The organism is Micromonospora lutea, from assembly GCF_016863535.1.
Lineage (GTDB): Bacteria > Actinomycetota > Actinomycetes > Mycobacteriales > Micromonosporaceae > Micromonospora > Micromonospora lutea.
This window is the reverse complement of the sequence record NZ_BOPB01000028.1, coordinates 111,729-169,399: the sequence shown is the minus strand read 5'-3', so window position 1 is coordinate 169,399 and position 57,671 is coordinate 111,729. Positions and strand designations below refer to the sequence as shown.

Below are 57,671 nucleotides of genomic sequence, written 5' to 3'. Positions count from 1 at the left end.
CCCGCTTCACCAACCCCACCTGGCGCCAGGTGTTCAACGGGCTCACGTTGGGGCTGACGACGCCCAGCCTGACGTTCCTGCTCGGGATCGCCGTGGTCCTCGGGGGCGTCACCATCTGGAACTTCATGCCCGCGGTGTTCGTGGCGCCCGGCCTGATCCTCCTGTGGTGGTGCTACCTGCTCGAGCGGTTCTTCGTCGCCCGGGGGTACGTGCAAATGGAGCCGAAGGAGGCAGAGGCCTGACGCTCTCCAGCCGTGGACCTGAGTTGTCTCGTGAAGCGGCTCGCGGCGATCTTGTACACAGAACGGTGGGGGTGGACCAGCTTCGGTGGCCTGGGCACCGACGTATGGGAGGTGCGAGTGGGACGGCAGGTTCGCCGGTTCCGGCACACCCCTGACTGGACGTTTAATCCACGCTCGTGGCGAGAGCGGCGGATTCGTATATCGATTCTGATGACCGGGCGGGTCCTAAGGGACGTCTCGTAACTGGGTAAAGGAGTTGCCCGGCACCGGCCCGGTGGTCAGCCGGCGAGGATGATGTTGTGGAGGTTGGCGGTGCCGGAAGCGGCGTCGGCCAATGTGTGGGCGGCACGGCGGTAGTCGCGCAGGATCGTGAAGCACGTCATCCTGGCCAGGGCGTGTTCGACCCCTGCGCGGACGGTGCGGTGTTCGACGTTGAGTGCTTCTTTCCAGGCGGGCAGGTCGGTGCCGTCGGCAGGCTTGCGGTACGGGATGATCACCTCGGGGTTGCCGCGGTAGCCGCCGTCGGCGTGCAGGCAACGGCCCACTCGGTGGGTGTACTCCTCGACGGGGTCGTACACGACCGCCAGCATGCCATCGTCGTCAGGCAGGTTCGGCTTGCTGATGTGTGCCGTCACCGAGGCGAACTGGTTGCGGGTCTGCTCTCGTCACCACCCCTCACTGTTGAGCTCCAGGCTGTCGGCGGCGCTCGCCGGGTGCGTGTAGCAGCGCCACAGCGCTTCGGACAGCCGTGACAACTCGGCTGCCAGCGCCAGCCGCTGCCTCGACGTCGCGCTCGCCGGCCGCGTCGCGACCCGAGTCGCGACAGATTCGTAGCCGGTTTCCCAGGTCGCCATCAACTCGCTACGGCTCTCGTCGATCGCGTACCGCGTCATCGCCGCCCCCTTCGTGGCGGGGCATGTCCTCTGATGTCCATCCAAGCAGGAGCATCAGGTCACCGGTGTCGCCGCCTGCGCGTTTGCACTCGTGGGCGAAGCTGTGCCGCCACCGGCGCGCGTGCACGTCCGCCACCCCGGCCGCGGCACCCAACCGTTCGAGCAGGATCTTGATGCCGTTCGGACTCAACGCTGCGGTGCCTTGTTCGTCCAGCCACAAGTGCGGCAGGGCGGCGCCCTTGTGCTTGTCCCGAGCTCGCAGATAGCGCGACAGCGCCCGGGCCCTCTTCGGCCCGAACCGCACCCGCCGGTCCTTCGCGCCCTTTCAGCTTTCGGGGTGTCTTCGGCTGCCGCACCCGTTCCATCGGCGTGCGGTCGATGGCCCCCTCAAGGAGTCCAACAGCGGCGTGCTAGACCAGGCATCCATGCCGAGCAATAAAAAGAGGGCTTCCGCAAGTCTCTGACATGCGGAAACCCTCTCGCTGTCGGGGCGGCCGGATTTTAACCGACGACCCCTTGACCCCCAGTAGTCCAGTGGCCCAGCGGCATGCTCACGCACGTTTACCCAGGTCGCTTCGAGAAAAGACCGGCCGGGTAAAGGAGTCTCCTCGCACCGCTGCTTCGACAAGCAGCGCGGCGTCTTCTTTGTCCCACACCTCTACTGGTGCCGTTCGACCAAGGCTGGCCGCAACGGTGGCGCAGCGACGACCCCGATCCGGCACCTGAGCCTCGGCAGCTACAGATGAGGCGGGAACATCGGCGATACCTACGGCCCGCTCCCCGGCAGCGTGGGCTCAGCCACCCGGCTGCCGGCAAGCGCAAGGCCGGTCAGCGCGGCGTTGACGATGCTTCCGGGCAGCAGATCATGTAGTTCGTAGAGGTCGGTGACCGTGCCTGACTCACCGAACCGATCGACGCCCAGCGGCACCGCCGGAACACCGAGCGCCGAGCCGATCCAGGACATCGCATGTGACGCCGCGTCGTGCACGGTGACGACCGGCGCCCGCTCACCGAACGCGCAGTGGAACACCCCGGGCAGGTCGGGCAGTGCGGCGGTACGCACCGAGCGGCGCAATGACCGCTGCCAAGCCTGGTACAACCGGTCCAGGCTCGTCACGTCGACGACGTGCGCGGCGACCCCCTCCTCGGCGAGTTCGGTGGCGGCCGCAAGCACCTCGGGCAGCACCGCCCCGCAGCTGACCAGGTGCACCACGGGCGCTGGCGCCAGTCCGTCACGGCGCAGGTGCGGATACTCGTGATAGGCGTCGAACAGCCGGTACGCGCCATCGAGCACCTGCCGGCGCAGCGCCGCGTCACCGATGCGCCGGCGGGCGGCCTCGTACGGCTGCTGGTCGATCGGGCGGGTGGTGAGCCGAAAGTAGTAGCTTCCCTCCGCCTCGGCCGACGCGTCCGACCCCGACGCGTCCGCCTGGCCGCCACCGGCCGCCGCGCCGATCCGCGTCAACGCGTCGCAGAGCAGCCAGTCGAGCGCACCGGCGTAGGCGGGCTCAAGGAAGGTGACATTCGGTAGCTCCATCCCGACCGAGGCGGTCATCGTGGACTGGTGCGCGCCGCCCTCGGCCGCCAGCGACACCCCGGACGGGGTGCCGGCCACCACGAACCGTGATCCCGAGTAGGCGCCGTAGATGAATGCGTCCAGGCCGCGCAGCACGAACGGGTCGTACACCGTGCCCACCGGGAGCAGCCGCTGTCCGGACAGCGGCTCGGCGAGACCGAGTTGACCCAGCAGGAGGAAGAGGTTCATCTCGGAGATGCCGAGCTCGATGTGCTGGCCAGTGGGTCCCTCGCTCCACCGCAGGATGCCGTCCTCGGTCCAGGTGCGCTGGGGCGTCGGGGCGAACACGCCGCTGCGGTTGATGAATCCGGCGAGGTTGGTGGAGGTCGCCACGTCCGGCGCGGTCGTGACCAGGTACGGGGCGACGGTCTCGACCCGGGCGAGGTTGGTCAGGATGCGACCGAACGCCTCCTGAGTGGAGATCGGCCGGCGGGCGCTGACGCCGGTCTGCGCCGGCACGATGATCGGCGCCGAGGTCTCGGTGGTACGGCGGCGCAACCGCTCGGCCCGGCCGGCGGCGAGCGCGCCCGCGCGGGTCGCGGGGTCGAGGCGGTCCCACTCGGTCTGCGCGGTGAGGCCGACCTGCTCGCGTTGCGTGTCGATCTGCTCCCCGCTGAGCAGGGCTGAGTGGTTGCGGGGATCGCCAGCGGTGGGCAGTCCCCACCCCTTGACCGTGTACGCGAACACCACGCTGGGCCGGTCGGTGACCGCGTCGCACTGCCGGTACGCCGACAGCAGCGAATCGAGATCGTGACCGCCGAGATCGGTCACCAGCGGGCCGAGGTCGTCATCGGACACCTCGGCGAGATGGTCACCAAGCTCGGCCGGGGCGCCGTCGAGCAGCCGTTCGCGCAGCGGCTGGCGGGAGAGGCCGAACAACGACTGGTACTGCTCGTTGGGCATCCGGTCCAGCCAGGCACGCAGGTGATGGCCGCCGGGTCGGGCGAACGCCTGCTGCAGCCGGCGGCCGTACTTGACCTCCAGCACATGCCAGCCCGCCGCTTCGAACTGGCCCCGCCACTGGTCGATGCGCACGCCGGGCACCACCCGGTCCAGCGACTGCCGGTTGAAGTCGACCAGCCACATCACCTCGCCGAGGCCCCGGGTCGCCGGGTCCGCGACGGCCTCCCAGATGTTGCCCTCGTCGAGTTCGGCGTCGCCGAGGATGGCGACGAAGCGGGACCGGGGCCGGGCACCGAAGTGGGCATCGACGTAACGGCGTGTGGCGGCGGCGAACAGCGGGGCGGCGGCACCGAGGCCGACCGAGCCGGTGGAGAAATCGACCTGGTCGGGGTCCTTGGTCCGGGACGGATACGCCTGCAGTCCACCGCGGGCGCGCAGGCGGGTCAGGTACGACCGGTCCAGGTTGCCGAGCAGGTACTGGATCGCGTGGTAGACCGGGGCGGCGTGCGGTTTGACCGAGACCCGGTCCTCCGGGCCGAGATGGGCGAACCACAGCGCGGTCATCGCCGAGACCAGCGATGCGCTGGACGCCTGGTGGCCGCCGACCTTCACGCCGTCGTGGTTGGGCCGTTCCCGGTTCGCGGCGTCGACCATCCGTACGGCCAGCCACAGCACCCGGCGCTGGATCTCGTCGAGTTCCTCGTACCCGGCGGCCTGACCGGCCGTTGGGTGGGGCGGGGCGGGGATGGTCCTCGGCATCGGGGCTCCCAGGGTGTGGTCGGTGGTGGACGATCAGGCGGCGTCGGTGGGGGGGTGCCGCGCCGGTGATCAGCGGATCAGGGGCCAGTGGGCGTAGCGGTCCGGACCGATGGCGCCTTCGTGCCGGCGTGCCTGCTCGGCGACGGCGGCGCGGATCTCGTCCGCGTCGAACCGGGTGAACCGCCCGCGGTCGTAGAGGATCTCGCCGTCGACGACAACGGTGTCGACCGTGCGGGCGCCCGCGTAGAAGATCAACCAGTCGACCGGATCGTCGAAGGCCGGTAGGGACTGTGGTTGGTGGGTGGAGTGGATCACCAGGTCGGCGCGCTTGCCCACCTCGATCGAACCGACCTCGTCGGACATGCCGAGCGCACGGGCGCCGTGCAGGGTGGACATCTCCAGCACCTGTTCGGCGGTGAGGGTGGGCAGTTCGTCGCGCAGTTCACGGAAGACCATCGCCGCCAGGTACGCCTGACGGGGCAGGTCCCGTGGGCCGGACAGGCCGTCGGAGCCGAGTGCGACGGTGACACCGGCGGCGACCATCTCTGGGAACTGCCCCTCACGCAGTGCGCCCTTGGCCCGCCGCAGCGACGCCGACGGGCAGTGCACCAGGTTGGTGCCGCTGTGGCGGACCAGCTCACGTTCGGAGTCGTCGGTCTGAATCATGTGGACGAGCGTGGTACGCGGACCGAGCAGACCGAGGTCGTGCAGGTGGGCGACCGGCCGCACGCCGTGGGCGGCGAGGCTGGCGTCGACCTCGGCCCGGCTCCACGACTGGTGCATGATCAGCGGTACGCCCCGGTCCTCGGCGAGCTGCCCGGCGGCGCGAAGCAGGGCATCGCTGTTGAGGCCCATGCCGACCAGGGTCACCGCGGCGCGTATCCGCGCCGCCGGCTGCCAGGGGTAGCGGTCCAGTTGGTCACGCAGCCGGGCCAGGCAGGTCTCGGTGTCGGCGGTCACCTCCGCCAACGCCCCGTCCTGCGGCACGTCCACGATGAAGTGACCGGGGATGCCACGCATCCCGACCCTCGCGATTCCTCGGGCGGTGGCCGCCAGGTGCACCGAGCCGCCGGTGTCGGCGAAGAGGGTGGTGCCGCTGGAGACCATGTCCATCGCGCTCAGCGTCGCGGCCAACTCCTCGTCCAGTGGTGTCTTGCCGCGGAACGCGACCTCCTCGACGGTGTCCCAGTCGCCGGCGCCCTTGGGCGACAGACCACGGACGGTCTCGGTGCCGGTGTGCACGTGCGCGTCGATCAGACCCGGGTGGACCACCGCGCCGCGCAGGTCCCGCTCGGGGACGTCGGTCGGCGGCCGGAGCCGGTCCGGGCCGACCCAGCTGATCCGGCCGCCGTGCACGACGACCGTGCCGTCGGTGAGGATGCGCCGCTGCGGGTCCATGGTGATGACGCGACCGTGGCGCAGCACCAGATCCGCGGGCAGCGGCCGGGCGGTGCCGGACGGCTGCGGCCCGCCCTCCCCCGGTTCAACCACGGCCGGTCCCGCCCAGATGCAGGATCGTGCTGCGGATGGTGGACAGCTCCTGCAGCGCGTACGGGATGCCGACCCGCCCGACGCCGCTGCTGGAGCCGGGGTGCCCGCCGGCCGGCAGGTGGGTCTCCCAGACGTTGGAGTGGTCGTTGATGATGACGCTGCCGCAGGGCAGTGACTGGGCCACCCGGAACGCCCGATCCAGGTCTGCGGTGAAGACTGCCCCGCTGAGGCCGTACTCGCTGGCGGCGACCAGGTCGGCGAGCTCGGCCTCGTCGCGGAACGTGGTCAGCGGGATGACCGGGCCGAACGTCTCCTCGGTGAACACCATCGATGCCGGGTCCACGCCGTCCAGGACGGTCAACGGCCAGTACCGGTCGGTCGGCGCGTCGGCCAGGGGGGCGCCACCGGCCACCAGGCGGGCTCCCCGAGCGGTGGCGTCGGCGAGGTGATCCCGCATGACGACGCCGGTCTGCGCCAGGTGCAGCGGGCCGAAATCGGCGTCGGGGTCCTGCGGCGCGCCGACCCGGCGGTCGGCCGCCACCGCCGCGATCGCCTCGAGAACCTGCCGGTGGTGGCGCTCCTGCACCAGGACCCGCTCGGTGGCGGCGCAGCTCTGCCCGGAGCAGAAGGTGGCGGCGGTGACGACGGCCTCGGCGACCTGCTGCGGGTCGGCGTCGTCGAAGACCACGGTGGGCCCGTTGCCGCCGAGTTCCAGCAGCAGCTTGCGCATTCCGCCGACGGCGGCGATCTGGTGCCCCACCGGGCTGCTGCCGGTGAATCCGACGGCGGCGAGCCCCCGGTGGGCGGCAAGCGCCGCGCCGGTCGCCGGGCCGCCTTCGACGAGGGTGACGGCACCGTCGGGCCAGCCGGCCTCGGCGATCGCGGCGGCGACGTGGGCGCTGCTGCCCGGGGTGCTCTCGGCGCCCTTCCACACCACCGTGTTGCCCATCGCCAGGGCCGGGGCGAGGTACTCCAGCGGGATGTTGACCGGGAAGTTCCACGGGGTGATCACACCGATGACGCCCAGCGGGATCCGGTCGACGAAGACTCGTTTGGCCGGGTCGGAGATGGCGGGCATGCTGCCGTCGAGGCGGCGCGCGTACTCGGCGGTCATCCGCAGCGCGTGTATCGCGGTCTCCACCTCGGCCTCGGCCTCCCGGCGGACCTTGCCGTGCTCCACCAGCAGGCTGTCGACGACCTGCTCTCGCCGGACGGCCAGCGCTGCGGCGGTGGCCTGCAGCAGGTCGCACCGCTGCCACCGGGACAACGCGGCCAGTCGGGGCAGAGCGGCCGTGGCGGCGCGCACCGCGTCGTCCACGCCGGCGGCGCCGGCGTCCGACCAGGCGCCGATGCGCTCCCCGGTGGCCGGGCTGTGCAGTGGGGTGATGGTCATGTTGGCCTCCTACGGTCAGCATCCCGGCGCAGTACACGCCCGGCCGGTGGTGATGCGCTGGCGAGCAGTTGCCCGTGGCTGGCGACCCCGTTGACGAAGACCTGGCAGACCCCGGCGGGGGCGACGGTGGCGTCGTCACCGCCGTCGTGCAGCGCGGCGAGGTCGACGACGGCCAGGTCGGCCCAGTGCCCGGGGGCGATGCGGCCCCGCCCGGTCAGCCGGAACCGGTCGGCGACGGCGGCGCTCTGCCGGCGTACCGCGTCGGCGAGGTGCTCCGGCTGGTCCCCGGCGGCGCGCAGGGTCCGCACGAAGGTGGCGAAGTTGCGCGGGTGGGCGCCGGGAACGGGGTCGATGACCCAACCGTCGGAGCCGATCATCGCCGCGGGGTGGGCGAGGACCCGCTCGACATCGGCGGCGCTCATCGCGTCGACGAGCATGGTGGCCTCGGCGGCGTCGTCGGCGAGGATGTCGAGCAGCAGCGCCGCCGGAGTGGTGGCGAGGTCGGCGGCGGCCAGCGGCAGGGGCCGGCCGATCACCGGCTGCCAGCGGGGCGAGGCGTGGGAGACCACGACCTCGTCGAGTCCGACGTAGCCGGCGCCGGCGGCGAGTTCGGTCAGCAACCGGGACCGGCCGGCCGGGTCGGTGACCAGTCGGCGGATCGCCTCGGCCCCGCCGGTGTCGGCCCAGCCGGGCAGCGCGGCGGTCAACGTGGTCGCGCCCATCGTGTACGGGTACATGTCGACGGTGACGTCGAGCCCGGCGGTGCGGGCCTGGTCGATGCGGGCCAGGGTCGCGCGGGTGGAGCCCCAGTTCGCCCGCCCCATCGCCTTGAGGTGGGAGATCTGGGTGGCGACGCCGGTGCGTGCGGCCAGGTCGAGGATCTCCTCGACCGCGGCGACGCAGCCGGCGCGTTCGTCGCGCAGGTGCACGGCGAGGACGGCGCCGGCCGCGGCGGTCAGGGTCGCCACGTCGACCAGTTCGTTCCGGTCGGCATCGCGGCCGTCCGGGTAGGCGAGGCCGAGGCTGACCCCGGCGGCGCCCTGGGCCAGGGCGTGGGCGATGGCCCGCCGGATCCGGTCGCCGTGTGCCGGGGCGTCGCCGTCGGGACGTGCCGTGGCCGCCCTGACCGAACTGTGCCCGACCATCGGCGCGACGTTGACCCGGACCCCGGCGGCGGTGAGGGCAGCGCGGTAGTCGGCGAGGTCGGACCAGCCACGGCGCAGGCGCGGGTTGAGGAAACCACCGCTGGCGGGTGGCCCGCCCGGACGGCGCATCGGAAACGGCGAGAACCCGCAGTTGCCGGTGACCACGGTCGTGACCGCCTGCCGCAGCAGCCCGGTGGCGTGCGGCGCGGTGGGCAGGGTGAAGTCGGCGTGCGAGTGCGCGTCGATCGCGCCGGGCAGCACGTGCAGGCCACGGCAGTCGACCTCCACCGCGTCCCGGACCCGGCCGACCGTCCCCACCGCGCTGATGCGGCCGGCGGTGACCTGCACGTCGGCGACGACCGGCCGGCGGCCGGTGCCGTCGACGACGGTACCGCCGCGCAGCAGCACGGCCCGTCCGGTGCTCGACTGGCGGCTGGTCAACGGCCACCCCCGGCAGCGGCGACAGCGACGGTGTCCAGCACGGCGTCGCCGTCGACGAAGTACAGCTGGCGGGTGAGGTTGGCGGCGACGCAGGCGTGGTTGGGCACGAAGCGCAGGCGGTCGCCGGGGGCGAAGCGCCCGGCCGGGTCGCTGACCACACCGTGTTCCTCGGAGAGCCAGGACAGTGTCGCGCCCCGCTCCGGGTCCTCGCCGTAGCCGTCGATGAGGCTGACGCCGTGCCCGCCGCGGTCGAGGCCGAAGACCTTGGAGCCGGCGTCGACCACGGCACGGCCCGGGCCGGTGCTGACCACGGTGCAGAGCACGGAGAGCGCGCACTGGTCGAGGGTGGCCACGCCCAGGGCGACCTGGGTGCGGTCGAGGAGGGCATAGTTGCCGGGTCGGGTCTCGGTGACCCCGCGACGGTCGGCGCGGGTCAGGAACGTCGGGGTCGAGCCGACGCTGACCACCTCGCAGGCGATGCCGGCGGCGCGGATGTCCCGGGCGGCATGTCGTACCGCGTCGACCTCCTGCTGGGCGGCGCGGGCCAGCTCGGTGGTGTCGCGGGCGCTGTAGGCGTGGCCGGCGTGGGTGAAGACCCCGGCGATTCGCAGACCGGGTCGGCTGGCGGCCATCTGCGCCAGGTCGGCGGCGACGTTCGGAGCGACGCCGCAGCGGCCGAGCCCGCTGTCGATTTCGATGAGCACCTCAAGGGTGATGCCGGCGCGGGTGGCGGCCGCGCTGAGGGCGTCAGCTCCGGCCGGGCCGTCCAGCGCGGCGAGGATCCGCGCCGGCGTGCCCGCCACCAGCTCCACCAGGCGCGCGGTTTTCACGGCGCTGACCAGCGGGTACGCCAGCAGGTAGCTGGTGGCGCCGGCGGGGCGCAGCGCGTCGAGTTCGTCGAGTTTGGACACGGTCAGCCCGGCGGCGCCGGTGGCGAGCTGGCGGCGGGCGATCTCCACGGTCTTGTGGGTCTTGGCGTGGGGGCGCAGCGCCAGCCCGTCCCGGTCGGCGACGTCGACACCCCGGCGGAGGTTGGCAGCGAGCCGGGGCACCTCCACCAGCGTCGCCGGGGTGTCGAGGTCGGCCAGGCGGCGTGGGACACGGGTAGGGGTGTGGGACGCGGCGCTCACGCTGATCGGCTTCCCCTCGTCGGCCCGGCTCTTGTCCGATGGTCGTCCAGGCCCTACTGTGACGGCAGATACTGTGACTACGAATGCACAGTAGGGATGAGGCGGGAGGCTGTCAACGGATGGACGCCGGGAGTCCGATCGCGCACTGGATCACCACCGAAAGGTCCACATTCGAAGAGCGTACCCCGGCATCGGCGGCGCTCTTCCAGCGCGCCTGCCGAGTCATGCCCGGCGGCGACACACGCTACTCGCTGGCTATGCATCCGTATCCCTCATACGTCGAGAAGGCCAGCGGCACCCGGCTGTACGACGCCGACGGCAACCGCCTGCTCGACCTGATCTACAACGCCACGTCGTTGATCCACGGGCACGTGCATCCGAGGGTCACCGAGGCCATCCGGGAGCAGGCCGGACGCGCCACCGCCGTCCTCGCTCCCAACGCGGCGCAGATCGCGCTCGCCGAGCAGCTCTGCGCCCGGGTACCGTCGCTGCAGCGGCTGCGGTTCACCAACTCCGGCACCGAGGCGACCATGATGATGGTCAAGACCGCCCGCGCCTTCACCGGCCGCGACCTCGTGCTGAAGATGGATGGCTCGTACCACGGCACCTTCGACGGCATGGAGATCAACGCGACGGCGCCCGGCTCGGCACGCGGCGTGCCCTACACCGCCGGCGTACCAGCCAACCTCGCCGACAACGTGATCGTCGGATCGTTCAACGACACCGACGGCGTGGTCTCCCTGATCGAGCAGTACGCCGACCGGCTCGCCGCCGTGATCGTCACCCCGATGGCGTCGATCGGCACCTGGATCCCCCCGACGCCCGGCTTCCTCGAAGCCATCCGGGCGGCGACCGCCGCACAGGACGTGCTGCTGCTCTTCGACGAGGTCATCGCCTTCCGGGTGGCACCCGGCGGCGCCCAGCAACGCTACGGCGTCACCCCCGACCTGACCGCGTACGGCAAGGTGGTCGGCGGCGGCATGCCGGTCGGCGCGTACGGCGGGCGGGCCGACGTGATGGCGGTGACCGACCCGGCCGGCGGCCCTCGGCTGGCACACGCCGGCACCTTCAACGGCAACCCGGTGACCGCCGCCGCAGGGCTGGCCACCCTGGAACTGCTCGACGCCGAGGCGTACCAGCGGCTGGAGCGCGTCGGTGAGCTGTTCGCCGACGGGCTGCGCGACGCCTTCACCGACCTGGACCTGCCGCTGGCGGTACGCCAGGTCGGCTCCCTGGTCAGCGTCGCCACCACCGACCGCACCCCGACCGGGTGGGCCGAGGTGAACGCCGCGATGCGACTGGCCCTGCTCAACCGTGGGGTCTGCGGCTGGGGGGTCTTCGCGCTGCCCACCGTCATCGACGACGCCGAGATCGACGAGGCGGTCGCGGCCATCCACGACGCGCTGCGGGTGCCCGCGGCGGCGCTGCGGGAGGTGCCGGTCGGATGAGCGCGGGACGGATCATCACCGTGCTGGGTGACATCGACCCCGCCGAGCTGGGCACCACCCTGATGCACGAGCACCTATACATCCGGCTATGGGAGATCGCCGGCCGCTACGACCTCGCCGGCCTGCCCGACGACGACGACCTGCTGGTGGAGGAGTTGGCCGGCTACGTCGAGCAGGGCGGGCAGGCGCTGGTCGAGCTGACCGTGCCCGGCATCGGCCGGGAACCGGCCCGCCTGGCCGCGCTGGCCCGGCGCACCGGCCTGCACATCGTCATGGGCTGCGGCTGGTACCGGCAGCCCTACTACCCCGCCGCCGAGGAGATCGACCGCCGCAGCGTCGACCAGTTGGCCGACCGCCTGGTCACCGAGATCCGTGACGGAGCCGACGACACCGGCGTACGCCCCGGCATCATCGGCGAGATCGGCGCGGACAAGTCGTGGATCTCGGCCCAGGAGGAACGCTGCCACCGGGCAGCGGCGCGGGCCAGCCTGCGTACCGGGCTGGCGATCACCACCCACTCGGTCGGCAGCGACGTCGGCCTGCGGGCGCTCGACCTGTTCCAGGAGGAGGGCGTGGCGGCCGACCGGGTGGTGATCGGCCACGCCGACAGCCACCCCTCCCTGGGCTTCTACCGCACCGCCCTGGGCCGGGGCGCCTGGCTCTCCTTCGACAACCTGGGCGCGTTCCCGCCGGCGTACACCGAGCGGGTGCTGGACGCCATCGCCACCCTGATCGGCGAGGGCCACCACCGCATCGTGCTCTCCCAGGACGTCTGCAAGCGGGACATGTTCGCCCTGTTCGGCGGCAACGGCTACCGCTACGTCCTCGGCACCGTGCTGCCCGCGCTGCGCGAACGCGGGGTCACCGACGCGCAGCTGCACCAGCTGATGGTGGGCAACCCCCGTGAGGTGCTCACCGTGGCGGCGGTGGGCTGATCCCGGCGCCCACCGCCAGCCGCCGTCACCCGCCCTGCTGGAGGCGGCGCCACCGGGCGCCGCCGTCGAGCACCACCACGGTGCCGTTGCCGGCGGTGCCCCCGATCAGCTCCACCGCTGCCCGCGCCACCTCGTCGACGTCGACCTCGGCCGACACGACAGCGTCCGTCCGGCCGGTGTGCCGGGCCGTCCACGGGGTGTCCATCCAGCCCGGGGCGACGGCGCTGACCGCGACACCGGCTGGGGCGACGGCGGCCAGCCCCCGGGTGAAGGAGACCAGCGCCGACTTCGACACGGCGTACGGCAGGCTGCTGCCGGCCGGTTCGAACGCCGACGTCGACGCCACGTTGAGCACCCGCCCCCACCCGGCGTCGACCATCGCCGGAAACGTCGCCCGCGCCAGCGCGACCGGGGCGAGCAGGTTCACCCGCAGCAGCGCCGTCCAGACCTCGTCATCGGCGCTGTCCAGGTCCTCGAAGGGGATGAAGCGGGTGGTGGCCGCGTTGTTGACCAGGATCTCGACGCGACCGAGGGCCGCCGTCACCTCCTCGACCAGCCGTGGCGCGGCAGCCGGGTCAGTCAGGTCGGCGGCGATGGCGATCGCCTCGCCACCGGCCGCGCGTACCGCCGCCACGGTCTGTGCCGCGCCCTGCGCCGAACTGCCGTAGTGCACCGCGACCCGGACGCCGGCGGCGCCGAGCCGCACCGCGATCGCCTGGCCGAGGCCGCTACCGGCGCCGGTGACCAGCGCGACCCGTCCGGCGACGGTCACCGGCTGCGCTGCCTGTGCCATACGTCGATCCCCTCCAGTAACCGGTCGATGTCGTCGTCGTCGTTGAACCCGTGCGGGTCCACCCGCACCCGACCGGACGGGTATCCCCACACGTCCACGCCACACTCGCGCAGGTGGGCCGCCAGATCCGGGGCGTTGTCGGCGGCGAAGGAGACCACGCCGGCGCGTCGCTGCGGATCCGCCGGGGTGACGACCGCGATGCCGCGCGCGGCCAGCCCGTCGACGACCCGCTGCACCAGCTGCGCCACCCGCGCGGCGATCGTCTCGACGCCGGCGGCGCGGACCAGCCGGATGCCGGCGGCAGCCGCCGACAGCAGCGGCAACGCGACCAGTCCCACCTCGCTGCCCGCCGCACCGGCGGGCACCTCGGGCAACTCGGTGAGCTGGTAGGAGTCCCCGATCCGGGCGCTGACGTAGCCGATGTCCAGCGGCCCGCCGGTGGCGGCCTGCCCACGGACGGCGAGGAAGCCGACGCCCGGCGGGCCGAGCAGCCACTTCATCGCGGTGCTCACCAGGGCGTCGACGCCGTCCCGGGTCATCTCCACCGGCACCACGCCGGTGGACTGGGCGGCGTCGACGAAGAGCCGCATCCCCCGCTCGGCAGCCAGGCCGGCCAGCTCGGCGAGGTCGTGGCGGTACCCGTCGAGCGCCGCCACGTGGGAGACGGCCAGGCAGCTGACGGTCGGGTCCGCGTGAGCGGCGAAGGCGTCGACCGCCCGCTGGCCCGGCGTCCGGTGCACCTGGCGGACCCGCAGGCCGTGCCGGAGCGCGGCCCAGGCCATCGTCGGATAGGTGGTGTCGTCCACCAGCACCGTGGATCCGGCCGGCAGGCCCAGCAGCCGCAGCGCCAGGTTCGTCGCCCGGGAGGTGTTCTCGGTGATGGCGACCTCCTCCGGTGCCGCCCCCACCAGCTGGGCGAACGCGTCGCGCAACCGGTCCCAGCCGCCGAAGTAGTCGCCCCGGTGGACCAGCGGGTCGCTCGCCCACTGGTCCACCCAGGAGGTCAGCTCGGCGCGGACCGGTTCGGCGAGCGGCGCTATCCCGCCGCTGAACAGGTACGCCCTGGTGGTCAGCAGTGGGATCGCGGCGCGCAGGGCGGTGAGCCCGCCGTCGCTCGGGTCAGCCATCCGTGCCGCCTTCCCGTGGCCGCTCGGGCATCGCCGCCGTCTCGGACTCCCCGAGATGGACGATGACGTGCTTGAGCCGGGTGTACTCCTCGAAGCCGTACCGCGACAGGTCACTGCCGTGACCGGACTGCTTCACCCCGCCGTGCGGCATCTCTTCCGCACCGACGCCGAAGGAGTTGATGCAGACCTGCCCCGCGTCGAGGTCACGAGCGAAACGCATGGCCCGGCCGACGTCGCGCGTGTAGACGGCGGCGGCCAGCCCGTACGGTGAGTTGTTGGCCCGGTGCAACGCCTCCTCCTCCTCGTCGAAGGGTTGCACGGTGACCACCGGCCCGAAGATCTCCTCGGCGACGATCGGCGCGTCGTCGGGGACACCGGCGAAGACGGTGGGCGCGTAGAACGCGCCCTCGGACAGCCCGTCCGGATGCACGACCCCGCCGCCGGTCAGCGGCGTGTGGCCCGCCGCCACGGCCTCCGCGACCAGGGCCGCGACCCGGTCCCGGTTGGCGCGGTCGATGAGCGACCCGAGGTCGACCTCGCGCAGCGGATCACCGACGGTCAACTGGGCGGTCCGCCGGGCCAGCATCTCGGCGAACTGCTCGTAGCGCGAGCGCTGCACCAGGAACCGGGCGGCGGCGGTGCAGTCCTGTCCGGCGTTGAAGAATCCGAGCGTGACCGCGGCCTGCAGCGCGCGGTCCAGGTCGGCGTCGGCGAAGACCACGAGCGGGCTGTTGCCGCCCAGTTCCAGATGGGTACGGGCGACGTGCTGCGCGGCCGCTGCCTGGACCCGCCGCCCGGTGGCCGTGCCGCCGGTGACCGAGACCAGGTCGATGTCGGGATGGGACGCCAGTGCCTGCCCCACCTCGGTCCCACCGGTCACCACGTTGAGCACCCCGTCGGGCAGGCCGGCCCGGGCGGCCAGCGGCCCGAGGGCGAGCGCGGTCAGCGGGGTCTGCGGTGCTGGTTTGAGCACGATGGAGTTGCCGGCGGCCAGGGCGGGCCCGACCTTCCAGGCCGCCATCAGCAGCGGATGGTTCCAGGGCGCGAGGCCGGCCACGACGCCCAGCGGTTCGCGGCGCAGCATGCTGGTGTGCCCGGGGACGTACTCGGCCGTGGCGACGCCGTCGAGGTGGCGGGCGGTGCTGGCGAACCAGCGCAGGGCGGCGGCGCTGCCGGCGACGTCAACCGCGTGGCGCAGCCGCAACGGTGAACCGGTCTCCGCGGTCTCAATGCGGGCCAGTTCCGTTCCGTGCTCCTCGATCAGATCAGCGAGGCGGGTCAGTACGGCGGCGCGGGCGGCGGGGGACGCGCGACGCCAGGTGCCACCGGTGTGCCGCCCGCGGGCGACCTCCACGGCGAGGTCGACGCCGGCCGGTCCCGGCCCGGCCAGGTGGCGCAGCAGCCGACCGCGTGCCGGGTCGATGACGGGCTCGACGACATCACCGCGGTGCCAGGCACCGTCGATCCAGGCGCCGGTGGCCTGGGCGAGCAGGCCGGTCACGGCACCACCACCAGGGTCGGGCCGCTGGCATCGAGTCCACCGGCCACGACGGCGGCGAACTCGGCCGGGGTCTGCGGCTCGGCGTACCGACAACCGAAAGCGGCGGCCAGCGCCGGATAGTCGGGCGCGCGCTGGCGACAGCCGACCGGTCCGGCACCCTGCTCCTCCAGCAACCGGGCGATCTCGCCGAAACCGCCGTTGCGCCAGACGACGGTGACCAGTGGGATGTCCCGTTCCGCGGCGACCAGCAACTCGGTCAGGGTGAACATGAGCCCGCCGTCGCCGACCAGCGCCACGGTGGGCCGTCCCGGGGTGGCCACCGCCGCGCCGATGGCCGCCGGCACGGCGTAGCCGAGGGTGCCCAGCCCGGACGGGTTGAGCCAGCCACGGGGGCGGTGCACCGGGAACAGTGGCGTCGCCCCGTAGTAGTTGGCGCTGGTCGAGTCGACGGCGAGACAGGCGTCGTCAGGCATGCTCCGGCGCAGCGCCGCGATCCACGGGGCGTACGGCGCAGCGAGCGGCGCCGCCTCGTCCAGGATCCGCCGGCGGCAGGTGGCGGCACGCTCGGTGCCGGATCGGTGCGCCGTCGGCAGCCGTTCGGCCATCTCGGCGAGGACGGTGGCGACATCCGCGGCGACCGCGACGTCGGCGGGCAGGTGACGACCGATGGCCACCGGGTCCACGTCGACGTGGATCAGCCGACCGGTCAGCCGTGGACGGGATGCCCAGAAGTCGGTCGGGCCGAGCTCGGTGGCGACCGCCAGCACCACGTCCGCGCCGGTGAGCAGGGCCTGCGCGGCACCGTGCGGAACGCCGTACTGCTGGGTGACGATTCCGGCGTGCAGCCGGTGCCGGGCGTCGATCGTGCCCTTGCCGTTGAGGGTGGTCAGCACCGGGGCGTCGAGTCGTTCGGCGAGGGCGCGCAGGTCCTCGGCGGCGCCCGCGGCGCCCCCGCCGGCGACGATCACCGGCCGGTGGGCGGCGGCGAGCATCGCCACGGCCTCGTCGACGGCGCCGGGATCGGCCGGCAGCGGCCGGCGCGCCGGGGCGACGCTCGTGTCCGGGCCGGGCGGGTCGACGGGGGCGTCCCAGAGGTCCTGCGGGACCTGGACCACGGCCGGGCCGGGACGTCCCCACCGGCGTGGGGTCAACGCGTCGTGGACCGCGTGCAGGACGTCCTCGGGTTCGCTGGCCCGGGTCACCCGGTCGGTGACGGCGCGGAGCAGGGCGTCCTGGTCACGCAGTTCGTGGGCGTGTCCGCCGCGACCGCCCCGTTCCGCCCGGGACAGGTCACCGGCGAGCACGAGCATCGGCACCGCGTCCGAGTACGCCTGCCCGATCGCGGTGGCCACATTGGCCACCCCGGGACCGCAGATGACCGAGCAGGCCGCGACCCGTCCACTCGCGCGGGTTGCGCCGTCGGCCATGAACCCGACCCCCTGCTCGTGTCGAGCGGTGACGTGCTCGACACGGGCGGTGTCGAGCGCACGGTAGAGACCGAGGGTGTGGGAGCCGGGGATGCCGAAGATGCGGTCCACTCCCCCGGCGGCCAGGGCACGCACCACGGCGGTGCCGAGGGTTGTTCGGAAGGTCATCACCACTCCTGCCGCAGGGGTCGACGGTCATGGTTGAATCCGCCATGCCCAGGCGGCTCGGAATACGTATGCATGGTGCTATGATGCGTTGGCCGTCGTCAAGACCACCCCCACCGCGACATCGCGGGCCTGACCGGCCAATACGAGCGCACGGACCACTGATGCGATGGATGACAAGATGACTAGTGGACCCGATGTCGCGGCCCCGCCACCCGGACAACGCCGGAAGGTGAGCAGCCACGACATCGCCAGGCTGGCCGGAGTGTCGCAGTCGACGGTCTCCCGGGTGCTGAACAACCATCCCCGGATCACCGCGGTCACCCGCAACCGGGTTCTCGCCGCGATGGAACAGCTGCGTTACACGCCCAACGCCGCGGCCCGCACCCTGATAACCGGCCGCAGCCAGCTCATCGGCCTGGTGGTCTCCAACATCACCAACCCGTTCTATCCCCAGCTGATCGAGGCGATCGTGGCCACCGCCGCCGAGCACGACTACAACGTCGTGCTCGGCAACACCCAGGAGAGCCCGCGCCGGCAGATGGACTACCTCAAGCTGCTGGTGGAGCACCAGGTCGATGGGGCGATCCTCACCTCGGCGCTGCAGAGCGGCGCCGACGACCTGCAGCGGGTGATCCGCGCGGGAACACCCGTCGTACTGGTCAACCGGACCCTGCCGGGCGGTACGCTCGACAGCGTCCACATCGACAACCAGCGCGGCGGCGCGATCGCCACGGAGCATCTGATCCGGCTCGGCCACCGCCGGATCGCCTTCGCCGGCGGTCGGGCGGACACCTCGACCAATCAACTCCGGTTCGACGGATACCGACAGGCGATGATCGAGGCCGGCCTGGACATCGACCCCGATCTGGTCGTACACGGCGACTTCACCCACCTCAGCGGAGGGATCACCGCGCATCGGCTGGTCACCGCCGCCCGGCCGCCCTCGGCCATCGTCTGCGCCGACGACGTCATCGCGCTCGGCTGCATCGACGCCCTGCACGACCGCCGGGTCCGGGTGCCGCAGGACATCGCCGTGGTCGGCTTCGACGACGTGCCGGTGGCGGCGTTGAAGGGAATCGGGCTGACCACCGTGCGCCAACCGGCGCCCGAGATGGGGCGTCGCGCCTTCGACCTGCTGATGCGGCGCATCGGCGACGACCGGCAGGGCCCGGCGGTCGACGAGGTGCTCCCGGCCGAGTTGGTCATCCGCGACACCTGCGGCGCACGCGCGGGCGGACGCGGTTGAGCTCTGCGTCCGCCCGCGCGTGCGCGCTGATCGGCCCGGACCCGGCACGGTGCACCGGGTCCGGTCGGCGGTCAGCCGGTCCGCACCGAATCCGCCGCCGTGATCGCCTCGGCGAGCCGGTCGACGAGCTGACCGAGCTGCTCGTCGGTGAGCACGAAGGCCGGTGACAGCTGCACGCTGTCGCCATTGATGACCCGGGTCAGCACGCCTGCGGCGCGGGCCTGCCGTACCACCCGTTCGGGCAGGGCGGGATCCCGGACGGTGTCCAGGGCGATCGCGCCGAGCAGTCCCGCGCAGCGGACCTCACGCACCCCGGGCAGCTCGGCCAGGCGCGGCAGTCGCACGGCGAGTTCCTCAGCCAGCACGGCCGCCCGGGCCAGAAGGTCCTGCTCGACCAGCAACCGCAGGTTGGCGAGCGCAGCCGCGCAGGCGACCGCGTGGCCCGAGTAGGTGTAACCGTGGCGGAAGGCCCCCGCCGTGGCGTCGGCGAACACCTCCCAGACCCCACGGTCGGCGATCACCCCGCCCAGCGGCACGTAGCCGGAGGTGACACCCTTGGCGAAGAGCAACAGGTCCGGCTCGATGCCGTAGCTGGCCGAGGCGAACCAGTCGCCGGTACGACCGAAGCCGGTGACGACCTCGTCGGCGACCAGCAGCACACCGGCGCTCCGGCAGATCTGCGCCACCTCGGTCAGATAGCCGGGTGGCGGCGGGTACACGCCACCGGCGCCGATGATCGGTTCCACGAAGAAGGCCGCCACCCGCGACGGGCCCAGTTCGTCGATGACGCGCCGCAGTGCCCCGGCATCGTCGTGCGGCACCCGCACGAACTCCGGGTCGGGCGCCATGCCGTAGCCGGCGTTGTTCGCGGCGATCCCGGCCAGCGACGTGCCGTGCCCGTGCATGCCGTGGTAGGACAGGCCGCGGGAGATGATGACGCTCCGGTCGATCTCGCCGCGCAGCGTCCAGAAGCGCCGGACCATTTTCACGGCGGTGTCGACCGCGTCCGAGCCACCGGACGTGAAGAAGACCATCGGGTCCGCCGACGGAGCAAGGTCGGCCAGTTGCTCGGCAAGTGCCGCCGCCGCCGGATTGGACATGTCGCCGAAGGTGGAGTAGGCCGCGAGACGTCGGGCCTGTTCGGCGATGGCGTCGGCGATCGGGGCCTGACCATGGCCGACGTTGGCGTACCAGAGCGCCGCGGTGGCATCGAGGTACCAGTTTCCGTCCTTGTCGCGCACCCGCGCGCCCTTCCCCTCCACAAGGGTCAGTTCGCTGGCGCGGGTGCCACCCAGGCTGGAGAACGGATGCCACAGCCGGGAAGCGGCCGGCGGCCGGTCGGCTGCGGCGGGCGGTGAGATCCGGCTGGACGATGTCGTGGTCACGGGCAAGCTCCTTGTCGACCCGGACGCCGCGCTGATCCCGCTTCCAGACAAAGTGGCCCACACCGGCACCGGCGCACCTGCCGAAAGGCGCGGGCGAGCGCGCCGGCTCCGACGGGCAGCGACCGGAGGAGGTGGGGATGAGGGGTGCGGCGTGGGATGGCGTGGTGGCAGGGGGTGGTCCGTCGGGGCGGTCGCATCCTGCGACCGCCCCGACGACGGTCAGCCGGCGATGAAGCTCTGGAACCGTTCGTTGACCACGTCGTAGTTGCTGCGGTCGGTGCCCGCGTACGGCTTGTACCAGAAGAAGGAATCGATCCGGAAGGTGATGTCGTTGGGTACGCCGCCCAGCTCGGGGACGTCGTTGGTGGATGTCGTCCAGCGGTCGGCGAGCTTCTTGTCGGCCGCGTCGTAGATGGCGGTCGAGGGGATCGGCTGCCGCCAGGCCTCACCGATCCGGGCGCCGATGCTCGGCTCGAACCGGAAGGCGATGCTGGCCATCGACGCCTTTGCGTTCGGCGCGCCCTTCGGCACGGCGAGGAAGTCCACGTGGGCCAGGGCCTGGTTCAGGGTGTACGCGACCTTGGCGCCCTGGTCGATGAGGTCCTCGATGCGAGCGTTGGACATGGCGACCATGGTGGCCTCACCGGTGGCGAGCAGTTGCTGCGCCTCGGTGCCGGAACCCCACCACTTCACGATGTGCGGCTTGATCTGCTCCAGCTTGCGGAACGCCCGGTCGAAGTCGAGCGGGTACATCTGCTCCGGTGCGACCCCATCGGCCAGCAGCGCTGCTTCGATCACCTTGACCGGCTCGAAGTTCTGCAGCGAGCGCTTGCCGGGGAACCGCTCGACATCCCAGAAGTCGGCCCACGACTTGGGCTGCGACTCGGCATTCGGGTACGCGTCGAGGTTGTAGGCCAGGACGATCGACGCCTCGGCGTACCCGACCGCCTTGGGCAACTTGTACTTCTCGTCCATCGAGTCGAGCACCGACTTCGGGAACAGCGAGTAGTCGATGTCCTCCAGACAGCACTCCGCGAACTGCTCGTAGTTGCCGGCGGTCACACTGAACTGGTCGATGTCGACCCGACCGGCGGCGACCTGGCTCTCGATCCGGTTGTAGATGTCGGTCGACCACGGCACCTCGACCACCTCGACGCCGGTGATCCCGGTGAACGGTTTCCAGACGTGGGTGAACTCGGCGTCGGAGAAGGTGCCACCGAAACCGACGTTGGTGATCTTCCCGCTCAGGTCGCCGGTGTTCCACGGGCGACCGTCGAAGTCACCGGCGGCGGGTCCGTCCGCGCTGTTGCCACCGCCGCACGCGGCGAGCACGGTCACCGCCGCCACCGCGGCGGCCAGCTGGCGTACGGTCCGGCCGGACCGGCGGGGGTGTGAGTATCGTCCGACAGGTTGGGTCATCTCGATCGGCTCCACTTCATCGCTGGGGCGCGTTGGTCCAGGTGACTGGCCCGCCCGGCTCGTCTGGTAGCGACGTGACTTCTGATGCGTGACTACTGCTGCGGTGTGGGCGACGGCAGGCCGGACGGGCGGCCGTGCCAGTGAGTCTGGATGTTGGCGAACTCGCTGATCCCGTCGGCGGCGAGTTCACGGCCGATACCGGAGCGACGGACGCCGCCGAAGGGCAACCGCCAGTCGCTCTGCACGATCTCGTTGACGAAGACCATGCCGGCGTCGAGCGCGCCGGCGAGACGGTCGGCGCGTTCCGGCGACGCCGTCCACACGCTCGCCCCCAGTCCGTACTCGTCGCTGTCGGCGAGCCGGAGCAGTTCCTGCTCGCTGTCGGCGACCAACACCGGCGCCACCGGCCCGAAGGTCTCGTCCCGCCACACGGGTGCGTCGACGGGAACGTCGGTGAGGATGGTGGGCGGATAGTAGAAGCCGGGCCCGGCGACCGGTTCGCCGCCGGCGAGCACCCGGGCCCCAGCGCGGACGGACTCCCGGACCTGGCTGTGCAGCAGGTCGCGCAGGTCGGCGCGGGCCAGCGGACCGACGGTGGTACGGGGATCGGCGGGGTCGCCGACCCGCTGTGCGGCGAACTGTTCGGTCAACGCGGCGAGGAACGCCTCGGCCACCGGCCGCTCGACGATGAACCGCTTGGCGGCCACACAACTCTGCCCGCCGTTGCCCAGCCGGGACCGGGCGGCAGCGGACGCGGCGGCGTCGACGTCCGCGTCGGCCAGCACGATGAACGGGTCGGAGCCGCCGAGTTCAAGCACGACCTTCTTGACCGCCGCACCCGCCACGGCCGCGACTGCCGCACCCGCGGTCACGCTGCCGGTGACCGAGACGCCGACGACGGCCGGATGCGCGATCACGTCGGCCACGGCCGACTCGGCGACGAGCAGCGGCGACAGCGTCCCGGCCGGCAGCCCGGCCCGCGCGACGACGTCGGCGAGGGCGAGTGTGGACAGCGCGGCGTTCGGCGCGGGTTTGATCAGACAGGTGTTGCCGAGCAACAGGTTCGGCACCGCGAAGCGCAGCGTCTGCCAGTACGGGAAGTTCCACGGCATGACGCCGAGGATCACTCCGATGGGACGCAGCCGGATGCGCGCCGGCAGGTTCCCGGCCAGGGGTCGCCGGTCGGCGAGCAGGGTCTCGGCCTGGTCGGCGAACCCGTCGCAGAGTGCCCGGCACTTGTCGACCTCGGCCGCCGACTGCGCGATCGGTTTGCCGATCTCGCGTACGAGCAGACCCGCCAGTTCGTCCCGGGCGTCGCCGAGGGCGCCGGAGAGGGCACGTAGCGCCTCGACGCGCTGCGCCGTGGAACGCTCACGCCAGTGCCGCTGAGCGCGGGCGGCCCCGTCGATGGTGCGGGCGGTCTCGTCGGGGGTCAGGGTCGGGGTGCCAGCGATCGGTTCGCCGCTGCGGGGGTCGATGCTCAGGTAGTCACGGTTCACAGGATCGATCCCTTCATGCCGGTACGACGCTGGCGCAGCCGCATCATCAGCGCGACCACGCCGAGCACGGTGATCACCACGAGCATCTCGGCGACGGAGACGACGGCGAGGATCGGCGAGAAGCGCACATGCAGGTCCTCCCAGAGCCGCAACGGGAGGGTCCGCAGCCCGGTGCCGGCGAGACTGATCGTGAAGACGAGCTCGTCGAAGCTGGTCAGGAACCCGAAGAAGGCGGCGACGAGGAAACCCGGACGCAGCACCGGGAAGGTGACCGTGAGGAAGGCCCGCAGCGGGGACGCGCCGAGACCGCGGGCGGCCTGCTCCAGGCGGTAGTCGAAGGCGCGCAGGTTGGCCACGAGGATCAGGGTGACCAGCGGCACCGCGGGAATGGCGTGCCCGATGACCAGCCCGGCGAAGGTCCCGTCCAGCCGCAGATTGAACAGCACTAGATAGAGCCCGAAGGCGAGTGCCACACTCGGGATGATCAGCGGGGTGGCGATCACCCCCATGATCAGATCCTTGCCGGGGAAGGTCCCCCGAACCAGCGCCAGCGCCGCGAGAGTGCTGAGGATGGTGACCACGAGCGCCACCACGACACCCAGCCGGATGCTGGTGAGGAAGGCCTCCACCCACCTCGGGTCGGCCAGGAAATCCCGGTACCAGTCGGTGGTCAGATCGGTCGACGGGAACTCGGCGAAGGTCGAGCGTTGGAAGGACATCAGCACGGCGGCGAGCATCGGTATCAGACACAGCGCCAACCCGACGCCGGCCAGCACGTGGCCGGGGGCGCGGTAGACGATCGACGGTAGCCGGCTGATGCGCATCAGCAGGTTCACGCGGCGCCAGCCCGCGTCCAGGGCACGGCCGGAGCGGCGGGACACGGCGGCGCTCTCCGGGCGCCAGATCGCACTGAGGGGCACCACCCGCGACACGGCCAGCAACACGATGAAGGAGGCCACCAGCAGCACCATCGACATGGCGGAGGCGAACGCGGGTTCGCCGACGGCGGTGGTAAGGGTCCGGTTGAGCAGGACCGGGTAGACCTGTTCACCGGAGCCGCCGAGCAGGTCCGGAGTGATGAAGAAGCCCAGACCGAGCATGAACACCAGCACGCAGCCGGCGAGCACACCGGGGATGCTCAGCGGCAGGAAGACGAAGGCGAAGGCGGCCGGACCACCGGCACCGAGCCCGTTCGCCGCCTGCGTCAGACGCGGATCGATCCGGCGCATGACGGTGTAGAGCGGCAGCACCATGTACGGCAGCAGAACGGCGATCATGCCGAGCAGCACCGCCTGCTGGGTGTACATCAGCTGCACCGGCTCGTCGACCACGCCGAGGCCCAGCAGCAGCTTGTTGATGGGCCCGTTGCGGGCGAAAATGGTCATCCACCCGAAGGTCCGCACCAGCAGCGCGACGAAGAACGGGATGACGATGAGGGTGGTGACCACGGCCCGGGCCAGCCGAGGTCCGTGCGACATCAGGTAGGCCAGCGGATAGCCGATGATGAGCGCGCCGAGCATCGCCACCGAGGCATAGATGAAGGTGCGGCCGAGCGCTTCCAGGTAGAGCGGCTCGGTGAGCAGGGTGCGGTAGTGACGCAACGGGTCGCCGTCGGGAACGCTCTGGGTGGCCAACCTGACGACCGGGTAGGCGAGCGTCAAGGCGTAGAAGGCCAGCACCGGCACGAGCAGCCAGGCCAGCCGGTCGATCGGCGATCGGCGGGCGGGTGGCGGCGACGAGGACGCCGGCTTCTCCTGCGGTGCCGGGGTGGCGCCGGCCTGGGGGTCCGGGGCTCGGACGGGGACGCTGGTCACCGCAACACCACCGCTTCGTCGGCGGCCCACCGCAGGACGATGTCGTCGCCGGCCGCGTAGCTGGCCACCCCGACGGTGTTCTCCCGGATCAGGTGCAGCACCGAGCCGCCGTCGATCTGCACCGTGTTGCGGCTCCGTTGCCCCATGTACAGCACCTCGGCGATCCGCCCGGACACACCGGCCGCCTCCGTGCCGTCCGCGGCCGGCGCCAGGGTGATCCGTTCGGGCCGTACCACCACGACCGCCTCGTCACCCACGGCCAGGCCCGGGCCGTTGCGGCCCTTGACGTGGACGCCGTCGGCGGTCCGCAACGTGCAGATGCCGTCGGCGATCCGCTCGACGCGGCCCCGGAACTCGACGGACTCACCCATGAAGGTGGCGACGAAGGCGTTCGCCGGGCTCGCGTAGATCTCGCGCGGGGTGCCGACCTGCTCGATCCGCCCCTCATTCATGATCACGATGCGGTCACTCATGGTAAGCGCCTCGTCCTGGTCATGGGTGACGTAGATGATCGTCGACGCGATCTGACGGTGCAGGTTGACCAGCTCGAACTGCACCGCCTCGCGCAACCTGCGGTCCAGCGCACCGAGCGGTTCGTCCATCAGCAGCACCGGCGGCTCGAACACGATCGCGCGGGCCAGCGCCGCACGCTGCTGCTGGCCGCCGCTGAGCTGAGTGGGGTACTTGTGCGAGTGCGCGCCCAGCTGCACCAGGTCGATGGCGTGGGATACCCGGCGGGCCAACTCCGCGCCGCGGATGCCGCGCATGCGCAGCGGGAACGCGACATTGCGCTGCACCGTCATGTGCGGGAAGAGCGCGTAGCTCTGGAACACCATGCCGATGTCGCGCCGCTCCGGCGGTAGCCGGTCGAGGCGCTGCCCACCCAGGTGGATGCTCCCCACCGTCGGCGACTGGAAGCCGGCGACCATCGACAAAACGGTCGTTTTCCCGCTGCCGGAGGGGCCCAGCAGGGTGAGGAACTCGCCGCCGCGTACGTCGAGGTCGAACCCGCGCACCGCCTCGAAGTCCTGGTAGCGCTTCGTCACCCCGGTGAACCGCAGCTGCCGGCTGTCCGAGCCGCCCGCCTCCGCAGGCGTACGCAGTGCGGCCGGTGATCCGTTCGTTTCGGGTGCGGTGGCAGCACCACCACGCTGGGCCCGGCTCGACACTGCTGCTCCTCCGTGCTGGCGACGAGTGTGCATACGTATTCGTAGCATGTGAACTACCAGCAGCGAAAGATCCGATCAGCAAGTGATTTGACTCCATTGACGATCGGGCACCATGCAGCTCAGGGCCAGAACGTGGCGATCCGCCGCCCCCTTACGGGCGGCGAGGCTCTCACGCGTTCCGCGTGCATAGCTAGTATGTCTCCACCAGCTCGGGGCGGTTCAGCGACGCGTTCCAAGATCATCGTTGCGGCTACGGCGAGGTCAACCAGGGAATGCCGACCGACTGGTAAAGCCGGGCGATCTCTGCCTACTGCGGCCGTTACCGGGTCAATCGAGTACAGGGACTGCGTAGATTTCGGTCCTGTCCCACACGTGGTGGTTACGGTGGGTAGTGGGACAGAGAAGAAGGTGTTGATGCCGTGCTCGCGCAGACTGCGGATATGGGCCAGGAAGCCCTGGGTGCAGCCGGCCGAGTCGCAGCGGATGATGACCTCGGTGCCGTAGCGGTGGGCGTCCGGGATCTGTTCCAACGCCGAGTCCAGGACGGTGATGTGGTCGGCCGTGGTGTTCGACCCGACCCGACCCTCGTGCAGCAGCCCTGACAGAGCCTCGCGGGTGTTGTCCAGGAAGCAGAACAGCGGGTGGTAGCCGAAGGTCTTCTTCCAGGTACGGGTCGCCGATTCCTTCTCCGAGTGGCAGATCACGATCGAGGCGTCCAGGTCCAGGACCAGGCCGGGAATCGGCAAGCCGGCCGCGGTCGCCGCCGGCAGCCCACCACGGGTCTCACACGTCTGCGCCCAGGCCACCTCCCGTGCCCGCGCGCGGGCCATCCGCAGCCGCGCCAACGCTTCACTGTCCATCCCGGACAACAGCCGCCATGCGGTGGGATCCGAGGCCACCGCGCCGAACAGGTCCGCCTGGTCCCGCAGCAGCACCGCCAAGTCGGCGATCGCTTCGCCACCATCAGCGATCATCACGGCCAGGTCCACCGCGACCCGGCCCGGGTCGTGGCCGCCCTGCCGCTGCCGCAACCCAGCCAACGCCTCGCCGAACGCGCCGGTCAACCCGGTCGCGTCAGCGACATCGGCCAGCAGACGGGCGCCGGCGTGTCCAACCACGCCACGCCCATCCCCGCTCACAGTGATCTTCGGACGAGCTCCGGTCTGCCCTTCCCCTCGTAGCGCGGAGGCCAGAGCTTGAGGGATAGAGTTTCATGGCTGAGACGAGAAGGGTGGCCACGATGTTCGCCAAAGCTTGATCACGGCCGGATACCGGTCGCCGAACTCGGCGGCGAACGCCTCGAACCGGGCCTCGGCGACTGCGAGGGTCGGGGCGGTGTAGATCTCCCGCAGCGCGGGGCTCGAGCTGATCCCCGGCCGTCTGGGCGCCGCTGTCGGTGTCCGTCGCACCGTCGTCGCTGTCGAGGGCACGCCAGGTCAGGTCGGTCAGCATGATGCCGGCGGCGGCCAACCCCGGCAGCTACCGCTGCACCGCCGCCTGCGCGGCAACCTGCGCGTCCGCGGCCCGGGTCGCCGTCGCCCAGGTCTGGAGGTCGACCCGCACGGTGAGGCGATACCGCGTCGGTGACGCGTCGACCACGTCCGGCTCGCGGGTCACCTCCATGACCTGCCGTGGGTAGACCGCCACGGCAGGGTCCAACCGGCGCACCTCATCCGGCACACCGAAACGCGCCTGCTCGCGGGCCTGCTGGTCGTCGGTGTGCGACCGCGTGTACGACAGCACCGCCTCCGCGCAGACTGTCCACCGCTGCGGCAGCGGTTCCAGACCCCACTCGGCGAGGGCGTCCTCACACCCGGGCCGGCAGATCAACCGGTTCTCCAGCGCGGCGATCAGCGCCGACCGCGCCTCGACCGCCAGCGTCTCCCGTTGTGCGATCGCGGTCGCCGTCTCAAGACGCAGCAGCCGAATCTGCTCCGGCCGGCTCACGTCGCTCATCGCGACACCCGCCGCCGGGCGACGGGAGCCATGTGGATGCCGATGACCGGTCCGCACGAGGGCACCACCCGGATGGCAGTCTCGTCGTCGACGGGGCCGGATCGGCGGTCGTGGCGTGCGGCTGCGGCGTTACCGGTACGGGGATCGGGTGAGGTTGCGGTACGGCGGACGGCCGTGGGGTCGCCGTCCGGGTGCCGGTAGGGATTAGGCATGGTGTCCTCCTTGGACACGACAAGACGGCGGTCACCCGAGTGGTGACCGCTTGAGGGACAGGGGTTCGCGCCCAGACCACTGCTGCTGCGGCCAGGGGCAGGTGACGAGTGCTGCGGCTCTGAGGCGCACCGACGGCGGCCGACCGGAGGGTGGGCGCGATGCCGTCGCGGGGCGCGTCAGATCAGCACAGGCAAGAGAAAGGGAAGAGCCTTCGGGCTAGCGGCGGCACCGTGGCCAGGGCGGTGCTGTCAGATCCAACCGTCTGGCAGATCCTGACAGCCCTGCCGGCACTGCAGGCCACGACGGCATCAGTCGATGTGCGGGCCCCGATTCGCCACGCCACGCGCCTGCACCGAGACCGGTGGCGCGTACGGCCGAGCCGCCCCCGGGGGACGGCGATAACCAGCGGCGCCGGTGCCGAACGTGAGTCACCATGACGATGTGAACCCGAACGAGGCACTGCACGCCATGCGTGATGCGGTGGCGCTGTGGAGCGTCGGCGACGTCACCGCCGCCGACGTGGTGCGTCACGCCTGTGACCTGCTGGTGGCAGGTCATGACGGACCCGCCCTGCGCATGCTGGCCGCAGTGTCGCTACGTCACGCGGACGACGAGATGCCCGACGTTCTCGAAGCCGCGTTGGCCGACGTCAGACTGCCCTACTACGAGCGCGGCAGCCGAGCCGGGCAGGAAGCAGCCCTTCGGGCGCTCGCCGCCCGAGTCGTGGCCGAGACCATGTCGCCGTCGAGCCTCACCGCCTGGGCACACTCGAAGATCGGCCACGATCGGCTTCCCCTCGCCGAACGGCTTGTGCAACTCGACGACGTCTACGACTGCGTCGAATACAGCGTTACGACCGACGAGGACGTCGACGCCGAGGTGGTGGCTGAAGCCCGCCGGATCATGCAGTCAACCTCCCGGTGACTTCCCCTGCGGTGAACGCAGCCGACGCTCAGCGGCACGGCACACTGGTGCCCCCGCTGAGCACGCCAACCCGATCGGGCCGACGATTCGATGTCCCACAGCGGCCGGGCACACGCGGCCAATCACGAACTGACCCGGCTGTCTCGCACCGCAGCGCGGCCCGGCACAAGCCGCCATACTGTCGCCTGTGAACCCGCACGTGCGCAGCGACGACAACTGTCACCTGTGGGTTGAGCAGTCCGGCAGCGGGCCGCCGCTGGTGCTCTGTCACGGCGGTCCGGGCATGTGGGACTACCTCGCCCCGGTCGCCCGGCTGCTCGACGACCATGCCCGCACCATCCGATGGGACCAGCGCGGCTGCGGACGTTCGCAGCGGCGCGGACCCTACAGCGTGGCCCGCTTCGTCGCCGACCTCGACGCGGTACGCGATCAGCTGGCCGGACCGGGCATGGCCCTGCTGGGCCACTCGTGGGGTGCGCACCTGGCGTTGCGGTATGCCATCGAGCACCCCGAACGGGTCAGCCATCTGATCTACGTGTCCGGAACCGGCATCGACCCCGAACGCGGCTGGCACCCGCACTACGAGCGGAACCTGAGACAGCGGCTCGGTCGCCATCTGGACCGGTGGGAGGCGCTCGGCGCCCACGCCCGCACGCCCGCAGAACAACGCGAACGGGCGGTCCTGCAATGGTCGGCCGACTTCGCCGACCAAGACACCGCCCTGCGGCACGCGCAACACATGGCCACCCCGTGGCTGGGCATCAACGAGGACTGCAACCAGGCCCTCAACGCCGAGGTCAAGCAGGAGCTCAGGGGCTCCGACCTGATCGTGCAGTGCCGGGCGCTCGACCTGCCCGTGCTGATCATCGACGGCGCCGAGGACATCCGCCCCCGCTGGGCCGTCGACTCACTGCACGAAGCGCTGCCAAACAGTCGACGGCTGAGCCTCGCCGGCTGTGGCCACCTGCCGTGGGTTGAGAACCCGCTCGACTTCCGGCAGGCGGTAACCACCTTCCTCACGCAACACAGTCACCAGACTCCCAGCCAGCTTCACCGCGAACCCGCTAATCGGGAGGATCCGCGATAGCGGGGTCGAACCCACGGTTCACGTCGAGAACCCTCACATCCCCGAACACTCGGACTTCTAGCTTGATCTTTAACCTGTGGTCGGTTTGTATCGACCCTGGCTGATCATGGCGGCGATTCCACGACAACCGGCCGCTGCTGACATCACCGCGGAGTTCGACAAGAAAATCGCTCGCTACAGACAGGCTCTCGACGAGGGAGCCAGCCCGGCGGTCGTGGGCTGGATCGCCGAAGCTGAACACCAGCGCGACAAGGCGCTGGCAAGCCGCCCCGCTGCACGCGAGTCCGACGCCATCGACCCGATGACCGCCGAGGACATCGCCTCGCTGATCGCCGAGCTGGGCAACATCGCTGCGGCGCTGGAGGAGGCAGACCCCGAAGACAAGCTCGACCTGTACCGAAGCCTACGGCTGAGGCTGACGTACTCCGCAGAAACACAAACGGCGCACGCCGATATTGATCTTGGCGCACACCGTTAGGATTTGGTTTGTGTCCGAGGGGGGACTTGAACCCCCACGCCCTATACGGGCACTAGCACCTCAAGCTAGCGCGTCTGCCATTCCGCCACCCGGACCTACTATGCCCAGCCTACCGCGTCAGCCTCGGTGATCTCATCACCGGTAGGCTGCCTGGTGGGCTGCACGGGGAGTTACTGTACACGCCGCAGGTGGATCATGCACATCGGTATCCGGGCCTGTCCGGCCGTTCTGCACGAGGTTGGCGGCGGGGCTTCGACGGGCGTGTGTGGCCGGGTAGCGTCGAGGTGCCGGTACCCGGCAGCATGGGCGTCGTGCCCCATGCCTCTCCCCTGGCCGTCGCTCAGCAACGGGCCCTCGCGCTGCGTGGTGCGGGAAACCTCGCCGCCGCCCGTGACCTGCTGATCGATGCGGTCGATTCTGCTCGGCCGCCCTTCAGCAAAGATCATCCAGATGTGCTCAGTACGGCTCATCTGCTCGCCAGGCTGCACCGGGAAGCGGACGATCCGAGTGCGGCCCGGCGGGTGCTGGAGGAGGCGTTCGCCGCCGGGGAACGCCGCTGGCCGCATGCCGATCCGTTGATGCTGGCGTTGGCTTTCGAGCTGGGGTCCGTCGCGGACGAGTTGGGCAATCGCCACGAGGCGCGTCGGAATTACACCCGTGTGGCCGCCGCCGGCCCCGCCGTGCTCGGCGCCGACCATCCGGCGGTGCGCACTGCACGCGAGTACCTCGGCGACGCCGCTCCCGCCCCTCAACCCTCGGTCCCCGCTGCCTCCCAGCATGGCCCGACGAACCAGCCGCACCGGGGAGCGCTGGACGAACCGACCGTGTCCCTGGCTGCGCTTTCCACCCTGTGGAAGCCGCATGATGCGTCATCGGCAGCACCGATCCGCTCCGCCGCTGCTTCGACGTCGCCGCCCGCGCCGGCCATCGATCATCCAGTTTCCGGCGGTCCTGGAGCGGCGTCTGTCCCTCTCGCCCCCAGTTCGTCGCTCGGATCCGCCCTACCGGCGCAACCGGTCGTTCCGGTGCCACCGTCGGCCTCGGCCGAGGCGGGACCGCCCATCGCACCGCAGATCCCGCCGCCGCCCGTCCCACCGCAGATCCCACACCCGCCCACCGTGCCCCCACCTCCGGTGGTGCCGCAGGCACGGACGGCCTTTCATGATCAGTCGGTACCAGCGGTCGCGCCGCCGGTCGACCGGACCCGACCGGTTGTGGTGCCACCCGCGCCGGTGGTGCCGTCGGCTGCGACGGCGGCCACGGCCGAGTCCTCGGGCGAGGCACCGTCCGAGCCGTCGCACACCGCACCGTCGGTCGCGCCGCCGAGGCTGTCTCCGACCGGGCCAACTCCGCGCCGCCCGGTGGAGGACGAGGAACAGACCGAGGTGCTGCGGCTGTCTCCGGCGCCGGACGGGTCAACCTCGACGGGCGCCGGGCCTGCTCCGTCCGGGAATCCCGAGTGGTCCCGGCCCACAATCCGGGTCCAGCAGATCGGGCCCCTGATGGAAGAGGAGGCGACCCGCACCGGCCGTGCGCCTCAACCTCCAGCTTCTGATGTTCCCTCACCCTTGAATGCGGCCCCACCTGCGTCTTCGACGACCATCGAACCGCAGGTCGCCGGGCAGCCGGTCAGCGCACCCCCTGTCAGCGCACCGCCCGTCAGCGCACCCCCTAGCGCAACACCCGTCAGCGCGCCACCGGCGTGGCGACAGCCCGTCGAGGCCGCAGGGAGCCACACCCAGCCGACCAGTGCACCCCCCGTCAGCCTTGCACCGATCAGCGCCCCGCCGGGTGCCGTACCTCCGCGGGGCCCCGCGCTGGCCAGTCCGACGGCTGGTCCTCATGAACTGACCGCGCCATTACCTCAGCCCGGCCCGACCAGCGGACCAGCCGGCCACGCACCGCCGACCAGCGGACCAGCCGGCCACGCACCGCCGACCAGCGGACCAGCCGGCCATGCACCGCCGACCACCGGACCAGCCGGGTACGCACCGCCGACCACCGGACCAGCCGGGTACGCACCGACCAGCGGAGCGCCCGGCTACGCACCGCCGACCAGCGGAGCACCCACCAGCGGACCGGCGGCCTATCCATCGACCGGCGGATCCGTCCACCCTGCACCCGCCCCGTACGGCTCGGGAGGCGGCACACCGGGCTATCCGCTGCCCGGTGGTCACGGCGCTCCCCCGCCCTATCCGGGGCCTGCTGCACCCCAGGCCTGGGGACAGTCCGCATCCCAGCTTCCGGGGCTCGCCACGCCGTACCAGGAGCCGGCACAGGGCCGTAACCGGGTGGCGATCGTGGTGGCGGTGGTGGCGGTCCTGGTGGCCCTGGCCGCGGTGGTCGGGGTGGGTCTGTTGGTCCTCAACCAGCGGGCCGCACCTCCCCCGGCGCCGAGGCCGACGCCGGGATCGGTCGGCCCGCCTCCAGGGAACCTGACGATGCGCGACGACACCACGACGATCACGTTGACCTGGACGGACCCGTCGGACGGACTGGTGCCGTTCATGGTGGCCGGTGGCCGTACCGGGCAGTCGCTCGGCATGATGGCCACGGTGGACCCGGGGCGGACCAGCTACACGGTCAACGGTTTGAGCACCCGGGTGAACTACTGCTTCGCGGTGCTCGCCGTCTACGACACCGACCAGTTCGCCACGTCCGACCAGGTGTGCACGTCGCGGTCAGCCGACACGACCGACTGAGCGGCGGCGTGTCCGGTCCCGGTCGGACGGTCGTGACCGGACACGCCGACGACACGCCACGCTGGGTGTCCACAGGCGGACGGTGCGGGTTCCCGAGGTCAGCAGGGTGACCATATGATGGCTCCCGGCTCAGGGGAGGGGTCGCCGTACGGGCGCGCCACCTGCCGAGACGACACGGGAGGCTGCCGGCTGTGGCGAGCATCGACGAGGCCGTTCCGACCCGCACCCCACGATCCCGGTCCCGGGTACGCGGTGGTCTCGTCACCGTGGGCACGGTGCTGGCGCTGCTGGCGGCGATGGGGCTGACCGTGCTCGGTCTGGGTTCGGCGGACAACGCGGTGGCCAGCTATGACGCGAGTTCCTGGTTGTGGAGCGCGGCGCGTAGCGAGTTGGCACGGGTCAACGGCGTCACCGCCCGGGTGGACACCCGCATGGAGGTACCGTCGGCCCGGCAACATCCGTTGCAGGTGACGCAGACGGACCGGTTGCTGGTACTGCGGGATCTGAACACGGGTCAGATCAGCGCGCTGGATCTGGCGACGTTGCAGATCACCGCGACCACGCCGACCACTCCCGGGCTCGGGGTGAGTGTGGCGTTGCACGAGGACTCGGCGTTCGTGGTGGACGCGGTCCAGGGTGTGGTGCGGCAGTTGGACCCACGCTCGTTGGCTCCGGTGGGCGAGCCGGTGCGCTATCCGCCGGGGATCACCGGTGGCGCGTTCGACGGCGAGGGCCGGCTGTGGGTCGCGGTGCCGGCGGAAGGCACGGTCTCGGCGATCACTCCGGCGGTGCTGCCGTCGGATGCCGCGGATGCGCCGGTGGGTTCGCCCCGGGTGGAGACGTACGACGTGGCGGAGGCGAGCCACGAGTTGGTGGTCTCCACGTTGGATGACGGTGTGGCGGTGCTGGACCGCACGGCCGGGGCGTTGGTGACTGTCGTGAACGGTACGACCCGGCGCACGGCGTTGGCGTCGACGTTGACCGGGCCGGGCCTCCTGCCGGTGCGTACCAGCGGGCCGGTGGTGCCGGTGACGGTGCCCGGGCAGCGGCAGGTGCACACGATCGGCGACGCTGGCGAGGTGCGGTCGTTCACCGTGCCGGGCGATGGTGACCGGCTCGGTCCGGCGGTGGCCTGGGCCGGTCGGTTCTACTGTGCGGATGAGGCGGCCGGCACGGTGTACGCGTTCGACGCGACGGGCCAGCTGACCGACACGATCCGGGGCAGGTGGAAGGGCCCGCTGGAGCTGGAGGTGCGGGAGAACTATCTGTTCATCAACGCGCCGGACGCGGCAACCGCGCGGGTGGTCGACGACTCGCACCAGGTGCGGGAGGTCGACAAGTACGCCAACGACGTGCTCGGGGGTGATCCCCCGCCGGAGCCCCCGCCACCTCCGCCACCGCCGAAGAAGCCCCAGGTGAGCAAGCCGGGCGCGCCGCGCAACGTGACGGCGGCGGCGGGTGACGCGCAGGCCAGGGTGAGTTGGCGGCCGGCGGCAGCCAACGGCGCGGAGATCATCCGGTACGTGGTGGAGGGTGCCGGGCAACGGTTGGAGGTGGGCGCGAATCAGCGGTCGGTGGAGGTCACGGAGCTGACCAATGGTGAGACGTACCGGTTCTCGGTGCACGCGGTGAACGCGAAGGGTGCGGGGCCGTCCCGGAACAGCAACCCGGTGACCCCGACCGCGGACGTGCCGGACGCGCCGACCGAGGTGACCGCCGAGGCGCGGGCGGACGGCACGGTCGTGGTGAGCTGGCCGGAGGCGAACGGTCAGGGCAACACGATCGCCCGGTACGCGGTGTCGGCCACGTCGGCGGGCACGAACGCCCCGGTCGGTGAGGCGACCGGCACCGAGTTGGTGGTGAAGGCCGGTGAGTTGGAGTACGGCACGCAGTACGCGTTCACGGTGGTCTCGGTCAACGACAAGGGTGCGGCGTCGCAGGCGTCGCCGGTGAGCAACACGGTGGTGCCGTTCACGGTGCCCGGTGAGCCGGTGGAGTTGCGGGCGAGCACGGTGGCCGATCAGCCGGGGACGGTGGCGGTGCAGTGGTCGCCGGCGGTGGCCAACGGCCGGCCGGTGACCGGCTACGTGGTCGAGGTGGGTGACAAGCGCAGCGAGGTCACCGACACCCGGGCGACGGTGGGCGGCCTCGGTGACGGGCAGAACGTCACGGTGCGGGTCCGCGCGGTCAACGAGGCCGGCGAGGGTGCGGAGGCGACGACGACGGCGCGTACGGTGGCCGCGCCCCGGGTGACGGTGACGGGGTCGTCGGCGACCGCGACGGCGGCGACGGTGACGTTCACCGTGGACGCCGGCGGCGGCGAGGCCACCTGCACGTTGTCCCGGCCGGGTGAGCCGGCGAAGAGCGGCCCGTGTTCGAGCATCACGATGAGCGGATTGACGCCGGGCACGAGCTACACGTTCACGGTGACGGCGACCAACGCCGCCGGCAGCGGCACCGCCACGAAGGCCCAGCAGACCGACGCCCTGTACGGCATCGCCACCTGCGAGAACGGCGACTCGGGCGCGGAGGCCAGCTACTGCGACCGGGACCGCGACGGCCGCAACGGTAACGAGATCTTCTCCGTGCCCCGGCAGGACAACGACCGGCAGGCCGGTTGGGCGAAGCCCGGCACCCGGTTGAAGGCGTACTGCAAGCAGCGGGGCGAAGAGGTGTACGCGTACATCTACAACAATGAGAAGCGCAGCACCTGGTGGGTGCAGGTCGAGTACAGCGGACGTAACTACATCCCCTGGGCCTGGCTCAACCTGGAGGGCGGGGACGACATCGACGTCCTACCCACCTGCTGATCAACCCAGCCGAGGAGCACCACCGTGAACAGCCAGGAACCGCTCACCCAGCAGGAGGTGCAGGGCTTCGCCGCCCTGGCCGCCCGGCTGGCCGAGAACGTCAACACGGTGGTGCTCGGCAAGCCGCAGGTGGTGCGGCTGGCGTTGACCGCGTTGTTCGCCCAGGGGCACGTGCTGCTGGAGGACGTGCCAGGGGTGGGCAAGACGACCCTGGCGCGGGCGATCGCGGCGACGGTGAAGGGGCAGTGGCGGCGCATCCAGTTCACGCCGGACCTGCTGCCCTCCGACGTGTCCGGGGTGACCATCTTCAACCAGGCCACCCGGGGCTTCGAGTTCCATCCTGGTCCGGTGTTCGCCAACATCGTCATCGCCGACGAGATCAACCGGGCGTCGCCGAAGACGCAGTCGGCGCTGCTGGAGGTGATGGAGGAGCGGACGGTCACCGTCGACGGGGTGCGTCATCCGGTGCCGCAGCCGTTCCTGGTGGTGGCCACCCAGAACCCGGTGGAGATGGACGGCACGTACCGGCTGCCGGAGGCGCAGCTGGACCGGTTTCTGGTGAAGTTGTCGGTGGGGTATCCGGACGAGTCGGTGGAGGTGGAGGTGCTGCGGGGGGCGACGGTGCGCTCCCCCGAGGCGCTCGCCGCGGTGACCGACACCGCCACCGTCGGCGAGATGGTCCGGATGGCGCGGCGGGTGCACATCGCCGAGCCGTTGTACGCGTACGCGGTGCGGCTGGCCGCGGCCACGCGTACCCATCCGCAGGTCCGCGTCGGGGTCAGTCCCCGTGGGGTGATCGCGTTGACCCGGGCGGCGTGCGCGTACGCGTTGATCGACGGTCGGGGTTGGATCATGCCGGAGGATCTGAAGACCCTCACCGAGCCGGTCTTCGCGCACCGGCTGCTGCTCACCCCGGATGCCCAGGTGCGCGGGGTGACCGCCGCTGACGTGCTGCGTCAGGCGGTCGCTTCGGTGCCGGTGCCGCTGCCGTCGGGCCAGCCGGCCCCGGCGCACCACTGATCGGCGAGGTCTGGCGTGGGGATCACCGCCCGGGGCATCGGTCTGCTCGGCGCGGCCGTGCTGCTGCTGGGGGCTGGTTTCCGATTCGGGTACCCGGAGTTGACGCTGCTCGGCGCGGCGGCCGGTACCGCCGTGGCGGTTGCCCTGGTCGCCGCTGCCCGGCGGCCCCGCCTGGTGGTGTCGCGGCAGGCCGATCCGGACCGGGTGGCTCGGGGCGAGCCGGCGGCGATGACGTTGACCGTGCGCAACGCGGGTCGGGTGCGGGCGGTGAGCATGGTGGCCACCGACCGCTGCGGTGACCTGGTGGTGCCGGTGCCGGTGCTGAGGTTGCGGGCTGGGGCGGACACCACGGTCAGTTATGCCGTGCCGACGAGCCGGCGCGGGGTGGTGCCGGTCGGTCCGCTGCGGGTGACCCGCCGCGATCCGCTCGGCCTGGTGGTGTTGGCCCGCTCGTACGGTGACGTCGTGCCGGTGTGGGTGCATCCGCGCGTTCATCCGCTGCGGGCGGTACCGACCGGCGCGGGGCGCAGTCTCGACGGGCGGGTCGACGCGGTCCCGCACGGTTCGATCACGTTCGACTCGCTGCGTGAGTACGTCGTCGGTGACGAGTTGCGTCGCGTGCACTGGCGCACCAGCGCCCGGGTGGGTGAGCTGATGGTGCGGGAGAACGTGGACACCAGCCTGCCGCGGATCGTGGTGCTGGTGGACAACCGGTCCGTCGCGCATCCGGAACTGGTCCGGGGGGTGGCAGAGTCCTTCGAGGCGGCGTGCGAGGCGGCCGCGTCGGTGGTCGCCGCGGCGGTCCGTGAGGACCTGCCAGTGGTGTTGCTGTTCGTCGCCGCCGAGGACACCTCCGCCGAATCGATCGGCACCGGTCCGGGCCGCACGGCGACGGGCGGTGGTGGGGCGGGCGGCACTGGACCGGACGGTGCGGCACCGGGCAGCGGAGACAGCAGGGGCGGTAGCGCGACGGGTGGCGGGTCGGGTACCGGCCCGAGTGGACCGCTGGACCGGTTGGCGGCGGTGACGCTGACCGACGAGGGCACGCTGGAGGCTGCGGCGGCGCGGCTGCGCCGCGACCGGCTCGGCGACACCCTGGTCGTCCTCACCGGGCCGGGGGCCGTCGAGGATCTGGGGCACGTCGGCGCGCTGCGTGGTGCGTACCCGTCGGTGGTGGTCGGGATCTTCGGGGCGGCGGAGCCGACGCCGCCGGACGCGGCGGGCCTGGTCGTCGTCGACGCGGCCGACGGGGCGGCCTTCGCCGCCGAATGGGACGGGGTACGCCGGTGGTGAGGCTGCTGCGGGCGGTGGCGGTGCCGGCGACGCTGGTCGTGATGGTCACGCTGGCCGGTGTGGTGCTCGGTCGGGTGTACGCGGGGTCGCTGCTGACGATGCTGGTGGCCGGCGCGGCGGTCGGGTCGGTGCTGGTCAGCGTGGTCACTCGGCGGTTGCCGTCCTGGCTTGTCGCGCCGGTGTCGGTGCTGGCCATGTTCGGGTGGACCGCGCTCTGTCTGCGGGTAGCTGCTGCTGAGGCACAGGTGCCGGGAGGATTCGTCGAGGTGGCTGGCGACGCCGCTCGCAACGCCATCCCCCGGCTGCTGACTGCGATGATCCCGGTGGAGCCGACACCGGACACGATCCTGCTGCCGGTGGTCGCCGCCTGGCTGGCCGGGCTGGCCGGCGCGGAGGTGGCGCTGCGGGCCGGGCGGGTGTTGCTGGGCTACCTGCCGCCGGTGCTGCTCCACGCCGGGGCGGTGTATGTGGTCGGACCGAACGCGGAGCCGGCGATCGGTGCGACGGTGGCGGTGGCGGTCGCGGCGGCGGTCGGGTTGGCGGTGCCGTCACAAAGGTCGGACGGTGATCCGGTCGACGGACTGGCCCCGGCGGTACGGTCCGGGGTGCAGGCCCGGCTCGCGGTGGCTTCGGTCGTCGGCACGGCGGTCGTGGTGGCGTTGGCGGCGCTACTCGGCCCGGCGGTGGCCGCCCTGGTGGACACCCGGCCGGTGGATCCACGGCGCTATGTGGAGCCACCGCAGGTGGAGACGCTGGACGAGAATCCGCTGATCCGCATTTCCGGTTGGGCGCTGAATCCGGAGCAGGAACTGTTCCAGGTGGCGACCGATCGCCCCGGCGGTGCCGGCCCGGCAGAGCCGGCGGGTTCCACCGATCCGGCCGGTCCGCCGCAGGGCGTGGCGAGCGGCAGTGCCGGGGTGCGGATCCGGCTGGCCGTGCTCAGCGACTATGACGGGGTCACCTGGCGGGTGGGCGCGACCTACCGCAACGCCGGCCGGATCCTGCCCGCCACGGAGCCGGCCCCGCACGCCACCGTCGAAACCGTCCGGCAGGAGATCACCGTGGGTGATCTCAGTGGACGGCTACTGCCCGCGGTGCCCACCCCGCGTGAGGTCAGCGGTGCCCGGGTCGCCTACGACCCGAGCACGGGGACCCTGATCCGTCCGGACGGTCTCACCCCTGGTCTGCGCTACATGGTGACCTCGGCCCGGGAACGTCCGGACCCGAACCTGCTGGCCACCGCGAACACCCCGGCCGGCGACGCGGTGGCCCGGGTGCTGCACGTCCCCGACGGGGCACCCGAGCAGCTCCGGCGGCTCGCCACTCAGTTGGCCGAGGAGAACGGTGCCCCGTACGCCCGGGCGGCGGCGATTGAGCAGTGGTTGGCCGAGCACTACCGGCTGGTCGCCGACGCACCGAGCGGCCACGCGTACCCGAATCTGGGGTTTTTCCTGTTCGGGCCACGTAACGGGGGCGGACAGCGCGGCACGTCCGAACAGTTTGCGGCGTCGTTCGCGGTGCTGGGCCGGCTGGCCGGGCTACCGACCCGGGTGGTGGTCGGGTTCGCCGCTCCCGGCTCGGGTCCGGTGCGGGCCGCCGACGCGTACGCCTGGCCCGAGGTGCTCTTCGACGGCCTCGGCTGGGTGGCGTTCGACCCGCTGCCCCGACCGGACGAGGAGCCCCGGCCGGTGGAGGAGGACTTCCGTCCGCAGCCGGAGGAGACGCCGCCGTCGGAGCAGCCGGAGCCCACCCTGGAGCCGACCGTCTCGCCGCCCGCGCAGTCGGCTCCGGGTGGCCCGGCTGATGCCGAGGGTGTGCCGGTGCCGGTGTTGGTCGGTGGTGCCGGCGGTGGCCTGCTGCTCGTGGTCGTGGCGTTGCTGGCAACCCTCGCCGGGCTGCGCCGGGCACAGTCCCGCGCCCGGTTGAGCCGGGGTGACCCCGGCGACCGCATCGCCGGTGCCTGGCGGGAGCTGACCGACGCGTTGCGGCTGGCCGGGCGGCCCGTGGCGGTCGACCTGTCCGCCAGCGAGGTCGCCACCGTGGCCCGCACCACCTTGGCCGAAGCGTTCCGCCGGGACGCCACCGCCTCGGGTGCCGCCGATCCCGGTGCCACCGCCGCTGTCGACGACCTGGCCAGGTTGATCAACCAGGTCGGTTTCGCACCTGGCGCGGCCACAGCGGAGCAGGCCGTGGCTGCGGCCGAGGCGGCCACCGCCTACCGCGGGGCACTGCGCGCCACTCTCCCCCGCTGGCGCCGTTTCCTCTGGTCCGTACACCCAGGCCCCCTCCGCTGGCCCCCCTAACCCCCACCCCACCCCCACCCCCACCCCCACCCCCACCCCCACCGCGATCATGCAGTTGTGGCACCTGACAAACCTGTCCATTGGGGACTTTTCCGGTGCCACAACTGCATGATCGACGCGAGTGGGGGGTGGGGGTGGGGGTGGGGTGGGGTGTTAGGGGGTGGTTAGGCGGCGGATCAGTTTGCGGAGGCCGGACTGCCAGCCGTCGGGGTCCTCGGCGCGACGGCGGGCGTAGTCGGCCACCTCGGGGTGCGGCAGGATCAGGAAGCGCTCCTCCGCCATCCCGGCCACCGCCGCCGCGGCCACGTCGTCCGGGCTGAGTACCGCACCGGAGGCCGCGATGATCCGGGCGCCCAGGTGACCGGCGGCCAGGCCGTCGGCCAGCATCGGTGTGTCGACTCCCTGCGGGCACAGCGCGCTGACCCGGATTCCCTGGTCGCGGTAGGTCACCGAGAGCCATTCGGCGAACCCGACGGCGGCGTGTTTGGTGGTCGTGTACGCGGCGTCGCCGACGGCGGTCAGGATCCCCGCCGCCGAACAGGTGTGCAGCAGGTAGCCACTGCCCCGGGCGAGCATCGCCGGCAGCACCGCCCGGGCGGCGTACACGTGGGCGAGCACGTTGACCCGCCAGGACCGTTCCCAGCCGGCGTCGTCGACGTCCACTCCCCCGCCGGTGCTCACTCCGGCGTTGGCGCAGAACACGTCGATCCGGCCGTAGCGGCGTTCGGTGTCGGCGACCAGGGCGCGTACCTGTTCCTCGTCGGTGACGTCGACCGCGACCCCACGGGCCAGTGGGCCCACGGCGTCGGCGACGGCCTCTGCGGCGGCACCATCCACGTCGGCCAGGACCAGCGCGGCAGCTCCCTCGGCGGCGAACCGCCGGGCCAGCGCCGCACCGATGCCCCCAGCTCCACCGGTGATCACCGCTACCCGGTCGGTGAGGTTCACGCCGACTCCTTCACGTCGTGCCCGAGCCGGGTGACCAGCGTGGCCAGGGCCGCCGGATCGGTGGCGGTGACCTCCGGGGTGGGCAGCAACGCCAGTACGGGCACGTCCACGCCGGCGTCGACGTACCGGTGCACCTGTGCCCGGCACTGCTCGGGTGAGCCGTGCAGGATCAGCGCATCGACCACCTCGTCCGGGATCGCGGCCAGGGCGCCACGCCGGTCGCCGGCCGCCCACGCCGCCCACATGTCGGCCAGCGCCTCCTGCCGGCCGAGCCAGCGATGGAACTCCGCGTACGCGGGCACGGTCAGATAGCTGGTGATCATCCGTCGGCCGAGGGTGCGGGCGTACCCGGCGTCCTCGGTGGGACAGACGAAGATCCGGGCGGCCACCTCGAACTGTGCCCGCCGCTGCCCCAGTTCGGCCACCGCCCGGGGGACGTCGGTGGCGGCGAGCCAGTTGAGGATGACTCCGTCGGCTTCGGCGGCGGCCAGCCGCAGCATGCCGGGGCGCAACGCGGCCAGCAGCAGGCGCGGCGGCACCGCTGGCGGCCGTTCCAGGGTGAACCGGCGTACGGCGAAGGTGTCGAAGGCGCCGTCGACGGTGTCCCCACGTAGCGCCGCTCGCAGGAAGCGCAGCACGTCGCGGGTGCGGCGGAACGGTTCGGTGAACTCGACGGCGTTCCAGTCGGAGACCACGACCGGCGACGACGCGCCGATGCCGAGGGCGAAGCGCCCGGGGGCGACGTCGGCGAGCGCGGCGGCGCTCATCGCCAGCAGGCCGGGTCCGCGGGTGAAGGCCGGTGTGATCGCGGTCCCCAGCCGCAGCCCCGGCTGCCAGGCGGCGGCCAGCGCCAGCGGGGTGAACGCGTCGGCCCCGTTGACCTCCGAGGACCACACGTCGGTGTAGCCGGCGTCGGCGAGGGCCGCGTACACCGCGGCGTGGTCAGCGAGCGGGATCCCGCTCAACGGCACCGTCATTGCCCATCGCGTCGTCATCGGTCGATGGTGCCTGCCCCGGCGTCGTCGGGCAAGGTCACGACGGCGGCAGCGGGGCCGTCACCAGCGCTAACCTTGCCGGCGTGACCTTCTCGCTCGTGGCTCGCTCCGACGACGGCCGGCTGCACGGCGTCGTCGTGGCCAGCCGTTTCCTGGCCGCCGGGGCCCTGGTGCCCGGTGCCGCCGCCGAGGTCGGCGCGATCGCCACCCAGGCACACGTGAACCTGGCCTACCGGCCGCAGGGGCTGGCGCTGCTGCGTACCGGCGTCTCCGCCGCCGGTGTGGTGGCCGGTCTGGTCGCCGCCGACCCGGAGCGCGATCACCGGCAGCTCGGTGTGGTGGCAGCCACCGGGCCGGGCGCCACCTGGACCGGTGTCCACTGCCGTGGCTGGGCCGGTGGGCAGGCCGGCGACGGTTGGGCGGCGCAGGGGAACATCCTCACCGGCCCGGAGGTCGTCGAGGGGCTGCGCGATGCCTGGCTGACCGGCGTCGATCTGCCGTTCCCCCAGCGGCTGCTCGCCGCGCTGCGGGCTGGTGAGGCGGCCGGCGGTGACCGGCGCGGCCGGCAGAGCGCGGGGCTGCTGGTGGTGCGCCGCGGCGGCGGGTACGCCGGCACCGGCGACACCATGATCGACCTGCGGGTCGACGACCATCCCGACCCGATCACCGAACTCGACCGGCTGCTCGCGGTGCACACCCTGATGTTCAGCCGGCCCGATCCGGCCACCCTGCTGGAGCTGACCGGCGCGCTGGCCGCCGAGGTCGCCGGCCTGTTGACCGCGCTCGGTCATCCGGCCGACCCCACGGAGCCCGACGACGCGTTGGTCGACTGGGCCGGGATGGAGAACCTGGAGGAGCGGCTGGCGCCCGGTCGGATCGACCCGGTGGTCCTGGCCCGACTGCGTGCCGCCGCCCCGCACGTCCCGGCACCCCGCACCGCCGTCTGACAGCGCGGGGTCAGCCGCCGAAGGAGAGCAGCCGGACGTCGGCGGCGTCGAGGGCGTCCTGCTCGGCTCGGCTGCGCGGGCTGCGGCCGGTGGCCTTGCGGATCAGGGTCAGCCGGTCCCAGCCGAGGTGCGCCGGGAGCGCCCGCCCGCCGGTGAGCAGGTCGGCGATCAGTCGGGCGGCGGTCGGGGTCAGCCATGGCGGCCGGTCCAGCGCCTCGGCCAGGTCGAGGCCGTGCACCCCGACCTCCACCACCCGGGTACGCAGGAACTCCGTCACCGTCATCGCGTCACCGTGCCGGGTGCGGACCACCCGGTCGGCGGGGTGTGCGTCGACCGCGCTGAGGGTGGCCCGCCAGGCCCGGTCGAAGTCAGCGTCGAGCACCGTGCCGGGCCCGGCGGGCGGCGCGTCGCGGCGGTGTCGGGCTGCCTCGGACCGGGCGGACTCGATCCGGTCGGCATCCACCTGCCGGGTGAACTTCGCCGCACCGAAGTAGCCGGCGGCGTCGACCTGGGCGGGGCCGGGCGGCGTGTCGCGGAGCATGTCGGCCAGCCGGTTGGCTCCGGTGCGGAGGTGGGCCAGCAGGTCGGCCACCGTCCACGGCGTGCAGCGGGTGGGACGGTCCAGGTCCGCCCGGTCGAGGGTACGCAGCACCGTGCCGAGCCGGTCGCATTCGTCGTGGAACGCCGACCGTACGGCGATCAGCCGGCTCATCCCTTGTAGCGGGGGACGAGACGGTGCACGGCGGTGAGTACCAGCGCCATCACCACCGCCATGGAGCCGGCGATGCCAGCGGCGCTGCCGGCGTAACCGACGAACAGCGGCCGACGGGACAGGTCCGCCACCGGGGTGGACCGCAGGCCCACCAGCCACCACAGGGCCAGTGCGCAGCCGATGATCGCCAGCAGCCCGCCCACGCCCAGCAGCAGGGCGGTGAGCCGGTGGGCGTCACCGGGGGCGACTTCCGCCCGTTCGCGCTGGGTGATCAGCAGCAGCAGACCGGCCAGCGCCGCCCAGACCCCGACCACCAGGAACGCGGCGACCGCGTCGCTGGGGCGGTGCCAGCCCGCCGACAGGGTCGCCACCCCGGCGGCGGCGGCGTAGCCGGCACCGATCACGGCGGCGAAGGGGCGTGCCTTCGGCGGGAGTACGAGCACCAGGGCCACCGCCACCGAGCCGGCGACGGTGGTGTGCCCGCTGGGCAGACTGTTGCCGACGTACGCCCGTTCCAGGTCGATGCCGTAGTCGGGCCGGCCCAGTCCGTACTTGAGTAGTTGGGTGGTGACGTTGGCGCCCGCGATCAGCAGGGTCGCCGCCACGGCCAGGGCGACCCGGCCCCGGATCAGCGCGATGAACCCGATCATCACGGTGGCTGCCAGCAGCGACACCACGGACATGGCGTTGAGGATCCGGTCGACCGGTTCCTCGATATGGTCGCGGCCGATCCGGTTGCCGGTGAGGGCAACCGTGTCGATCCACTGGCCGGCCTCCGTGTGGAGGGCGATTCGCCAGACGGCGATGAAGGCCACGGTCTGGATCAGGGCGAGCACCACCAACCAGACCGCCGTACCACCCCTGGGCGTCACGCGCACCCGCACAACTTAGCGGCAGCCACCCGGTCGACGGGCGGTGGCCCGCCCGTGGCGTGGAGATAGGTTGGCCGCAGGTGAAGGAGGGGATCCGTGACCGGCACGTCGCAGCGCAACGCCACCGAGGTCGGGCGACCGGAGTCGCTCGCCGATCTGCTCGGCGGGCGCCGTGGAGCTGTCGACGCGACCGTTCCGCCGGTCGCGTTCACGGCGGGCTGGCTGGTGGCCGACCGCTCGGTGCTGGCCGGGGTGGTGGCGGCCCTGGTCGCCGCGGCAGTGGTGGCGGGTTGGCGGCTGCGCCGCGGTGACCGGCCCCGGTCGGTGCTGATCGGGATGCTCGCGGTCTGTGTCGCCGCGCTGGTGGTGGTACGCACCGGACGGGCTGAGGACTTCTTCCTCGTGCAACTGCTGGCCAATGCCGCCAGCGCGCTGGCGTGGGCGGTGAGCATCGTGGTGCGCTGGCCGCTGCTCGGGGTGGTCGTCGGCACGGCGCTCCGGCAGCGGGGGCGCTGGCGGCGTGACCCGGCACTGCTGCGGGCGTACCGCCGGGCCAGTTGGGTGTGGGCGGGCAGCTACCTGCTGCGGTTGGCGGTGTTCCTGCCGCTGTATCTCGGTGGTCACGTGCTGGCTCTGACCGGGGCCCGGGTGGGACTGAGCTGGCCGCTGGTGGCGGCGGCGTTGGCGATCAGTTGGGCCGTGGTGCGTCGGTCGTTGCCGGCCGGCCATCCGGGGCTGCGGCACCCCGTGACACCGGAGACCGGGCCGCACGCGCGGGACGACGGTGAACCGGATCGGGTCACACCGCGACCGAGACAATAAGGGAGAGGCCGCCACGGGGGGAGCGGCCTCTCCGGTGATGTACGTTACTCCGTCCCGGGCCGGGTTGTGATCCCGGGGCGGTCACTTTTTTTCGCGATGTGCGCGCCGTGTTCGGCGGGTCGGGGTGGTGGGGTGGGCCGACTGCTCCGCTGCGTCGGCCAGAGAGCCGACCCACCCCGGCCTGACCGTGGGTGTCAGGCCGTCAACCGGGCCTGCCTCTACCCCCGAGGCTCGGCCGGCGCCTCCGGGTGGGTCACTGCCCACCCGGAGGAGTTCGTTCAGCCGTTGGGGAACAACTTCCCGTAGTCGGCGTAGGCCATGGCGACGTCCGCCTGGGCCCAGAAACGGTGGTAACGGAACTCGGGCTCCGGCCCACCGTCGAGGTAGGCCTGCACCTTCGGCCACGCCGGGTCGCTCTTGTAGAACGACCGGATGTCGAGGAAGCTCTTGCCCGGAGCGATGGCGTCACCGTTGGGCATCTCGCCGCTCCAGCCCGGCGGGATGTACAGGCCCTGCCCGGTGGAGGCGTCGTAGACGTCGTCGAAGCGCCGGTAGTCGCCACGCTTCTCCACCGTCGAGACACCCTGGGCGTCGCTGTGGGTGTGCAGCGCGTCCAGCAGACCCTTGGCGGTGGTCTTCGCCTCCTCGTTGCCCGACTTCGCCGCGTACGCGATGAGGGTGCGGGCGTAGGCGGCGGCGACGCCGACGTCCTGGCCCTTGACCGTCACCTCGACGTGCAGGTTGGTGTTCGGCTGCGGGTTGGTCGGGTTCCAGTTGTTGGGCTGGCCGGTCCACTTCATGTCCGACGGGATGGACCAGTTCTCGCCAAGCGTGGTGTTGGCGATCGCCCACGGCACCCACTTGTCCAACAGCGCCTTGGCCTTGGCGTTGCCGGAGACGAGGTACAGCTCGGCGATGCGCTGCATCGACCAGGCCTGCATGCCGAACCACTGGTTCGACGGCGGGTCGTTGTAGACCGGGTCCTCGTCGTAGAACATGCCGTAGAAGGTGGCCGTGCCGGCCGGCGGCGTGCCGTAGTGGCCGCCCCAGCTGTTGGTCGCGCCACCGGCGATGCCGCCCTCGGCCGACTGGAGCCAGGTGTAGAGCTCCAGCTGCCGGTTGAGGCTGTTGGTCCAGTCCGCCGCCGCGGTCGGCGAGCGCGGCTTGAGCTCGTCGACGTTGGTCAGCGCCCAGGCCGCGAACGGGTTCTGGTAGCCGAAGTGGCTGTGGCTGGAGCCGATCCGCCAGGACCAGTTCTGGCTGGTCTCGTACGCGCCGCCCCAGGCGTAGTACCAGGACAGCAGGTAGTGCGCGGAGTCACGGCCGTTGCCGGCCGGGCACTGGCTGGCCCCCACGCAGTTGCCGATCCGCTTGAAGTACTTGTCGAACAGGGCGTAGCGCAGGTAGTCACCCATCTTGGCGGCCTTGGCCACGGTGGCCGCCACATCGGCCTGCTTGTTCTGCTCCTTGGCCCAGGTCAGCGCCCAGTAGGCGGCCTGCACGGCACGGGCGTCGGCGTCCGGGGCGTTGGTGTACTTCCACTGCTTGGCCGGGGTGCCCGACTCCTTGATGAACAGGTCCAGGTAGCCGTACTGGCCGCCGTGGGCGAAGGTGTCGCAGGACGGCTGCGGCACGGTCTCCCACACCGACTCCTGGGTGCCCCGCTGGAAGGTGTTGATGTACGCGGGGCGGGTGGTGCCGTCACCGCAGCGGCCGTAGCCGTAGACGTTGTCGACGTCCAGCAGCCAGTGCATGCCGTAGATGGAGCCGGTGTTGTAGGTCGACTGCAGCTCCGACCGCAGCGGGTCCTTGCCGACCGGCACGTTCGAGTCCAGCTGGGACGGGTACTGGCTGGGCAGGTCGTGCTCGGCGGCGTAGGTGGCGTCACCGGCGGAGCCGGCGGTCGGCTGGTCGGCCGCGGACGGGATGATGTACTTCTCCATCACCGTCCAGGCGTTGTTGAACGGCGCCCAGTTCTGGGTCACCCGGCCGTAGTAGGCCTCCAGCCACAGCCAGAAGCTGAACGCTTCGGAGGTGGTCTCGTGGCCGTGGTCCGGCGCCTCGACGATGAGCGTCTCGATGGAGTGGTACGGCACGCCCTCCGGGCTGAAGTAGCCCGAGTTCTTGATCTTGTTGTACTGGGTGAGGAAGCGCTGGACGTACTCGCCGTCGCCGCCGGGCACGTCGTTGTCGATCTCGGTGACGGTGACCGTCGCCGGCGTGTGGCCGGTGGCCGAGGCGGTGATGGTGGCGGTGCCGCCGACGGTGTCGGCGTCCTCAGCGGCCCGGACGGTCACGTCGACGCCGGTGTTCCAGTTCGACGTGGTCAGCGTCGCCGAGGTCGGCGAGACGGTGATGTCGGTGTCCCCGGTACGCGCCAGGCTCACCGCGACGTTCGCGGTGGGCGCCCGGTTCAACTTGAGGTTGAACGTCGAGCTGCCGCCCTCGGGGACGGTCAGCGCGGTCGGCGTGGCGACCAGTGCCGGCGAGGTGGTGCCGGCGACGGTGAACGACCGCTCGGCGATCGCGGACAGACCGCTGTTGTCGTACGCCCGGGCCTGCACCGTGTAGTCACCGGCCGGCAGGCTCTCCAGGGTGTACGCGTACGGCGCGGTGGTGTCGGTGTTGACCAGCAGGCCGTTGCGGTAGAACTCGACCCGGGCGATGGTGCCGTCGGGGTCGCTGGCGGTGGCGGTCAGCGGCACGGTCGCCGGGGCCGTGAACGGGCCGGCGGGCACCGACAGGCTGACCGTCGGGGGCTGCGGGTTCGTCGTGCCACCGCAGGTGACCCCGTTGACCGAGAACGAGGTCGGCTTCGCGTTGGTGCCGGAGTACGAGCCGTTGAAGCCGATGCTGGTGCTGCCACCGGCGGGGATGCTGCCGTTCCAGCCTTCGTTGACGGCGGTGACCTCGTTGCCGCTCTGGCTCCACCGGGCCGACCAGCCCTGGACGACCCGCTGGTTGCCGGGGAAGGCGAACCGCAGGGTCCAGCCGTTGATCGCGTCGCCGGTGTTGCGGATGGTGAGGTTGGCGGTGAAGCCGTTGCTCCAGTCGTTCGTCGTATAAACCACGTCGCAGGCCGGTGCGGCCTGTGCGGCGGCGGCGGGGACGGTGGCCCCACCGATCGCCAGCGCCGCGGCGGCGAGCCACGCCAGGCGCCGACGTCTAGCCAGGTTTCTCATCTGCGCGGTGTCTCCTCGGACCAGGCCGGTGGCGATGACGCCCCGGCGATGACGCCCTCGGGACGACGTGTCCGACGAGGCGCCAGTGGACGGTGGTCGCTGTGGCCCAGGTGGGCCGGCGCGGCGGGGCGCCGTACGGGGACGGCTGCTGTTCCCGCTGCTGGCGGACGCCGTACCGGACGAACCGGAAGCCCTCGACGACCCGCACTCACGCGTACCTTGGCTCCGCGCGGTCGATCGACAGTGTGCCATGGAAGCGCTCCCAGCGCTAGCACGCGGATTTCCGGAAACACCGAGTTGTTTCGATCTCGTTTTGGGGCTTTCACAAAGCCGTGACGGGCGTTACAGTCGCAGCAACGTCGATGGGAGCGCTTCCATCGACAGAGTTCCACCCGGAATATCGACCGGGGTCGTGCCCACGGCTCCGGGGAACAGACCGCAGGCCGACGGCGGGCCAGCCCGGACACCGCCGTCAGCCGTCACCCCACTTCAGTGGAGGGAGGTGGATCCTCAGCCACTCGCGTGGCCCGGCTCCCGCGCGACACGCACAACTGGGACGCCAATCCGAACGTGCGTGTACCGCAACACGGTGGGGACGGGGGTTGCCCTCCCCCGTCCCCACACTAAACCCCCGTTCACGATGGGAAAAGAGGCCGACGGGTCAGTCGCGCACCATCCGCGCGCCCCCGCACGGCAGTCGACCCGCCCGCCGACCGCCATCAGCGACGCCCCCGCCGACCGCCCGGGCGCGCACCGCCGGTCCGCCCTGCGGTACTCGGCGCACCCGGTTCCGCCGCACCCGCTGCCGACCGGACAGCGCCCTTCCCCACCCCACGTCACCCCGCCACCCGAGTCCGTCCGCCCCACCCCTCGCGACGGCTCGGAACCAGCGGGACCGCCTACCCTTTACCCTTGATTGGGAGCGCTCCCGGGCTCAGGCGGTCATCCCCATCCACGAGGAGAACCCATGTCGATACTCACCAGGCGGCACCTGCTGCGCCGCGCGGCGCTCTCGGCCACCGCCGCCACCCCGGTCAGTGCTGTCCTCGGCGCCACCGCCGCAGCCACCACGGCCACCGGTCTCGCGGCCTGCCAGTCCGACGACCCGGGCGACGACCCGGCCACCGCATCGAACCCGGCCGTCCGACGGTCCTTTCCGCCCGACTTCGGTTGGGGTGCCGCGACCTCGGCCTACCAGATCGAAGGCGCCACCAAGGAGGACGGCCGCGGCGAATCGATCTGGGACTCGTTCAGCCGCACCCCCGGACGCACCCGCAACGGTGACACCGGCGACGTGGCGGCCGACCACTACCAACGCTATGCCGAAGACCTCGATCTGATGCGCGACCTGGGGCTGCGCAGCTACCGGTTCTCCATCTCCTGGCCGCGCATCCAGCCCGACGGAACCGGCGCCGCCAACCAACGCGGCCTCGACTTCTACCGTCGCCTCGTCGACGGCCTGCACGAACGCGGGATCGCCCCGATGGCCACCCTGTTCCACTGGGACCTGCCGCAGAGCCTGCAGGACACCGGCGGCTGGGAATCCCGCGACGTCGCCCACCGCTTCGCTGACTACGCCGCCATCGTCTTCGACGCCCTCGGTGACCGTGTGCCGGTCTGGCTGACCATCAACGAGCCGAAAACCGTGGTGCAGAACGGCTACCTCATGGGTCACCACGCCCCCGGCCGGCAGGACCCCGACGCGGCGTACCTGGTCGCCCACCACCTCCAGCTCGCCCACGGCCTCGCGGTGCGCGCCCTGCGCGCCACCGGCGGCACCGGACGCATCGGCCCCGCCTTCAACCTGCACCCCTGCTACCCCGCCGACGACTCCACCGCCGCCGCCGAGGCCAGCCGCCTCCACGACGGCTACGAGAACCGGCTCTACCTCGACTCCGCGTTGACCGGTAGCTATCCGCAGGACGTCCTGGCCGACCTCGGACCCGACAGTCGGATGGTCCGTGGCATCCGCGACGGCGACCTGGAGATCATCTCCAGCCCGATCGACCTGCTCGCCGTGCAGTACTACACCCCGATCTACGTCACCGCGTCCGGCGGCACGGTACGCCGCTGGCCCACCTCGGAGGCGGAGTGGCAGCAGATCTACCCGGACGGGATGTACGACATCCTGACCCGGGTCACCCGCGACTACGGGCCGATCCCCCTCACCGTCACCGAGAACGGCCTGCCCACTCCCGACGAGCTCAGCGCCGACGGCACCGTCGAGGACCACGGCCGCGTCACGTTCCTGCGCGACCACCTGGCCGCCGCCCACCGCGCCATCGCCGACGGCGTGCCGCTGGAGAGCTTCCACGTCTGGTCCCTGCTCGACAACTTCGAGTGGGCCGAGGGCTACGAGCAGCGGTGGGGCCTGATCTACGTCGACTACCCCACCCAACGCCGGGTGTTGAAGCGCAGCGCCCACTGGTACCGCCAGGTCATCGCGGACAACGCGGTCTGACCGTGCAAGGAAGGGCACCTTGTTAACGCCTCGGGTGGTACAGGGGCCCCTTCTTAACATCCGCTCGCCGGCAGCCCGCCGGTCGTCGGCGAGCGGATGATCACCGCATCGGGCGAGCCGGCACCGAGGAGCATCGCGGCCCACGCCGTAACGTACTGACGTGGCAGATCACCCTCGATCACTCGGGCGGCAGTTCTGGACCTTCTGGAGTGCCGCCGCGCTGGCCAACGTCGGCGACGGCATCCGGGTGGCCGCCTTCCCGTTGCTGGCCGCCGCGCTCACCGACGACCCGCTGGCGGTCGGCGCCGTCGCCGCCGCCCAGTTCCTGCCGTGGCTCGTCTCCGGACTCCTCGCCGGCACCCTCGCCGACCGTCGAGGCGCCCGTACGCTGCTCGCCGCCGCCGACACCGGCCGCGTCGTCGTGCTGGCCACGTTGGCCGCCACCGTCGCCCTGGGCTGGGCGACCATCGCGGTCGTCGTCGCCGCCGCGTTCCTGCTCGGCGCCGGCGAGACCATCCGGGACACCGCCGCCCAGACCGCCGTGCCGAGGCTCGTCCCCGACGCCCAGTTGGAGAAGGCGAACGGACGCCTCGTCGCCGGCGAGATCGTCGGCAACGAGTTCGTCGGCCCGCCGGTGGGTGCCCTGCTGTTCGTCCTGGGTGCCGCCATCCCGTTCGCCGTCAACGGGGCTGCCCTGGCGCTGGCGGTGATGCTCGTCCTCTCCCTGCCGCTGACCCTCGCGCACCGGGTCACCACCGACACCGTCGAAGTACCGCCGGCCACCGACGGGGTCCTGGCTGGCCTGCGCTGGCTCGTCCGTCAGCCGATGCTGCGCACCCTGGTGCTCGTCACCGCCGCCGTGGCCGCCGCCGACACCGCCTGGTTCGCGATCTTCGTGCTCTACGCCCGCGACGCCCTCGGTCTCGGCGCGTTCGGCTTCGGCCTGCTGCTGGCCACCGGCGCGGCCGGCGGGCTGATCGGCTCGTTCGCCGCCGATCGGCTGGTCGCCCGCTTCCACCACCGGTCCGTGTTGACCTGGTCGATGGCTGTCACCGCCGGCGTACCGGTGCTGCTGGCGGTCGTCGGGCACCGCGCCGCCGCGGTGGTCGTGGTGGTGACCACCAGCGCGGCGTTCGCCGTGCTCAACGTCGCCGCGCTGTCGGTACGCCAACGGCTGGTGCCGGGCGGGCTGCTCGGTCGGGTCGTCGCCGCCTCCCGCATGGTCACCTACAGCTGTACCGCCCTGGGCGCGCTGGCCGGCGGGGCCCTGGCCGCCCGAGCCGGCATCGACGCGCCGTTCGTGCTCAGCGGCATCATCGCCGTGGCCGCCACCGTCGCCTGGTGGATCGCCTCCCGCCCCACCACCGGTGGCGACGCACTCGGCCTTCGTTAGCGCACCGCCGGCCGACAAGCACCGCACCGCCGGCCGACAAGCACCGCGCCGCCGGACGGCGGCACCGCACCACCGGACGAGCACCGCGCCGCGGGCCGGCGGGCACACCATGGCTCAGCGGGGCAGCGCCTGCTGGAGTTCGGCGCGCAGGGCGGGGGTCAGCATCTCGCCTGCCTGCTTGGCCAGCCGGGCCATCTCGTAGCCCACCACACCGATGTCGGCGTCCGCCGCCGCCAGGGTGGCCAGGATCGAGCCGTCGCGTACCTGCATCACCAGGAAGTAGCCGCGCCCCATCTCGACCACGGTCTGCTTGACCACGTCCCCGTCGAACATCTGGGCGGCACCGGCGGTGATGCTCATCAGTCCCGAGGTCACCGCGGCGAGCTTGTCGGCGTGGTCCCGGGGCAGGTGGTCGGATATCGCGACCAGCAGCCCGTCGGAGGAGACCACCACCGCGTGGGCCACCCCGGGCACCCGCTCCGCGAACGCGCTGACCAGCCAGCTCAGGTCACGAGCTTCCTGCGACAACGTCGTCACTTGCGTCCTCCTTCGCTCCACGCCCCGAGCGGTGGCACGGGTATCTCGGTGGTCTCCTCGGCCTCGGCCCGCCGCACCCCGCTGTACAGCCTGGACAACATCCCGCCGACAGCGTCCGGGTCCGGGTCGGTCCGGGTCGCCGGCTGCTGATCCGGGCGGGCCGGCTGGGTCACCGCGCTGAGCTGCGCCATGGGCACCCGCACCGGCAGGCCCCGCTCGTTCGTCCCGGCGGTCACCGGCACGGCCGGCGGTGCCGGTGCGCCGGCACCCACCGCGGGTACGACCGATGTCGGTCCCTCCCGCGACCACCAGCCGCCACCGCCGGTCACCGGGGCCGCCGCCGGGGCGAGCACGTCCTCGGCGCGTACCGGCACCGGGTGGGCCTGGCGGGGCACGGTGGTGGGGCGACGCCCGGCCACCGGCAGGTCCGCCGGCTCCGGGTTGGCCGGGGCAACCGGCCGGGGTGTCGCCATGGGCAGCCCACGCGGCGACGGCACGGGGTCCAGGCTCGGCGGCGGCGCCGGGGCGAGCAGCGGACGCGGCAGCCGGACCCGGGCCACCAGCCCACCGGCGCCGCCGTGCAACCGCACCTCGATGCCGTGCCGTGCGGCGAGGTGACTGACCACGAACAGGCCCATCCGTTCGACCGCCGCCACGTCGGCGGCCGGCGGCGCGGCCAACACCGCATTGGCCTCGGCCAACGCCGTCGCACTCATGCCGAGGCCCTGGTCAGCGATCTCGATCACCGCACCGGGCCCCTCCACCCGGGCCATCACCTGCACGATGGTGTCCGGTCGGGAGAAGGCGGTCGCGTTTTCCAGCAGCTCGGCCAGCAGGTGCACCAGCTCACCCACCGCGTGCCCGACCACGTGCAGATCCGCCACCGCCTCGTGCCGCACCCGCTGGTACTGCTCGATCTCGGCGCTGGCCGCCAACAGCACCGCGCTCAGCCCGATCGGTCGGTTCCACCGGCGGGTCGACTCGGTGCCGGCCAGCACCAGCAGACTCTCGTCGTTACGGCGCATCCGGGCGGCGAGGTGATCCAGCTTGAACAGGTTCTCCAACTGCTCAGGGTCGCCCTCCTCGCGCTCGAGGTCGTCGAGCAGCTCCAACTGCCGCTCCACCAGGACCTGACTACGTCGGGCGAGGTTGACGAACATCGCGTTGACGTTGCGGCGCATGTTCGCCTGATCGACCGCCACCCCGACGGCGCTGCGGTGCACCGCGACGAACGCCTCGGCCAGTTCACCGATCTCGTCGAGCGAACGCACGACCGCGGGCGAGACCTCGATCGGTGGTACGCCACCGGAGACCGATCGCAGCCGGGCCAGCGCCTCGGGCAGCTCGATCTGCGCGATCCGCAGCGCCTGCGAGCGCAGCAGCCGGATCGAGCGGGCCAACGACCGACCGATCAACACCGAGATCAGCACCGCCACCAACAGGACCGTGATGATCCCGCCGACGACCAGCAGCGTCTGCCTCAGCTGGGTTTCGCTCGCGTCGTCGGCCTGCCGTGACGAGGCCGCCAGCACCTCCGACTCGAAGCGCTGCAACAGCTCGTGACGGGCTTCGCTGGCGGTCCACCACTGCTCCGCGTCCAGCACCGCCGAACCGGAGGTACCCCGGGCCAGCGCCTGCTCCTCCAGTCGGGAGGCGGCGACGAAAGCCGGATCCAGGCTCATCTCGTCGTAGCGGGCCACCTGCGCGTTGGTCGCGACGATCCGGAACGCGCCGAGGGCCGCCAGCTGCCGCGCCCGCAGCTCGGGCAGCGTGGCCGTGTCGTCGGAGTCGTAGCTGCCGGCACGGGCCGCCGAGTACAGCTCCGCCCGAACTCGTGAGGAGAGATCCTTCGCCCGGGCGAACTGCACGTATCGCAGCACCGCGTCGGCCAGCTCCGGCCGGTCGGCACCCGGCGTCGGCTGGGCGAGCAGCGTCAACAACGCGTCGATCGCGCGGTGGTAACTGCCGATGATGGTCTCGTCGCTGAGCACCACCGTGTTCAGCGTGTCCCGGATGTAGTTGATCTGCTGGTAGGCCTGCGAGGCCACCCCGTAGACATCACGCCACGAGGCGTCCGCCTCGGCAAGCGGTTCGGCCGCCGCGCGCAACGTCGCCACCGCCTGGTCGGCGGCGTCACGGTAGGGCTGCAACACGGCCAGCCGCTCTTCACTCGCCTCCTCGTCGACGGCGGCCCGCAGGGCAGGCAGTTCACCCGCCGTACGGTCGCGCTCGATCTGCAACCGGTGGGTCAGGGCGACGATCTCGCGCCCGATACCGACCTGAGCGGCGAAATCACCCAGGGTGCCAGCCTGGCTGACCAGGCTCTGGGTCTGCACCCCCGCCAGCACCAGGAAGGCGACCGACGGGATGACCAGCACCGTGGCCAACTTGGTGCGCATCCGCCAGTCCTGTAGGCGCAGGGGGGAGCGGCGTCGGTGGGGTACCACTCGGACGTCGAACCGACGACGGCGGTGCTGCGACACCCCGTGCGCCTGCTCCGGTCCTACACCCACCCGCTCCTCCTCCCCCACGCGTCCGCCGCGATCCGGGGAGCGCAGTCCATCCAACCAGGCCCGAGAGCAGTGTCAACGCCCTGCCCTTATGAATGGTTCAGGAAGAATACTGCTGGTCGCCACCCTATGCCGAGGTCGGTGACTCTTGATCATCCGTCCGGCCGATGTCAGCCATCACCACGGCGTCGGCGATCCGGCCGGTCGCCACCAGCGCCGCGCCGGTGGCGCCGATCTCCGGGTGCCGCCCGAAGCGAACCGGCCGGGGGGTGAGCACCGCCGCGAACGCCTGTCGCCACCAGGGTGAGGCGGCCATCGCTCCCCCGCCGAGGACCACCTCCACCGAGCGGCCCACCGTGGACTCCAGCACCAACAGATCGCCGACGACCTGCTCACACACCCCGTACATCAGCCCGGCCAGCATCTCCACCGCGGTGGTGCCGAAGCCCAACGCCCGCAGCTCGCCCCGCCCGGCCGGTCGATGACCCGGCGGACGGTCACCACCGAAGCCGACGGCGACCGGACAGCCGCCATCGGGCGGCAACCGCGCCAACGCCTGCTCCAGCGCCGTGCCGGTCGGCAACCGCAGTTCCCGGTTGGCCCAGGCGAACAGGTTCCCGCCGGAGGAGTACGCGGCCCCGGTCACCACATGGTCATGGTCGACGCGGTAGCGCCACAGCTGGTACGGCAGGACCGCCGGCTCGGTGTGTGTCGACATCCGCTGCAACAACCGCACCGCGGAGGAGGTGCCCACGGTCACCGCGGCCCGGCTGGGATCCACACAGCCGGAGCCGACGTTGGAAGCGGCACCGTCACCGAGCGGCGGTGTCCACCGCACCCGAGCCAGGGGCGGCCACCGCCGGCCGTACTCGGCGCGTAGTCCACCCCGCCAGTCCCGCGTCACCAGGTCAGGGAGGTCCGCGCCGTCACTGTCGGCCAGGGCGCAGGCCTCCGGGTCCCAGTCCAGGGTGTACAGGTCCAGCAGGCCGGTGCCGGATGCCTGCGATATCGACATCGGCGCCTCGGTGAGCAACCGACCGAGCACGTACTCGACCAGACCGGCGAAGCTGGCCACCCGGACCCCGGTGCGGGTTCGCAACCAGGGCAGCCGCACCGACCAGTAACACCGGTGCCACCAGGTGCCGGTGCGCTGGTGGAAGGCATCCGGGTCGGTTGGACCGACCGCCGTGGCCGGCGGCTCGGGCCGGGTGTCCAGCCAGGTCAGGACGGGCCCGAGCGGCTCGCCGTCGGCACCCAGCGGAACCACCGAGTGCCACTGGCCGCTGACCGCCACCAGCTCCACACCGTCCAGCCAGCCCTGCTCGTGCAACTCGTCCAGGCACTCGATGAGGCAGCCCAGGTAGCGCCGGGCATCGAGGGTGCCGGTGCCCTCGTCGTCGACGGTGAGCACCACGCGACGACGGGCCAGCGCCCCCGGCAGCGGTCGGGCGTCGTCCAGCACGAGCCCACGCACCGACGAGGTGCCCAGGTCCAGCGCGAGAATCTTCATCGCGGGTCAACGTACCCGGTGATCGTGACGCCAGAACGGTCCCGCGCACCAGGTCCGCCGATCGGCTTCCACGCCGGCCACCCGACGCGTAG

At 71.9% G+C, this 57,671-nt stretch carries 44 protein-coding genes, 1 tRNA gene and 3 pseudogenes (1 of these 48 only partly in view); 17 read left to right on the top strand and 31 right to left on the bottom strand.

Annotated elements, in window-relative coordinates:
• Window positions 1-242 carry the final stretch of a YesL family protein gene (locus Vlu01_RS22635; protein ID WP_204002930.1) on the top strand. It extends 313 nt beyond the left edge of the window, so 242 of the gene's 555 nt are visible here — the last part of the coding sequence; its start codon lies beyond the left edge, outside the window; the stop codon is at window positions 240-242.
• Between the two features lie 278 nt (window positions 243-520).
• Here the strand turns inward: Vlu01_RS22635 and Vlu01_RS22630 are convergent, their stop codons facing one another.
• The 8 genes and pseudogenes from Vlu01_RS22630 to Vlu01_RS22595 all read right to left on the bottom strand — a co-directional run bounded on the left by Vlu01_RS22630 (window position 521) and on the right by Vlu01_RS22595 (window position 9,973).
• Complete coding sequence (locus Vlu01_RS22630) at window positions 521-877, bottom strand: transposase family protein (protein WP_373307497.1); 357 nt, start codon at window positions 875-877, stop codon at window positions 521-523.
• Window positions 878-907: 30 nt separating this feature from the next.
• Entirely contained in the window at window positions 908-1,135 is a 228-nt protein-coding gene (locus Vlu01_RS22625; protein WP_204002929.1) for a hypothetical protein, read from the bottom strand.
• Window positions 1,104-1,448, bottom strand: a pseudogene (locus Vlu01_RS22620) (integrase); the annotation flags it as partial. The pseudogene Vlu01_RS22620 and the gene Vlu01_RS22625, both read right to left, overlap by 32 nt.
• 453 nt (window positions 1,449-1,901) lie before the next feature.
• The gene (locus Vlu01_RS22615; protein WP_239096065.1) at window positions 1,902-4,268 is read right to left on the bottom strand and encodes a thiamine pyrophosphate-binding protein; all 2,367 of its coding nucleotides are present in this window, start codon (window positions 4,266-4,268) and stop codon (window positions 1,902-1,904) included.
• A 174-nt stretch (window positions 4,269-4,442) separates the two neighbouring features.
• Window positions 4,443-5,864: an amidohydrolase family protein gene (locus Vlu01_RS22610; RefSeq protein WP_204002925.1), complete on the bottom strand. Its 1,422-nt coding sequence runs from the start codon at window positions 5,862-5,864 to the stop codon at window positions 4,443-4,445.
• Window positions 5,857-7,257, bottom strand: a complete 1,401-nt coding sequence (locus Vlu01_RS22605) for an aldehyde dehydrogenase family protein (protein ID WP_204002917.1) — start codon at window positions 7,255-7,257, stop codon at window positions 5,857-5,859. Before Vlu01_RS22605 ends, Vlu01_RS22610 begins: the two co-directional genes overlap by 8 nt.
• On the bottom strand, window positions 7,254-8,843 hold the full coding sequence (locus Vlu01_RS22600) for an N-acyl-D-amino-acid deacylase family protein (RefSeq protein WP_204002914.1): 1,590 nt from the start codon (window positions 8,841-8,843) through the stop codon (window positions 7,254-7,256). Before Vlu01_RS22600 ends, Vlu01_RS22605 begins: the two co-directional genes overlap by 4 nt.
• Window positions 8,840-9,973, bottom strand: a complete 1,134-nt coding sequence (locus Vlu01_RS22595; protein WP_204002911.1) for an alanine racemase — start codon at window positions 9,971-9,973, stop codon at window positions 8,840-8,842. The genes Vlu01_RS22600 and Vlu01_RS22595 overlap by 4 nt, the downstream gene beginning before the upstream one ends.
• Before the next feature lie 257 nt (window positions 9,974-10,230).
• Here Vlu01_RS22595 and Vlu01_RS22590 point away from each other — a divergent pair, with 257 nt between their 5' ends.
• Together Vlu01_RS22590 and Vlu01_RS22585 are read left to right on the top strand one after the other, a co-directional pair.
• On the top strand, window positions 10,231-11,421 hold the full coding sequence (locus Vlu01_RS22590; protein ID WP_204002908.1) for an aspartate aminotransferase family protein: 1,191 nt from the start codon (window positions 10,231-10,233) through the stop codon (window positions 11,419-11,421).
• Window positions 11,418-12,356 carry a phosphotriesterase family protein gene (locus Vlu01_RS22585; protein ID WP_204002905.1) on the top strand — a complete coding sequence of 313 codons (939 nt, stop codon included), beginning with the start codon at window positions 11,418-11,420 and terminating at the stop codon, window positions 12,354-12,356. The genes Vlu01_RS22590 and Vlu01_RS22585 overlap by 4 nt, the downstream gene beginning before the upstream one ends.
• 25 nt (window positions 12,357-12,381) lie before the next feature.
• On the opposite strand, the gene Vlu01_RS22580 is transcribed toward Vlu01_RS22585, so the two are convergent.
• From Vlu01_RS22580 to Vlu01_RS22565, 4 genes are read right to left on the bottom strand one after another with little or no spacing between them, the layout of a single operon-like run.
• The gene (locus Vlu01_RS22580) at window positions 12,382-13,149 is read right to left on the bottom strand and encodes an SDR family NAD(P)-dependent oxidoreductase (protein ID WP_155221989.1); all 768 of its coding nucleotides are present in this window, start codon (window positions 13,147-13,149) and stop codon (window positions 12,382-12,384) included.
• Window positions 13,125-14,276 (bottom strand): aminotransferase class V-fold PLP-dependent enzyme, encoded by a 1,152-nt coding sequence (locus tag Vlu01_RS22575; RefSeq protein ID WP_204002902.1) that lies wholly within the window; start codon window positions 14,274-14,276, stop codon window positions 13,125-13,127. Before Vlu01_RS22575 ends, Vlu01_RS22580 begins: the two co-directional genes overlap by 25 nt.
• Window positions 14,269-15,777, bottom strand: coding sequence for an aldehyde dehydrogenase family protein (locus tag Vlu01_RS22570; RefSeq protein ID WP_204002899.1), 1,509 nt, complete (start codon window positions 15,775-15,777; stop codon window positions 14,269-14,271). Before Vlu01_RS22570 ends, Vlu01_RS22575 begins: the two co-directional genes overlap by 8 nt.
• Complete coding sequence (locus tag Vlu01_RS22565; RefSeq protein ID WP_204002896.1) at window positions 15,774-17,372, bottom strand: thiamine pyrophosphate-dependent enzyme; 1,599 nt, start codon at window positions 17,370-17,372, stop codon at window positions 15,774-15,776. The genes Vlu01_RS22570 and Vlu01_RS22565 overlap by 4 nt, the downstream gene beginning before the upstream one ends.
• A 178-nt stretch (window positions 17,373-17,550) precedes the next feature.
• Here Vlu01_RS22565 and Vlu01_RS22560 point away from each other — a divergent pair, with 178 nt between their 5' ends.
• Window positions 17,551-18,618 (top strand): LacI family DNA-binding transcriptional regulator, encoded by a 1,068-nt coding sequence (locus tag Vlu01_RS22560; protein WP_204002893.1) that lies wholly within the window; start codon window positions 17,551-17,553, stop codon window positions 18,616-18,618.
• Between the two features lie 71 nt (window positions 18,619-18,689).
• On the opposite strand, the gene Vlu01_RS22555 is transcribed toward Vlu01_RS22560, so the two are convergent.
• From Vlu01_RS22555 to Vlu01_RS22515, 9 genes and pseudogenes are all read right to left on the bottom strand, one after another.
• Window positions 18,690-20,003 carry an aminotransferase family protein gene (locus Vlu01_RS22555; RefSeq protein WP_239096057.1) on the bottom strand — a complete coding sequence of 438 codons (1,314 nt, stop codon included), beginning with the start codon at window positions 20,001-20,003 and terminating at the stop codon, window positions 18,690-18,692.
• 219 nt (window positions 20,004-20,222) lie between these two features.
• Entirely contained in the window at window positions 20,223-21,422 is a 1,200-nt protein-coding gene (locus Vlu01_RS22550; RefSeq protein WP_204002889.1) for an ABC transporter substrate-binding protein, read from the bottom strand.
• A gap of 92 nt (window positions 21,423-21,514) precedes the next feature.
• Window positions 21,515-22,921 carry an aldehyde dehydrogenase family protein gene (locus Vlu01_RS22545; RefSeq protein WP_204002887.1) on the bottom strand — a complete coding sequence of 469 codons (1,407 nt, stop codon included), beginning with the start codon at window positions 22,919-22,921 and terminating at the stop codon, window positions 21,515-21,517.
• Complete coding sequence (locus Vlu01_RS22540) at window positions 22,918-24,735, bottom strand: ABC transporter permease subunit (RefSeq protein ID WP_204002885.1); 1,818 nt, start codon at window positions 24,733-24,735, stop codon at window positions 22,918-22,920. Before Vlu01_RS22540 ends, Vlu01_RS22545 begins: the two co-directional genes overlap by 4 nt.
• On the bottom strand, window positions 24,732-25,904 hold the full coding sequence (locus Vlu01_RS22535; RefSeq protein WP_204002882.1) for an ABC transporter ATP-binding protein: 1,173 nt from the start codon (window positions 25,902-25,904) through the stop codon (window positions 24,732-24,734). The genes Vlu01_RS22540 and Vlu01_RS22535 overlap by 4 nt, the downstream gene beginning before the upstream one ends.
• 395 nt (window positions 25,905-26,299) lie before the next feature.
• Window positions 26,300-27,097, bottom strand: a pseudogene (locus Vlu01_RS22530) (transposase); the annotation flags it as partial.
• An 18-nt stretch (window positions 27,098-27,115) separates the two neighbouring features.
• On the bottom strand, window positions 27,116-27,313 hold the full coding sequence (locus Vlu01_RS22525; protein WP_239096056.1) for a transposase: 198 nt from the start codon (window positions 27,311-27,313) through the stop codon (window positions 27,116-27,118).
• Window positions 27,314-27,383: 70 nt separating this feature from the next.
• Window positions 27,384-27,860 carry a hypothetical protein gene (locus Vlu01_RS22520; RefSeq protein WP_204002880.1) on the bottom strand — a complete coding sequence of 159 codons (477 nt, stop codon included), beginning with the start codon at window positions 27,858-27,860 and terminating at the stop codon, window positions 27,384-27,386.
• On the bottom strand, window positions 27,857-28,072 hold the full coding sequence (locus Vlu01_RS22515; RefSeq protein ID WP_204002878.1) for a hypothetical protein: 216 nt from the start codon (window positions 28,070-28,072) through the stop codon (window positions 27,857-27,859). The genes Vlu01_RS22520 and Vlu01_RS22515 overlap by 4 nt, the downstream gene beginning before the upstream one ends.
• A gap of 442 nt (window positions 28,073-28,514) precedes the next feature.
• Between Vlu01_RS22515 and Vlu01_RS22510 the strand changes: the two genes are divergently transcribed.
• The 3 genes from Vlu01_RS22510 to Vlu01_RS22500 all read left to right on the top strand — a co-directional run bounded on the left by Vlu01_RS22510 (window position 28,515) and on the right by Vlu01_RS22500 (window position 30,562).
• Entirely contained in the window at window positions 28,515-28,997 is a 483-nt protein-coding gene (locus Vlu01_RS22510) for a hypothetical protein (RefSeq protein WP_204002875.1), read from the top strand.
• Window positions 28,998-29,184: 187 nt separating this feature from the next.
• Entirely contained in the window at window positions 29,185-30,084 is a 900-nt protein-coding gene (locus tag Vlu01_RS22505; RefSeq protein ID WP_204002873.1) for an alpha/beta fold hydrolase, read from the top strand.
• A gap of 106 nt (window positions 30,085-30,190) precedes the next feature.
• Window positions 30,191-30,562 (top strand): hypothetical protein, encoded by a 372-nt coding sequence (locus tag Vlu01_RS22500; protein ID WP_204002871.1) that lies wholly within the window; start codon window positions 30,191-30,193, stop codon window positions 30,560-30,562.
• 11 nt (window positions 30,563-30,573) lie between these two features.
• On the opposite strand, the gene Vlu01_RS22495 is transcribed toward Vlu01_RS22500, so the two are convergent.
• Window positions 30,574-30,657: transfer RNA gene (locus Vlu01_RS22495), tRNA-Leu, on the bottom strand.
• Between the two features lie 207 nt (window positions 30,658-30,864).
• Here Vlu01_RS22495 and Vlu01_RS28085 point away from each other — a divergent pair.
• A pseudogene (locus Vlu01_RS28085) lies at window positions 30,865-31,326 on the top strand (tetratricopeptide repeat protein); the annotation flags it as partial.
• A 1,012-nt stretch (window positions 31,327-32,338) separates the two neighbouring features.
• Here the strand turns inward: Vlu01_RS28085 and Vlu01_RS22485 are convergent.
• A complete protein-coding gene (locus Vlu01_RS22485) occupies window positions 32,339-32,656 on the bottom strand; it encodes a hypothetical protein (protein ID WP_204002987.1) in 318 nt (105 codons plus the stop codon).
• A 197-nt stretch (window positions 32,657-32,853) separates the two neighbouring features.
• Between Vlu01_RS22485 and Vlu01_RS22480 the strand changes: the two genes are divergently transcribed.
• The 5 genes from Vlu01_RS22480 to Vlu01_RS22460 all read left to right on the top strand — a co-directional run bounded on the left by Vlu01_RS22480 (window position 32,854) and on the right by Vlu01_RS22460 (window position 40,690).
• On the top strand, window positions 32,854-33,264 hold the full coding sequence (locus Vlu01_RS22480; protein ID WP_239096064.1) for a fibronectin type III domain-containing protein: 411 nt from the start codon (window positions 32,854-32,856) through the stop codon (window positions 33,262-33,264).
• A 200-nt stretch (window positions 33,265-33,464) separates the two neighbouring features.
• A complete protein-coding gene (locus Vlu01_RS22475; RefSeq protein WP_373307500.1) occupies window positions 33,465-36,074 on the top strand; it encodes a fibronectin type III domain-containing protein in 2,610 nt (869 codons plus the stop codon).
• Between the two features lie 24 nt (window positions 36,075-36,098).
• The gene (locus tag Vlu01_RS22470; RefSeq protein ID WP_204002867.1) at window positions 36,099-37,094 is read left to right on the top strand and encodes an AAA family ATPase; all 996 of its coding nucleotides are present in this window, start codon (window positions 36,099-36,101) and stop codon (window positions 37,092-37,094) included.
• 15 nt (window positions 37,095-37,109) lie between these two features.
• The gene (locus Vlu01_RS22465; RefSeq protein WP_204002865.1) at window positions 37,110-38,387 is read left to right on the top strand and encodes a DUF58 domain-containing protein; all 1,278 of its coding nucleotides are present in this window, start codon (window positions 37,110-37,112) and stop codon (window positions 38,385-38,387) included.
• Window positions 38,363-40,690 (top strand): transglutaminase TgpA family protein, encoded by a 2,328-nt coding sequence (locus Vlu01_RS22460; RefSeq protein ID WP_204002862.1) that lies wholly within the window; start codon window positions 38,363-38,365, stop codon window positions 40,688-40,690. Before Vlu01_RS22465 ends, Vlu01_RS22460 begins: the two co-directional genes overlap by 25 nt.
• 153 nt (window positions 40,691-40,843) lie before the next feature.
• Here Vlu01_RS22460 and Vlu01_RS22455 read toward each other — a convergent pair whose 3' ends face one another.
• Together Vlu01_RS22455 and Vlu01_RS22450 are read right to left on the bottom strand one after the other, a co-directional pair.
• On the bottom strand, window positions 40,844-41,638 hold the full coding sequence (locus Vlu01_RS22455; protein WP_204002859.1) for an SDR family oxidoreductase: 795 nt from the start codon (window positions 41,636-41,638) through the stop codon (window positions 40,844-40,846).
• Window positions 41,635-42,615, bottom strand: a complete 981-nt coding sequence (locus Vlu01_RS22450; RefSeq protein WP_204002973.1) for an LLM class F420-dependent oxidoreductase — start codon at window positions 42,613-42,615, stop codon at window positions 41,635-41,637. Before Vlu01_RS22450 ends, Vlu01_RS22455 begins: the two co-directional genes overlap by 4 nt.
• A gap of 101 nt (window positions 42,616-42,716) precedes the next feature.
• Here Vlu01_RS22450 and Vlu01_RS22445 point away from each other — a divergent pair, with 101 nt between their 5' ends.
• Window positions 42,717-43,580 carry a DUF1028 domain-containing protein gene (locus Vlu01_RS22445; protein ID WP_204002857.1) on the top strand — a complete coding sequence of 288 codons (864 nt, stop codon included), beginning with the start codon at window positions 42,717-42,719 and terminating at the stop codon, window positions 43,578-43,580.
• Between the two features lie 10 nt (window positions 43,581-43,590).
• Here the strand turns inward: Vlu01_RS22445 and Vlu01_RS22440 are convergent, their stop codons facing one another.
• Together Vlu01_RS22440 and Vlu01_RS22435 are read right to left on the bottom strand one after the other, a co-directional pair.
• Window positions 43,591-44,292: a maleylpyruvate isomerase N-terminal domain-containing protein gene (locus Vlu01_RS22440; RefSeq protein WP_204002855.1), complete on the bottom strand. Its 702-nt coding sequence runs from the start codon at window positions 44,290-44,292 to the stop codon at window positions 43,591-43,593.
• A complete protein-coding gene (locus Vlu01_RS22435) occupies window positions 44,289-45,176 on the bottom strand; it encodes a phosphatase PAP2 family protein (RefSeq protein WP_204002853.1) in 888 nt (295 codons plus the stop codon). Before Vlu01_RS22435 ends, Vlu01_RS22440 begins: the two co-directional genes overlap by 4 nt.
• 84 nt (window positions 45,177-45,260) lie before the next feature.
• Between Vlu01_RS22435 and Vlu01_RS22430 the strand changes: the two genes are divergently transcribed.
• Complete coding sequence (locus Vlu01_RS22430; protein WP_204002851.1) at window positions 45,261-45,986, top strand: DUF3159 domain-containing protein; 726 nt, start codon at window positions 45,261-45,263, stop codon at window positions 45,984-45,986.
• A 278-nt stretch (window positions 45,987-46,264) separates the two neighbouring features.
• On the opposite strand, the gene Vlu01_RS22425 is transcribed toward Vlu01_RS22430, so the two are convergent.
• Window positions 46,265-49,168: a glycoside hydrolase family 48 protein gene (locus Vlu01_RS22425; RefSeq protein ID WP_204002848.1), complete on the bottom strand. Its 2,904-nt coding sequence runs from the start codon at window positions 49,166-49,168 to the stop codon at window positions 46,265-46,267.
• A 967-nt stretch (window positions 49,169-50,135) separates the two neighbouring features.
• Between Vlu01_RS22425 and Vlu01_RS22420 the strand changes: the two genes are divergently transcribed.
• Entirely contained in the window at window positions 50,136-51,629 is a 1,494-nt protein-coding gene (locus tag Vlu01_RS22420; protein ID WP_239096055.1) for a GH1 family beta-glucosidase, read from the top strand.
• A gap of 160 nt (window positions 51,630-51,789) precedes the next feature.
• Entirely contained in the window at window positions 51,790-53,022 is a 1,233-nt protein-coding gene (locus tag Vlu01_RS22415; protein ID WP_204002845.1) for an MFS transporter, read from the top strand.
• Between the two features lie 114 nt (window positions 53,023-53,136).
• Here the strand turns inward: Vlu01_RS22415 and Vlu01_RS22410 are convergent, their stop codons facing one another.
• From Vlu01_RS22410 to Vlu01_RS22400, 3 genes are all read right to left on the bottom strand, one after another.
• Window positions 53,137-53,559: a roadblock/LC7 domain-containing protein gene (locus tag Vlu01_RS22410; RefSeq protein ID WP_093408063.1), complete on the bottom strand. Its 423-nt coding sequence runs from the start codon at window positions 53,557-53,559 to the stop codon at window positions 53,137-53,139.
• Entirely contained in the window at window positions 53,556-56,072 is a 2,517-nt protein-coding gene (locus Vlu01_RS22405; RefSeq protein ID WP_204002842.1) for a sensor histidine kinase, read from the bottom strand. The genes Vlu01_RS22410 and Vlu01_RS22405 overlap by 4 nt, the downstream gene beginning before the upstream one ends.
• A 124-nt stretch (window positions 56,073-56,196) precedes the next feature.
• Complete coding sequence (locus tag Vlu01_RS22400; RefSeq protein WP_204002839.1) at window positions 56,197-57,579, bottom strand: FGGY family carbohydrate kinase; 1,383 nt, start codon at window positions 57,577-57,579, stop codon at window positions 56,197-56,199.
• Window positions 57,580-57,671: the final 92 nt, after the last annotated feature.

Excerpts from the sequence above, each read along its gene's own strand:
- Vlu01_RS22420 (WP_239096055.1), top strand. The coding sequence starts at position 50,136 with ATGTCGATACTCACCAGGCGGCACCTGCTGCGCCGCGCGGCGCTCTCG.
- Vlu01_RS22400 (WP_204002839.1), bottom strand. The coding sequence starts at position 57,579 with ATGAAGATTCTCGCGCTGGACCTGGGCACCTCGTCGGTGCGTGGGCTC.
- Vlu01_RS22575 (WP_204002902.1), bottom strand. The coding sequence starts at position 14,276 with ATGGCTGACCCGAGCGACGGCGGGCTCACCGCCCTGCGCGCCGCGATC.
- Vlu01_RS22440 (WP_204002855.1), bottom strand. The coding sequence starts at position 44,292 with ATGAGCCGGCTGATCGCCGTACGGTCGGCGTTCCACGACGAATGCGAC.
- Vlu01_RS22625 (WP_204002929.1), bottom strand. The coding sequence starts at position 1,135 with ATGACGCGGTACGCGATCGACGAGAGCCGTAGCGAGTTGATGGCGACC.
- Vlu01_RS22460 (WP_204002862.1), top strand. The coding sequence starts at position 38,363 with ATGGGACGGGGTACGCCGGTGGTGAGGCTGCTGCGGGCGGTGGCGGTG.
- Vlu01_RS22560 (WP_204002893.1), top strand. The coding sequence starts at position 17,551 with ATGACTAGTGGACCCGATGTCGCGGCCCCGCCACCCGGACAACGCCGG.
- Vlu01_RS22585 (WP_204002905.1), top strand. The coding sequence starts at position 11,418 with ATGAGCGCGGGACGGATCATCACCGTGCTGGGTGACATCGACCCCGCC.
- Vlu01_RS22605 (WP_204002917.1), bottom strand. The coding sequence starts at position 7,257 with ATGACCATCACCCCACTGCACAGCCCGGCCACCGGGGAGCGCATCGGC.
- Vlu01_RS22485 (WP_204002987.1), bottom strand. The coding sequence starts at position 32,656 with ATGGATAGGCCGCCGGTCCGCTGGTGGGTGCTCCGCTGGTCGGCGGTG.
- Vlu01_RS22580 (WP_155221989.1), bottom strand. The coding sequence starts at position 13,149 with ATGGCACAGGCAGCGCAGCCGGTGACCGTCGCCGGACGGGTCGCGCTG.
- Vlu01_RS22515 (WP_204002878.1), bottom strand. The coding sequence starts at position 28,072 with ATGCCTAATCCCTACCGGCACCCGGACGGCGACCCCACGGCCGTCCGC.
- Vlu01_RS22450 (WP_204002973.1), bottom strand. The coding sequence starts at position 42,615 with ATGACGGTGCCGTTGAGCGGGATCCCGCTCGCTGACCACGCCGCGGTG.
- Vlu01_RS22615 (WP_239096065.1), bottom strand. The coding sequence starts at position 4,268 with ATGGTCGACGCCGCGAACCGGGAACGGCCCAACCACGACGGCGTGAAG.
- Vlu01_RS22550 (WP_204002889.1), bottom strand. The coding sequence starts at position 21,422 with ATGACCCAACCTGTCGGACGATACTCACACCCCCGCCGGTCCGGCCGG.
- Vlu01_RS22520 (WP_204002880.1), bottom strand. The coding sequence starts at position 27,860 with ATGAGCGACGTGAGCCGGCCGGAGCAGATTCGGCTGCTGCGTCTTGAG.
- Vlu01_RS22500 (WP_204002871.1), top strand. The coding sequence starts at position 30,191 with ATGGCGGCGATTCCACGACAACCGGCCGCTGCTGACATCACCGCGGAG.
- Vlu01_RS22565 (WP_204002896.1), bottom strand. The coding sequence starts at position 17,372 with ATGACCTTCCGAACAACCCTCGGCACCGCCGTGGTGCGTGCCCTGGCC.
- Vlu01_RS22590 (WP_204002908.1), top strand. The coding sequence starts at position 10,231 with ATGCATCCGTATCCCTCATACGTCGAGAAGGCCAGCGGCACCCGGCTG.
- Vlu01_RS22425 (WP_204002848.1), bottom strand. The coding sequence starts at position 49,168 with ATGAGAAACCTGGCTAGACGTCGGCGCCTGGCGTGGCTCGCCGCCGCG.